We start from the raw sequence: 57,671 nt of genomic DNA, 5'->3' as shown, positions 1-57,671 counted from the left end.
GCTTGAGACGTTAGCCCAAATCGCCGGACTGACGCCGACCTCGTATTCGAGAAGCTTCAGGCGTTCGAAAGGGGCAACTCCGGTCGAATACTTGAATCAATTGCGGATTGACCGTTCCAAGCAATTGCTTGCGCAAGCTGATGTGACAGTCAAAGGAGCATGCGAGGCGGTTGGCTTCGGCAACGAATTTTATTTCAGCCGTCTATTCAAACGAACGGTTGGTATATCCCCGGCACTGTATATCAAGCGGCGTGAACTTAAAGTTGCGGTCGCTTCGTGTTATCACTTCCAAGAAAACCTCCGCTCATTGGGCGTCTCATGCGTCTATGCGATGAACGGCACCAAATACGAGGAGCATACGGAAGCGTTCAATAGGCAGCTTGTCCAAACGCAGTTGAAGGAATTGCTTGAAGCGAAGCCGGATCTGATCATCGCCGATCATAGGCACCGGTTCTTGGGGGAGCTGTTGAAACAAATTGCTCCGACTGTTTACTTGGATTTTTCATACGATTGGCGTATTAATCATTTGCGTATTGCCGAGCTGGTCGACCGGGAGGCGGAAGCGCGGGATAACTTCGAGAGGCTTGAGTACAAAGCCGTATTTGCCCGCGAGTTATTATTCCAGTCGATCGGCAATGAAACCGTATCGCTATTAAGGCTCTATAATTGGAAAATTCGCGTACAGGGCAGAATCAATCATCCGCTTAATCAACTGCTTTACTCAGAGCTTGGATTGAAGCCAGGAAGTTTCGTTCCGCTGTACGAAAGAAATAACGAATATGAGTTGAACAGCTTGCCGATTCTCGATTCCGATCATTTGTTCATCCATAAGCATAAAACGTTACCGGAGGAAGAAGAGAAGTTCGGCCGATTGCAGAGAACGAGTGTCTGGAATGCTATTCAAGCGGTACAAAAGAAACAAGCGAGGCTCGTCCCGAATTGGATCGGAATGAGCTGGTCGCCTGTCGGCAGAGAGAAGATTATAGACGAAATGTTAAACTTCAACTATCATTCAATATAAGCTGCCGTCTCGCCGGCTAGCGGACGCGTTTTTTATTATATTCGTTTATTACCAGCTCATTGATTCATTATTCTTTATACTAAAGTTTGAATCCAATGAAGCGAGGCGTGTTTATGAACCAATTCCTAATTCGAAGCTTAAAGGACAATGACCCTTTAATGATATCCGACGCTTTTGCTAGTCAGGGCTGGCATAAGCCCGTGGAACTGTATGAAAAATATGCGAATGAGCAGGCTGATGGACTTCGCGAGACGCTGGTGGCGGAAGCAGACGGTCAGTTTGCCGGTTATGTGAATATCGTATGGATGTCGGATTATGAACATTTTAAGGAGCGCTCCATCCCCGAAATTCAAGATTTCAACGTATTGATCAAGTATCGCAGACTTGGTTGCGGAACGCTGCTGCTGGACAGAGCGGAGGATATCATCGCTCATCGTTCAGAGCTTGCCGGCATTGGGGTAGGGTTGTTCAGCGACTACGGTGCGGCCCAATCGATGTATGTAAAGCGCGGATATGTTCCGGATGGCCAAGGAATCTATCGGAACGGCGAGTACTTGCATTATGGACAGCAGACAGTAGTAGACGATGACCTAAATCTTTATTTTGTAAAAAAGCTATAAGTTCGTTCCCCATATAGGTCGTTATTGAACTTTCAAGTTCTATAACGACCTTCTAAAGTTGGTTATAAGCTCCACGCGTTTATTACTTCTTCTCAAAATACCGTATCATTGCCCTGATCATATACTCCCTTCCGATCGGTCCCCAAGGATCCCACTCTCTCGAATCGGGATAATAAATCCGATTATGCTTTACTGCCTGAAGATCTTGCCAGCGAGGCTTAGCCGAGAAAGCGTCCCATTCCTGCTCCTCGCTCCATATGACGAGAATATTATCGGGATCAAGCTCGATTAACGTATCGAACGCATCGTCCATATAAATACCGTGCGATACCCGTTCATCCGGCCGAAACTGAAGTCGGTTATATAAAAGCTCCGTTAACGTATGCTCTCTGACCCCGTAAAGGCGGCATTTGCCCTCAAGCAGCCGAATAACGACCCATTTACCCCGATTCGTGACACTCTCAAGCTTTCTCCTCGCTTCCTGCTCGACCGCCGTTAACTGGCGGATGATACGCTCGGCTTCCGCTTCCCTTCGTACGCGCAAAGCTATGGCGCGCAAATATTGCTCCCAAGTGGTGGAATGATTGATCACGATTGTGTGTGGGGCAGTTTCGCTCCAATGACCGCTTTGATCGATGGCCGAGCGACTGCCGAACTCCGTTCTAATAATCATATCGGGAGAAAGTCTAATGACGTCGCTGGATGAAATGCTTTTCTCGGCGTTAAGCGGAACGACGCCTGACAGACGGTCCTGTAGATAGGAAGGGAATCCCGTTGCCGTTTTGTAATAATTCGGATAGCTCGGGGCCGCTACAGGCAGTATGCCAAGAGCAAGCAGATGATCTTGCAGCAGGAACGTGCTCACCACAGTGATTTTCTTGTCTCTGCGCTTTAAGAAAACAGATGGGGAAATGCCTTCTGTTTTCTTGAACACGCGGCTGAAGTACAGTTCATCCTGATAGCCGACGCTTACTGCTATGTCTCGAAGGGGAGTATGGCTGCCGGTCATCATCTCTTTCGCTTTCAATATTCGCAATCGGGTCAAATAATGGCCCGGAGTCATGCCGGTGAGTTTCTTGAATGCGCGGCAATAGGAGCTATTCGTCATGCCTGCAAGCTGGGGCATATCGCTGATAGCCAACTGCTTCGCATAATGCTGCTCCATATAAACAATCGTTCTCTGAATAGATTCATCTACGCTTTGTTCGCTTCTCTCCAGCCTATCATGCAGATGCAAGAGAAGTTCGTAGAACAAGCTTTGCGTTCGCATTGATCCGAGCTCGCTGCAATCCGTTATCGTTCGCTGTAATTGTCCTAGCAGCGTGTCGGTGATAGCCGGGGAAGTATTCGAGACGTATGATAACGTCTCGAATAGCCCGTTCTCCGAAATCGGGGAGGGGTCATCAGTGTTACGCCTCACGCGCAGTCCCTGATACTGAAGCAGCGATAGTTGCATGGCATTATCCGAACTGGATTCGCTTAGGATAATGATCCGCATCGCGGGCTGCAGGAAGAAGAATGAGCCTGTTTGTATGGCGTGAGACTTGCCGTTAATGAACAGTTTGCCTCGGCCTGCGTGAACGAAGCCGATGGAATGCCGCTTAAGTCGGATCGGTTTCGTTCTATAGCCTGGTGAATACCGATGCTGTTTCAGGGTTAGAGGTATATACGAGTGAGAAGGGATTTGAATATTCGCTGTCAGAGTCATCTATTCCTTTGCGGAGGATTGGCATGAACCTATGAATCTAGCTAGTGAGAATTATTATCATAGTAATAGTTTACCAATGGAAATGAGGTTAAGCAATTTGAATTTTTTGTCCATATGAATCGGGCAATATCGTGTATACCAAACGAACTAGACGGTCTGTAAAATAGTTATGAAAATGATTATCATTCACACTGGAATGAATGGAGGCTGTGGCATCATCGAATCATTGCGGATCATTAGCAAAACAGGTTGCGGGAAAAAGAGGCTATCGCTCGTTCTGCTTGCTGCGTGCCTCCTGCTTTTGTTAGCGGGCTGCGGCGCTGCTTCTGCCAACGAAGTTAGTAGAACAGAGACTGAACAGAATGATCCTTTTGCGAATATTGTCCCTGCTGAGATTGCGGACACGCGGTCAGGCGTTTCGGATATGTCGGCTCTCGTTAAGGACTACAAGCAAGCGGTTGAATCGGATCAGGCGGATGTTGCGAAGTCGCTAGCCGATCAGATCGCAGGGTTATGGAAGGCTATCCAAGCGGAGGCGCAGAAAGTCGATCCGGAGCTCTATGCTTTGATTCAGAACGATATGGGGCAGTTGCTGGCGGAAACAAAAGTCGATGATTGGAACAAGGATTTGCTTATTGATCTCGACTACAAGCTATACCAAAGCATTCGTGATTTGAAGCAGAAGCTGCAAGATTAATTCAAATAAGGGATAGGTGAATAAGTAATGAGCATCATTAAAAAACGTATGTTAAGCGTCTTGTTAAGTCTGGCTCTCATCCTTGCAATTATACCGGCAACAGCGGCAACGGCAGCTGCCAAAACGATTACGGTAACCGTGGACGGCAAGAAGCTTAGCTTCGACGTGAATCCGCAAACCGTTGGCGGCCGCACGTTGGTTCCATACCGGACGATCGCAACGGCGCTGGGCGGCACGGTTAAATATGATGAGAAAGCGAAAAAAGCGACCATAGTGAAAGGCAAACAAACGGTTGAGCTAACGCTCGGCAGCAGAACGGCTAAGATCAACGGCGTATCCGCATCGCTGGACGCCGCCCCGCTTAATGTTAAGGGCAGCCTGCTTGTACCTCTTCGCTTCGTCGGCGAATCGCTTGGCGTTTGGGTGAACTGGAATGGAAGTACTTCAACGGCTGCGCTTGAGACGAAGAGATCGATTAAGCACAGTCTCGGAACGACTACGCTGACTAGCGTGCCGAAACGCGTCGTTATCCTGTTCAATGGTGCGGTAGACATCTCTGTATTGCTTGGCGTGAAGCCGGTCGGCGCCGTGGAGTCCTACGTGCAGCAGCCGTTCTATGAATATATCCGTCCGAGCCTTATCGGCACGAAGACGCTTGGCGACGAGACGCAGTCTAATGTAGAGGCGATCGTCGGCCTGAAGCCGGATATTATTATCGCAACGAAAGTTCGCCATGAGAAAATATACGATCAATTGAAAGCGATCGCCCCAACGATCGTGACGGAAGATTTGTCCGATTGGCAGGATAACTTGCAAATTCAAGCTAAAATATTCAACAAAGAAGACATTGCAACGAAGTTCGTTGCCGATTGGAAGGCGAAGGTAGCGGACTTTAAGAAGAAGCTCGCTCCGAAAGACAAGGGCGCGGAGATCTCGATTATTCGCATTAATCCGGACGGAAGCGCACGTGCATACAATGCGGGATTCGCTTATAAGATTTTCCAAGAGCTAGGCTTCAAGACGCCTAAGGCACAGCTGGCAACGGGCAAGGAATTCATTACCGTCAGCTCGCTTGAGCAGGTTAGCCTGCTCGATGGAGATTATATCTTCGACTTCACGACGGACTGGGACGGCGACGGCGCGGTGCTCCAGCATCAGAAGAAATGGACATCGAGCGAGCTTTGGAAAGGTCTTAACGCAGTCAAAAACAAAAACTACTATAAAGTAAACTCCGTAACCTGGAATCTATCGGGCGGCGCGATGGCGGCGAAGCTGCTTCTGGACGATCTGTATTTCTACTTCGATCTGGAGTAGGAAACGGGAGTAAGTAAGATTCAATTCAGTAGAGATAGAAAAATAATGGGAATAGCATTGCACAAGAATGGGCCGCCGCGCTGATTCTTTTTGTGCGATTAGAAGTCTGACAATGGGAGAGTATCTGAAATGGTCACGCAACCAGGAAGTGCGGTACGGAGAGCTGCCGGTCTCGCAATAGGCATCATTGTATTGTTAGGGTGTTTCATTTCGAGCATTCGTTACGGATTCGTAACGGTAAGCTGGAGCGATACGTGGGGCGCGCTTAGCGGCAGCAATCCGGAATCGATGGAACAGCTTGTCGTGAAGACGACCAGGCTGCCCCGAGCGCTTATCGCAGCGGCCATAGGTGCAAGCTTGGCGATGGCCGGAGCCATTATGCAGGCGGTGAGCCGCAATCCGCTTGCATCGCCAAGCGTGATGGGCATTAATGCAGGCGCATCGCTGAGCGTCGTTACCGCGATTACCGTGTTGTCTCTTACAAATATGAGCGTTTTGACGTGGTTCTCGTTCGGCGGTGCGGCAATCGCTGCCGCTGCCGTATATGTGCTTGGCTCGATGGGGAGAGAAGGTCTGACGCCGCTCAAAATTATTTTGGCGGGCACGGCGATGAGCGCGTTGTTCGCTTCCTTTACGCAAGGGCTGCTCGTGCGCAACGAGAACGGCCTGCAGGATGTTATGTTCTGGTTGGCTGGATCGATTGCCGGGAGGGAACAATCGATGCTCCTCGCCGTTCTTCCGTACATGGGGACGGGATGGATTGCGGCAATGCTGCTGTCGCGCCAATTGAATATTCTCGTAATGGGGGACGAGGCAGCCAAAGGGTTGGGCCAGCGCACGGCGCTCGTCAAGCTGGCATCGGGTCTCATTATCGTTGCATTGGCCGGGGGAGCGGTGGCGGTAGCCGGTCCGATCGGCTTTATCGGCATCGTCATCCCGCATATTGCCAGATCAATGATTGGCCTGGATTACCGATGGCTGCTGCCTTATAGCGCAGTGCTAGGCGCGATATTGCTGCTAGGCGCTGATTTGGCTGCGCGATTCGTTATTATGCCGGAAGAAGTGCCCGTAGGCATTATGACGGCGATTATCGGAGCGCCATTCTTTATCTATATCGCTCGGAAGGAGCTGACAAGCAAATGAAATCAGCCAGCTTCACGATGATTCAGGCGGGTCCAATCAGGCTTCGCTTTCACCGCAGGACGTTGCGGGCGGCGACCTTCTTTGTGCTTGCGTCCGCCATAATCGCAGCAGCCAACCTCATGTTTGGGGAGCAGTTCATTCATCCTTCCCGTGTCTGGCAGGCGCTGATAGGCAAGGGCTTGACGGAGGATGTGCTCATCGTGCAGACGTTAAGGGCACCCCGCCTTATCGTAGCTTTTCTCGTTGGCGCTTCGCTTGCCGTATCCGGCGCCATTCTTCAAGGCGTAATCCGCAATCCGCTTGCGGCACCTGACGTAATCGGCATTACTGGCGGTGCTTCGGTAGGTGCGGTGGCATTCATTACATATGCGCCTGCCGCGGCCTCAATCGCATTGCTTCCGTTATCGGCCGTTATTGGCGCATTCGGCGCAGCGCTGCTCGTTTACCTGCTCGCTTGGAAGAAAGGCGTCAATCCAGTACGGCTTGTGCTTGTAGGCATCGGAATCGCCTCGCTGCTATCGGCGATTACGACGTTCATGCTCGTATTCAGTCCCGCTTATTCGGCAAGCTCGTCGTACATTTGGCTTACGGGTACCGTATACGGATCTTCTTGGAAGCATGTGTGGAACCTTTTGCCATGGACCGTCGTCTTAATGGTAATCGTGAGCGGGTATTTGCGTCAGATCAACCTGCAAGTTCTTGGCGACGACATCGCGGCCGGACTTGGCAGCCGAGTACAGCTTAATCGCCTCATCTTGATCTTGCTAAGCGTTGCGCTTGCAGGTTCTGCTGTATCGATGGGCGGCGTGATCGGATTCGTCGGATTGATCGCGCCGCATGCGGCGCGCAGGCTCGTTGGACCCGTCACGGGCAGACTGATTCCGGTAGCCGCCTTATTCGGCGGTTGCGTCGTCGCCTTGGCAGATTTGATCGCCAGAACCGCCTTTATGCCGCTTGATATTCCGGTAGGCGTGTTCACGTCTGGAATCGGAGCGCCTTTTTTCATCTATTTGCTCTACCGGACAAGGAATTCACGATAGGGGTTAAATGGAAAGCGGGGAATTCGAATGAGAAAAGGGTGGATCTGGGGGCTTGTCGTTCTAATTGCGTTAGCAGCAATCGGTATGTATGTGTTCCGGATTACGGAAGATGAAGTTGTCGCTAGCCGAATGCTTGATTTTGAACAGGTGGAGCCGGATACAGAGATGATATGGAATTCCAAGGATGATATCCGCGTGTTCGAATATGCTGTCCGTTTCGCGAAGAAAAATCGAGGTGTCGTCGACATCAGCGCGCCGCCTTACTCGTTTAAGCTGCATGGAGAAACCTATCTGCTGTATGCATTGCCGAAATATGACGTGGTACAGTTTATAAACGCTAAAGCGTCCGGCACCTTGTATACGGTAGGAAAGTCTTCGGCGAAGAAGCTGAAGGCGTTGTTAACGGAGGCTGACAAGATTGGATTCGGTGTACCGACTCCCGGCTCGAAGGCCTACATTGGTTATGAGTAACATCATGCAAAAAGCCGAACCTGAGTCATCAAGTGATGACCGGGTTCGGCTTCTGTGTTTGATTAGGCAGGCACGAATTCAACGTCGATCTGAAGCACTTCGGAGCGGCTGCCGATACGAACCGGCGGGCCCCAGAAGCCGAAGCCGGAGGAGACGATAGCGTGCAGGCTGCCTTTCTTCAAGTACCCCCAGTCAAGCTCGAATAGTCGCTTCGTTACGAGGTGGTTCGGCGCCATTTGGCCGCGATGCGTATGGCCCGAAAGCGATAAATCGATGCCATTCATAGCGGCGTTCGATAGATCCGACGGCTGATGATCCAGCATAATTAGGGGCAGCGAGTTATCCAAAGGCGAGACGAGCTCGCTGATTGGAAGCCGCCCAGCGTTGCCGGCTCTGAATCCGGCAGAAGCTTTGTCTTTGCGGCCAATAATATAGAAGCTGTCGGCGATAAGCGCTGTCTCGTCCATCAATACTCGAATACCGATCGCATCCATCGCTGCTACAAATTCGGGAACCTTGCCTCCGATATATTCGTGATTGCCGGTTACGGCGAATACGCCTAACGGTGCATCAAGTTTCCCTAGTGTATCTGCCATCTTATGGCGAATGAAAGGCTCGATATCGTCGTCGAGTATGTCGCCTGGCAATAATATAATGTCCGGGTTAATCTGCTTGACCTTGTGGATCAGGCGATGGAGATGGCCGTTGCCGATTGTTGTGCCTAGATGGATATCGGATGCCATCGCGATGCGAAGCTTTTGCCGTCCGCCAGCTTGTTTCGGAATTTGTACCTTGTAGTGGCGAATGACAGGTGACCAGGCATTGCGCGTACCAACGATCAATAGAATCAGCAGCACGAACAATGCGATACTGCCGGTACCTAAGACATAAGCGTCGCGCTCTGCTCCGCCTAGCTTGAGCAAGAGGGCAACGATATCGGCAACAGGGAATAATAGTACGCCGTACTCTAGAATCGCGAACCAATAAGAGCCAACGAGCTTAAGCGGTCCGGCGATCGGCTTCAGCAATGTGGACTGTCCTACTCTTCCAATAATAAAAGCGAGAGCAAGCAGAGCGACGATTACGCTGTATATGCCCGCATGATTCCAATCGTATAGGGCAGACAGATAGACCCAGCCGTTCCATCCAAGATATAAGGACAAGCCGCCATAGAATAACAATATTCCGATTAAAGAAACGATAAAACGACGATTCATTTTTGCAACGCTCCCTGCGAGCCCGTAGGCGATTGATAATAGTAGGAATGAAACTGAAACTACTATATCATATTGGCTATACCACCTCCAAATAGGATAGAGCAGCAGTTGGCATTGCTTATATGCGAACGATTGGATACGATATTCTATAGCAGAACAGATATAGCGTCCGGCAATTGCCGAGAGATTCATTACGACGAATAAAGGAGAGATCGGTATGACTTTATCGACAATGGCTGAGGAGCAATGGAGGGCAGCGGTTCACTTCATGAATGAAGGGGCTCGTCCGCTGGAGAAAGCATTGTATGCGTATGAATTCGAAGACGGACCAAAGAGCGCGGTAACGGAGCAATTGGCCAAGTTTCAAAATAAAGACGGAGGGTTCGGCCATGGTCTTGAACCGGATTCGCGTTGCGCGGTTTCATCTGCCTTGGCGACTACGGTTGCGCTGCAGCATTTGGTATATATTAAGGCGGATTACAAGGAGCCGCTCGTACGGGAAGCCATTCGTTTCCTGATCGAAACGTATAATACGGCACAGCAGGGCGGATGGGACATTGTGCCTCGCGAGGTTGAATCCGCGCCCCGCGCGCCATGGTGGAATTATAACGAGCAGCATGACGGATGGGGCAATCCGGCAATCGAGATCGTTGGTTACTTCCATCGATTCTCCGAATTAGTGCCTGCCGCGCTTCTCGACGAGCTGACGCAGCGTGCCGTTACGTATATAAACGAGAAGTCCACGAGAAAAGATTTTCACGAGCTATTGTGCTGCCTGCGATTCGCTGAGTTGGTGCCGCCATCGGTGTTGAATGAGGTCAAGCCGGTATTGGACGAGATGGTCGGAAGCTGCGTTTCCGTTAATCCGGAGCAGTGGGAAAGCTATTGCCTTACGCCTGTTCAGGTGGCAAGTTCACCGTCGAGCCTTTATTATGGGCAGTTGAAGGAAAGCGTGGAGCTGTACTTGCCTTTCCTGTTGTCGAAGCAGCAAGACGACGGTGCATGGTGGCCAACTTGGTCATGGGGACAATATGAAGACACATGGCCCGAGGCGAAGCAGGATTGGAAAGGCTTTATCACGTTCGATGCGTTGCGCATGTTGAAGGCGTATGGTATCGTGACGAGATAATTGCATCATAATCGTTATTAATAGATGTCAGGAATGGAGCGTTAGACAGCATGAAATCGTTAGTATTGGCAGAGAAACCAAGCGTTGCGAAAGAAATTGCGCGCGTGCTTGGCTGTGGACAGAAGCATAAGAGCTATATGGAAGGTCCTAAATACGTCGTAACTTGGGCGCTTGGTCATCTTGTTACACTCGCCGAGCCGGAGGATTACGATCCGAAGTACCGCAATTGGAATCTCGAGGACCTCCCATTGCTGCCTCCAAAGATGAATTTGAAAGTGATGAAGGAAACGTCACATCAATATAAGGCTGTTGCCCAGCTATGCAAGCGGCAAGATATTAACGAGCTTATCATCGCCACCGACGCGGGTCGCGAGGGAGAACTTGTCGCGCGCTGGATTATGGAGCTTGTCCACTGGCGCAAGCCTTTCAAGAGGCTATGGATTTCTTCCCAGACCGACAAAGCGATCAAAGACGGCTTTGGCAGCCTGAAGCCAGGCAAGGACTATGACGCTCTGTATGCATCGGCTGTATGCCGGGCCGAGGCTGACTGGCTGATCGGGCTCAACGTGACGCGGGCGCTGACGACCAAATACAACGCACAGCTGTCCGCAGGGCGGGTTCAGACGCCTACTTTGTCCATTATGATGGATCGCGAGCGCGATATTCAGCAGTTCCAGTCGCAGCCTTATTGGACCGTGGGTGCAGATCTTGATGGCTTCTCGGCTATGTGGCGCGAGCAGGATGGACATGATGGACGGCTGTGGAGCAAGGAAGCTGCCGATGCAGTAGTAGCAGCCATCGGAAAGTCGGGCAGCGGCAAGGTGGAGAAGCTGCGCACGGTGGAGAAGTCAGAGCTGCATCCGCAAGCGTATGATCTGACAGAGCTGCAGCGTGACGCGAACAAGCGGCTGGGCTTCTCGGCGAAGCAGACGTCCAATGTACTTCAGAAGCTGTATGAGCAACATAAGCTCGTCACGTATCCGCGAACAGATTCGAAATATTTGTCCAGCGATATGGTACCTACGTTCAAAGGGCGATTGGAGAGTATTGCGGTAGGTCCTTATATGTCGCTAGCCCGCAGGCTGCTTAGAGGTCAACTGCAAGTAACGAAGCGGATTGTCGACGATAGCAAAGTAACGGATCACCATGCGATTATTCCGACGGAGCAATTCGTACAGTTATCCGAGTTGAGCAATGATGAACGTCGTCTTTATGACTTGATCGTAAGAAGATTCATTTCTTTATTTTACGGCCCTTACAAGTACGATGAGACGAGCGTTACGCTGACTGTCGGCCAGCATCGCTTATATGCCAAAGGCAAGACGCTGAAGGATGCGGGCTGGAAGGAAGTGTACGGCACTGCTGCTGATGCGAATAGCGAAGATGATGACGAAGACGACTCCGATGGGTCATTCAGTGCTAAAGCCGATAAGCAGCAATCGCAATTGCTTCCGGCGTTAACGGCCGGGCAATCGGTAGCTGTCAAGCATGGCAAAATCAAGGAGCTGCGGACGTTGCCTCCTGCGAGATATACAGAGGCGACGCTGCTGACGCAGATGGAGAAATACGGACTCGGCACGCCTGCTACGCGCGCGGACATTATTGAGAAACTGCTGTCGAGCGATACCATTGATCGTTCGCAGAATCGCCTCGTACCGACAGGCAAGGGCAAGCAGCTTATTGAGCTGGTTGTTGGCGCCCTTCGCAGTCCGGAGATGACGGCGAAGTGGGAGCAGGAGCTGGAGCGGATTGCCCAAGGCAAAGGCAATGCGGCTGCCTTCATGAAGACGATCCGCGAGCAAGCATCGAAATGGGTATCCGAGGTCATAGCTGAGACGAAGGAGTACAAGCCTCATAACGTGACGCATTCGAAGTGCCCGGATTGCGGCAAGCCATTGCTTGAGATTAAAGGCAAGCGTGGCCGTTCGCTCGTATGCTCGGACCGGGAATGCAGCTATCGCCGCTCAGCCGATCCCGTTCTGTTGAATAAGCGTTGTCCGCAATGCCATAAAAAGATGGAGATGCATACGGGCAAGGCAGGCAAATATGCGCAGTGCAGACCTTGCAACGTGATCGAGATGCTAGAGGATAAGGATGGCGGCGGCCGCATGAACAAGAGGGAGCAGCAGAAGCTCGTCGAGCAATTTAGCGACAAAGCGCCGCTTACGAATAGCTTGGCTGACAAGCTGCGAGCCGCGATGGAGCAGAAGGGCGAGTAGCCCAGCCCTTCCGCCTTGAAGAAGTACAACGATAGCAAGCTGAGAAAATCCCTGTTATCCCGTCACGGTGGGATAACAGGTTTTTTTATTGATCAATTTTACGGTCAATAGAAAGGTGCAAGAAAGGCTTCTAACCTGTTGCAATCATCCAAGAGACAATTGTATCGGCGGCATATGCTATAGATGATAAGGTAGGAAAGGAGAATGATAGAGTTGGGCGTTCGCACAGGCAGGCATGTTACGGACAAATGGGCCAAAACGATCGCGTTGCTATCGCACCCGAAAGTGGGTTCGCATATTCCGCTTACGAAGCCGTTCGGAGCTGATCAATTAAGATCAATGCTGGATACGTACTGGATGGTTATCATCAAGCCGGTTAATGGTTCGGGCGGAGTAGGCGTAATGAAGATAAGCAGAACGCCGACTGGTTATGCTTTCTCTTACTTAACAGGGACGAGATATTACACGGACTTTGGAAGCTTGCTGGCGGCAATTAACAAACAGCGCAAGGGTAAGCCGTATCTGGTGCAACGAGGCATCTTTCTGGCTGAAGTAAGGGGCAAGCCGGTAGATTATCGGGTCAAATATGTGAAGACAGGCAGCAAGTGGAGAATCAAAGCGTTTGTTGGCAAAATAGCAAGACCGGGACTGTTCGTGACGAATATTCGCCAAGGCGGTACTCTAATAACGGCTGCCAAAGGAATTGCAGCTTCTTTCTCTGACAATCTCGTAGAAGTGAAGAAAAGCAAGATGCGCGAGCTTACGATACTCTCAACCGAAATAATAGAGAATCGTTTTCCAGGTGTTAGCAGGCTAGGTTACGACTATGGTATCGATAAACAAGGAAAGATTTGGATTTTCGAAGTGAATACGAGACCGCAATAGTCATAGTCATTTGGATATAGCTGTGCATATGAGGAAGGACGGGCGTAGGTAGCTCGGAATTCCTTATTTGTGTTGTTGGGACGACTAGGAGAAAAGTCCGAATACATCTATTAACTAATGACGTTAATATATTCCATTAATAGAGTTATAGATTTCTATTAAAGTTTTTTATTAAGAAGAAGGGTGAAAGTGCCTGTGGATAACTCTATCCACAATATCCACGCCGTAATTCCTCATATTTCGACTCGTATACACACGCTATACACACAGTATCCACAAGCTTATGTGAATAAATGGGACTGTTGTCCTTTCAAATAGTGCCATGCTACTATATAGAAGAAATAACGAAGATATAACCCCTTATAAATTCTTTTATTTGAAGAAAGGGTGTGCAGGTATGGAGTTGCTTTCCGACGAAATGCTCGTTGACACTTATTTTGCAGCAATCCAGTACAATCTGGATCAAGAATTTATCCGTATGCTTGCAATGGAATTGAAGCGCCGTCAGGTTAATCCCGATTCCAGTAAAATTACGGCATAATTTCAGTCTTGCAATTGGCGCTAATAGATGCAGCTTAAATCCACTCGTTAACCAATACCTCGCTTGTCAGTTGGCAGGCTGGGCAATATATAATATGGTTGCAATGGGCGTGGGGAGCATCCTGCTGTTGATAGGAATCATTCGTGTATGGTTCCTGAATGGGCTCGTACGGGGCATAAGGTCCGATCCAATCGGTGACTCGGCCTCCGTCGATTAACTGTCCCTTACAGGAAGAGCAGCTTTCTTGAATGGACGCAAGCCCGTTGCACACCGGACATAACATAAGGGTATCCTCCTTGGCTCGCCGCGCATGCTGATGCGTAAGCGAATGATTGACTTAGCCAAGGTTAGGATACCCTTTTGTACAATTTATAATAAAGGTTTAGAGCTTCATATTGCTGCTATGGCCCGGGGAGAGCTTGGCGCTAGGGTCCACGTACACTTTGGCATTGTTGATCGCAGTAGGCGCTTCGCCGAAACCGACGGCAATCAGCTTCAGCTTACCGGGATAGGTGGTAATATCTCCAGCCGCGAAGATGCCCGGAATGTTCGTCTCCATGCGGGTATCGACGGGAATTGATCCGCCCTGAATATGAATTCCCCAATCAGCGATAGGTCCAAGTGAAGATACGAAGCCGAAGTTGACAATGACGGCATCGACATCAAGCTCAGTAGTCTCTTGTGTCTTCACATTCGTAAGCGTGACTTTATCAATGCGGCTCTCGCCGTGAAGTTTCGTAATTTCAGTAGGGGTAACGATCTTAACCGTTGAATTCATTAAGTTCTCGACGCTATGCTCGTGCGCGCGGAACTTATCTCTGCGGTGTATGAGCGTTACGCTCTCCGCTATCGGTTCAAGCATAAGCGACCAATCCACAGCCGAATCGCCGCCGCCGCTTATAAGCACCCGTTGACCTTTGAACCTTTGGAGATCGCCAACAAAATAATGCAGGTTCGTTTTCTCATACTGGGCTGCTTCCGGCAACTCAAGACGGCGAGGCTCGAAGGCGCCTACGCCAGCCGTTATTATGACTGCTTTCGCAAAATGAGTGCCTTTGTCCGTCACGATCTCGAAGAGGCGCTCATCATGCTTGATTACGTTTTGCACCTTTTCCTCCAAGCAAATTTCCGGGTTGAAAAGCTGCAGCTGTTCCTTTAGACGATCAACCAGCTCCTGAGCTGTAACTTTAGGAAATCCGGCAACGTCATATATATACTTCTCCGGGTAAAGTGCAGCAAGCTGGCCGCCAAGCTGCGGCATGCTTTCGATAAGTTTAACGGATGCTTGGCGCATCCCTCCGTAGAAAGCTGCGAATAGTCCAGCGGGACCTCCGCCGATGATGACGATATCGATGGGATTAACAGATGATTGAGAAATAGACAATTTGAGCACCTCCATTTTGCTGACTGTTCTTAATCCGTACGATTTTCATTATAAACTTTCAAGGGGAAAGAAGGAAATATTTAATTTGTATAGAACTCTAAACAATTTCGTATATTTTGCCCTTGAACTTTTCATGAAAACTATGTAATATTTCTGATGTATGTTAAGTACGGAGTGTTGTGTAGAGACAGAATAGAGAAGCAGAACAGCGGCGTTTTTTAACTATTGCATAAGCTATTTGGTCAATCGTTCAGGCATTGCCGTAAGCCATTGGAATGTTGATAAATGTTCGTCATTAAGCGCAAACTGTTAGTATCATTTTAAATATTCGGATGGGTTTGTGTAATTTTTCACAGAGAAAAAAGACTAGGATTGGATGGGATCATACGATGAGCAACATACCTAAAATCGTCATACTGGGAGCGGGCTACGGTGGCGTCTTGACTGCACTTCGTTTGCAGAAAGAGCTGAACTACAACGAAGCGGATGTTACCTTGGTTAACAAACATGACTATCACTACATTACTACGCATCTCCATATGCCTGCCGCAGGTACGGACAATCCGGAAAATGCGCGCGTCAGCATCTCGAAGCTGATCGACGAATTCAAGATCGACTTTGTCAAATCGACGGTTGTACAGATCCGTCCTCAAGACAAGAAAGTCATCCTTGAAGACGGAACTTTGTCTTACGATTACTTGGTCATCGGTCTCGGCGGAGAGCCGGAAACATTCGGTATCCCCGGTCTTGGCGAGCACGCGATGAACATTCGCAGCATTAACTCGGTTCGTCTGATCCGTGAACATATTGAATATCAATTTGCGCGTTACAAGCGCGAGCCTCACCGCACCGATTATTTGACGTTCGTTGTCGGAGGAGCAGGCTTCACAGGCATCGAATTCGTTGGCGAACTGTCCGACCGTATTCCTGAGCTGTGCAAGCAATTCGACGTTGATCCGTCGTTAGTTAAGGTTTATAACATTGAAGCTGCGCCAACTGCGCTTCCAGGCTTCGACCCTGAGCTGGTGGAATACGGCATGGACGTTCTAACGAAGAAAGGCGTTACGTTCCGTATCGGCACGGCTATCAAGGAATGTTCCCCAGAAGGCGTTATTGTTGGCGAAGGCGAAGAGATCAAGTCGGCAACCGTCATCTGGACCGGCGGTATTCGCGGCAATCGGCTTATTGAGGAAGCTGGCTTCGAAACAATGCGCGGCCGCGTGAAGGTGGATGAATTCCTTCGTTCGCCGGGCAATGAGAACATCTATATCGTCGGCGACAACTCGCTGATGTTCAATGAAGAGGGCCGTCCATACCCGCCGACTGCACAGATCGCCATGCAGCAAGGTGTCGTATGCGCGCATAACCTTGTTGCTTCGATTCGCAACCAGCCGCTTAAGACGTTCACGTTCAGCAACAAAGGAACAGTAGCGTCGCTCGGCAAAGGCGAAGCAATCGGCATTGCTTTCGGGAAGAAATACAAAGGCCGCATGGCTGCGTGGCTGAAGAAGATGATCGACCTGCGCTACTTGTTCATTATCGGCGGTATTCCGCTCGTTCTTCGTAAAGGGAAGTTCCTATAATGCGCCACTGCAGCGTACAAGTACGCGGTTTGTTAACGAGAGACGAGCTCGATCGTTACAACGCGCTGATGGAGGTCGGCTCATTTCTAGAATCACAAACGCGTTACGACCTCGCTTATACGGTGCAGAAGGAAGTTGACCTTCTTATTCAACCGGCTATCGAGCGTCTGAAGGACAAAGGCCGCGAACGGGACAGAGCAACCCAAGAGTACTTGGAAGCAAAGCGTCTCGGTCTTGAAGCGGACGAAGAGGATAACGAGGAAGACGAGGACTAATAAGATAAAGGCTTCCGCACTAGTGCGGAAGCCTTTTTAATGTTATAAAATCTAACGCATTTAAATAATCTGATAAGGCACTTCTCTAGGAGGAGCGCCTTTTTTGTTATGTCTACATCCGCTCTAATTCTCAGGCACTGTTCCTGAGATCCAGTATTGGCTGCAATTAGGCGAATTATCGAACAAACCTTCCGCGAATACCCATTCCCATTCACCGTTTTGTTACAAATGTTAAATAACCTCACATAAACGTATTGTTATATTCGTCAAAATGAGTTAGTTTATTATTATAATCTTTTAAGTTAGGAAATATAACGTATGGAGGAAGTTATTGATTCATCTTATGTGAAACATTAGAAGAGAGAAGGACTAGGGCTATGAATCAATCGAAAGCGCTCGTATTATCCACCTTGGCTATGACAGTATCCTTTATGATTTGGTCTGTTATTTCGCCGATTGCCGGACAGCTACAACAGCTTTTCAACCTAACTACGCTAGAGAAAAGCATATTGATCTCGACGCCGGTACTGCTCGGGTCAATCATGCGTATACCAATGGGCATCGTTACCGACCGATATGGCGGAAGGAAAGTGTTTACGCTCACGATGCTGTTTTTAATTGTGCCGGTCGTTGCGGCCGGTCTTGCGGATTCTTACGAATGGATGCTCATTTGCGCTTTGTTTATCGGTATGGCGGGCTCTACATTTGCTATTTCGTTAACTTTTGTGTCCAAATGGTATCCCCCGCACAAGCAAGGCTTTATATTAGGTATTGCCGGTCTCGGCAATCTAGGAAGCGCGGCGGCGAACTTTTTAGTTCCGGCTATAGCATCGAATTATGGCATTCGCTCGGTTTTTTTCTGCCTGGCGGTCGCTATCGCCATTATGGCGCTTGTGTTTTATAGGTTTACAAAGGATTCTCCAAACAGGACGGAGCCGAAGACGCTGCGGCAATCGTTGTCCGTAATGAAAGAAAAATCGACTTGGCATTTATCGATATTTTACTTTTTGACATTCGGCGGATTTGTCGCCTTCAGCGTCTATTTGCCAACATTGTTGATCGACTTGTTCCAGCTAAGCGCCATTGAAGCAGGGGTGAGAACGGCGGGCTTTGTACTTGCGGCGACGTTGATCCGGCCGGCCGGCGGCTACTTGGCGGACCGGTTCGGCAGCAAGAAAGTATTGACGATTGTATTTATCGGAGTTATAGCCGGTGCGATTATACTGTCTATTGCGCTTGGGCAGTTCGTCATCTTCAGCGCGATTTGTCTGATGTTATCGTTGCTGCTTGGATTGGGGAATGGAGCTGTGTTTAAGATGGTGCCGGAAGTGTCTTCCGGCAACACGGGCGCGGTTACGGGATTTGTCGGAGCGGCGGGAGGCATCGGCGGATTTTTTCCGCCGATCGTGCTCGGTATGGTCAAGGATACGACGGGCGAGTATAATATCGGCTTTATAATGATGGCTATATTTGCCCTAGCCTGTTTAATTATTCAATATTCAGTTGCAAGGCCTAAGCGGCTGGAGGTAAAGAATAGAATAGAGGAATACACGGCATAGACTATACTCATCAGATCTATGCCCTCACAGCCCGCCGATGTTCATCGGTTGCAGCAAAAATTACTAAAAAACCGTCTCACAGGACGTGAAGCCTGGAGACGGTTTTTTTATGGTTTGATAGGAACCCGGATCTAGATGCTGAGCAATGTTGCGAACTTGCTGCTGTCCAGCAGGTTGCCGACGTAAAAGTCGCCGAAGTCGCCAAAGCGTGCGCTAACTTCATCGAAGCGCATCTCGTAGACGAGCTTCTTGAATTGCAGCGCGTCGTCTGCAAACAGCGTTACGCCCCATTCCCAGTCGTCGAAGCCGACTGAGCCTGTTATGATTTGCTTCACTTTGCCCGCATATTGGCGGCCGATCATGCCGTGGCTGCGCATCATCGTACGGCGCTCGTCCATGCTGAGCATGTACCAGTTGTCGTTGCCTTCGCGACGTTTGTTCATCGGGTAGAAGCAGATATGGTTCGCTTTCGGAAGCGTCGGCTTCAGTCTGGCGATAATGTCCGGATTTTGCATCGGGTCGCTGCCAGGCTGCGCCATGTAATTGCTCAGCTCAACGATGCTGACATAGGAGTGAGCCGGTCTGGTGAAGCTGGCGAATGATGTTTTGTTGAACGCCGTTTCAATCGCATTCAGCTCCTCAAGCGTTTCGCGCAGGTGCATCAGAACGAAGTCTGCTTTTTGGCCTACGATGCTGTATACGGCCGTGCTGCCTTGCTTGCTGTCTTCTATTGCAGTCCATTCGCTTAAGAAAGACTGAAGCTCATCGAGCGCCTTCGCTCTCGCTGCCTCTCCCGCGAGCCTCCAAGCGGTCCAATCGATCGAACGGAAATCATGCAGGGCATACCAACCCTCTAGTGTTTGTGCGGCTTCACTCATTATAGATAAAAGCTCCTCTCCATGTAGGCTTGACTTCTAACATTGTATCGTAATCACTCTAAGCAGAGCAAATGGCGGTCTTGTGACATTTGTCCATCGCTAATTGACTTCCCTGTTGCCATTATTTAAACTAGGAAACGAGAGTATGAAAGGGGAAGTCTGAGATGCTTCAACTAGTTATTGCGACCGTGCTTTTTATGGTCATGTTGTTCGGAATCGGCTTTATATTGAACATGCTGCTTAAGACAACGTGGTTTCCATTATACTTGTTCATAATCGGAATTATTCCGTTAGGCATATGGGCTCCATGGGACGCTTCGGCTAAGACGACGATTCAAAATTTTGCGGATTACACCGTGTTCGATTATATTCCCGTTATCGGTGCGCTCGTAGGCGCGTACATAAGCGGCTGGGCCATACGCGCTTTGCGCAGAGGCGGCTACAAAATGTTCTAGTAACTATATTCACAGAAATCCCTCGTTCGGGGGATTTTTCTATTTTTCGACTCGTCCTTCTGAGCGGGATTTGTGCTAAAATGATAGAAAGTAAGTTTGGGATGGAGTCGGTGCAATGCGCATCAATAATATATTGCATTATACGGAACACCACCGTTATTACATATTTCGTGATTTTTCGCTAAGCAGTTTGGATTACAAAATGCTATCGCTGATCTATCAGCCGATGATCGGCGCTTTTGCCGTGGCATTGTACCAGCAGCTTTATCACGGAATTGCGGATGGACTATCTGGTTTCTCGGCGCTTGAGCCCCAGCGCAAGCTGTTTCTTGGATTAGGGCTTGAGATGAATGAACGAAGCAGGAAACACCTGATCGAGCAGGCTTCGAAGCTGGAGGCTGTCGGCTTGCTTCAGACCTCGCGGTTAGGAATGCCTGATAATGCCGATGTTATTTATGAATACGAGCTGTCCGAGCCGTTGTCGCCTGCGGAATTTTTCCGAAACATGCATCTGACGATGCTGCTGCGCGACAAGATCGGCAAATATGCGGTTATTTCGTTGCGAGAGTCGTTCGGAGCTAACGAACCGGATGAGCTTGCGAGTGCGCAAATGACCAAAGAGAACATTTCCGTTCCGTTCTATGAGCTGTTCAAGCTTAATATGCAATCGGTGGATGATGAGCTGGAGCAGGCTTTAACTGAGGTTGCGCCAGCAAGGCAAGCAGCGCCGAGACCGCAGTTGGAGACGGCGGGTATCGCGTATGGGGAGATTATATTGCGTTTCCCTCGCAACTCCGCTAATCGCCGTTTCGTTGAGCGTCTGCGAAGCGATAACGAGCAGCTTGCGCAGGTGAATTACGTCGCTTACAAGTACAGCTTAAGCGTCGTTGATATATGCCGTTTGCTTGACGAGGACGGCATATTCGATTCGAATGGTGAGCTTCAGATTGACGAGCTTCAACTCCGGGCTAACTCGCTTTACCGGCAAGATAAAAAGCGGGAAGGCGATCGTCAGCGCGTTATCGCGCGTTCTCAATCGGCGGCAAGGTCGGATGAGGAGACTGAAGAGCCGGACGAGGAAATCGCGGTTAATGAGGAATTTTATTTGCAGGTGCCGAGCCAGTTGCTCGGACGCTGTGATATTCATCAATATAATATGCTTATGCGCAACGAACCTCATACGCGGTTCTTACAGCGATTTTTCCCGGGAGCAGTTCCGGAATGGATCGATCGCGTGTTCGAGCGTATCGATCTTAACTACCGGCTAGCAGCACCTGTTATTAATGTCCTCATTCATTATGTTATTGGCGCGAATGATGCGCAGCGGGTGACAAAGGCGTTTCTCGATGCAGTTGCATCCAATATGCTGATGCAGCAGATCGACAGCTTCGAGAAGGCAGTACAATACGTTCGTGAGCAAGCGCAGGTTGAACAGGATAAGGAACGCCGTAAGGAAGCGGCGAACAGCTACAGCGGCGCAGCGAGGAGCGGCCGCGGAGGAAGCAGGAGCGGGGGCGGTACTTCCCGCAAGCCGTCGATTCCGATCGTTCAAGATGGACAGCCGGGAGCTAAAGTGTCCGCTGATGAACTGGAGGAGCTGCGCAAGCTAGCCCGTAAGATCGACGGCAAATCATAGAAACGAGGCGAGGTGACGGAGGATGGAATCGCTAGGCGATTTGTTGAAAGCTTGGCCGACAGGCAGATCGATAACGGAACAGGCGAAAGAGAAGATGGACGAGCTAATGGCTGATCCGCTCGTAGAGAAGCTTCTAGTAAGATACCCGGAGCTGGACGAGAGGGCGATCCGTCTGAACCTGAACCGCGTATACCAATATGTAACGGAATATCGCAACTGCACCAATTGTCCAGGGCTGGATCGCTGTCCGAATGACTTCGAAGGCCATTATACGTTGCTTAGCTCGGAGACGGTGAACGATAGCGTACAGTTATATGACCGCAAGGTCGCCTGCAAGAAGTTTGTTGCCCGCGAGAGCGAGCAGAAGATTCGCAGCCGCATACGCAGCTTCTATGTGGACGATGCGGCGCTTCGCCGCGGCTACTCGTCCGACGAGATACTGACGAACGACCTGGAGCGTGCGAAGGCAGTCGGGCAACTGCTGCGATACATTGATCGTACTAAGGAGCATGGCCTGCAACAGGAGGGGCTGTTCCTCTCGGGCCGATTCGGAACGGGTAAAACATTCCTGATGTGTTATATGCTGCAGGAGCTGGCGAAGCAAGGACATTCAGGCGTTATCGTCTATATGCCCGACTTCGTCGAGGATTTGAAGTCGCTTATGCATGAGCCCGGCAAGCTGAAGGAGACCGTTGAGATGATGAAGGAGACTGATCTTCTGATCTTCGACGATATCGGTGCGGAGAACTTGAATCCATGGGTGCGGGATCATGTGCTTGGAGCCATTCTCAACTACCGGATGGAGCGCAAGCCGACTTTCTACACGTCCAACTACGAGATCGACGCGCTCGAGAAGCATTTCAGCTTTACCAGCAAGGACGGCGAGGAGCTCCATAAAGGGCAGCGGATCATGGACCGGATTAAGCCTTACGTCGAAGTAGTCATGGTTACTGGCGAGAATAAGCGCGGTCGCAAATAGAACAGGTAAAGCCTTGGTTGGCGGATATGACTATCTGCTGACCAGGCTTTTTTTATTTTGCTCTATTCCACATCATCTGAGCACAAAAGTGGCTGCTCCGACCACCGGCAGCGAGAATAGAGAAAGTTTGTTTCGCTATTTCACTCACACACAACATATTCGGATGACGTAAAATTGTTTGTGTACCAAGTTTTGGTGTCTTCACAGACAACAAAAAAGTAGGGTATCCTCGGGATTGCTGAGATCACCGAAAAGGAGCCCTACTCAATGACTACTATACCCGAAAACAAGTTTAATGATCTACTTGAAAATGCTGTAACTAAGCTGGTGCAAGAAAAGTTGGAGTTGCTCTTAAATGAAGAAATCAAAAACTTCATGTCAGTTGAGCAACCCGAAAGACGTAACAATCGCAACGGTCATTACACGAGAACTTATCAAACACGGTACGGATCGATCTCTGATCTACGCGTACCTCGTGACCGTAAAGGTCTCTTCCAGACTCGCCTGTTTCAACCATATCGTCGTCGAGAAGATTGGCTGGAAGAAACTATTATACAAATGTATAAAGGCGGTATGAGCACACGTGATGTCGCTCGATTCATTGAAAGCATGTTTGGCAGCCACTATTCTCCTACCACCGTTAGTAACATCACTCAGACGGTTATGGAGGACATCGAACAGTGGCAAAACCGTCCGTTAGAGAAACGGTATTCCGTTATCTACCTCGATGGACTCTGCATCAAACTCAAGCGAAATACCGTCCATAACGAATCTGTGTATCTAGTGATGGGGATTGACGAGAAAGGCATTCGTCAAATACTTGGCTTCTACGTAGGCGGCAACGAGAGCTCCAACGGCTGGCGAGAAGTACTCAAGGATCTCCAAAAGCGTGGTGCTACAGACGTGTTATTAGGCGTATTTGACGGCCTGCCAGGACTCGAAGAAGCATTCAATGAGATCTATCCTAAAGCCGATGTACAGCATTGTGTGATTCACAAAGTGCGTGCCACATTTCCAAAAATCCGTGTTGCCGACAAGACTGATTTTTTGGACGATCTGAAGCAAGTATACACAGCGATTGATGGCGATGTTGCCAGAGCCTTGTTTGACGAATTCAAAGATAAATGGAGAAAGCAGTATCCAAAAGAAGTGAAGTCCTGGGAGGACCAGCTTCATACGCTTCTGACCTTCTTTAAGTACCCAGCATTGACTCGACCGGCCATTTATACCACCAACCCTATCGAGAGAACCAACAAGGAACTTCGCAAGCGTTTGAAGCCTATGAACAGTCTGACCAATATTGAGGCAGCGGAAAAGATTATATATCTGCAAGCAATTGATTACAACGAGAAATGGTACGGCAGGGCTATTCGTGGCTTTGTGGATCCCGACACGAAAGCGGCTTTCGAGGATCTGTACAACAAGCGCTATGTTAAGACTGCGGATAGCAATCTTTAAACTCAAGCAATGTTTGGCTAGGGCTACGCCCTAGCCAAACAACAACTAAACACTTATCCTTCTTCCCGATGGATAATCCTACTACACAAACATCTTGACGCTACCCATATTCGATCAAATAGCGCAATTATTTTGCTCTATTCCCCATCATCTGAGCACAAAAGTGGCTGCCTCAGCCACCAGCAGCGAGAATAGAGAAAGTTTGTTTCGCTATTTCACTCACACACACCATATTCGATCAAATAGCGCAATCATCATTTTGCTCTATTCCACATCATCTGAGCACAAAAGTGGCTGCCCAGCCACCGTTAGAGAGAATACCGAAAGTTGTTAACGTAATAGCACAACTATTTTGTGCTATCCCCTCAATGGAGACGTTGTACCGTGGCGTCCAACTATGGATGCCCTGCCTACATGCCAACCGACCGCAAGTAACCCTTACTGCTACTCCTTCTTATAAGCCGATCTTATGTACCGCATTATTTTTTTTGAAATAACCTATTGACAGTATTAGGGTTACGCTGGTAGAATTCTCCCATAACCAACTAAACAGGTAGGAATTAATTGTTTTTCGACCGGACCACCGGAGTTGACACCTAATCGCTCATGACGCGTTGTCATGGCCTGTGAAGAACAATAAAAAAAGGGGTGCAATCATTTATGAAAAAGATTACTCATGTACGTTCGGTCCTTATTATTCTCGCATTATCGTTGGTACTCGCGGCTTGCGGCCAATCGGGCGGCAACAACAACACGAATACAACTTCAAATAAACCAGCAAATGCAGCAACGGACACACCGGCAGCAACGAATGCCGCTACTGAAGAACCGAAGGCTGAGCCTAAGCCGCCGGTTGAACTGCTTAACGTATCGTATGACCCAACTCGCGAGCTTTATGTAGAATACAACGAAGCTTTCGCGAAACATTGGAAAGAAGAGACAGGCCAAGAAGTAACAATCAAGCAATCGCATGGCGGTTCCGGCAAACAAGGCCGCGCCGTTATCGACGGTCTTGAAGCAGACGTAGTAACACTTGCGCTTGGTTACGATATCGACGCAATTGTTGAACCAGGACTGATCAATAAAGATTGGCAGACGAAGTTCGAGCACAACAGCGCGCCTTACACGTCGACGATCGTATTCCTCGTTCGCAAAGGCAACCCGAAAGGAATCAAGGATTGGAACGACCTTATTAAAGACAAAGTGGAAGTTATTACGCCTAACCCGAAAACATCCGGCGGCGCACGTTGGAACTACCTTGCAGCATGGGGCTACGCGCTGAAACAAAACGGCGGCGACGAAGCGAAAGCGCAAGAGTTCGTAGCTGAATTGTTCAAGCACGTACCGGTTCTGGATTCCGGCGCACGCGGTTCAACAACAACTTTCGTAGAACGCGGAATTGGCGACGTATTGCTAGCTTGGGAGAACGAAGCGTTCCTGTCGATCAACGAGCTTGGCCCGGACAAATTCGAAATCGTATATCCGTCCCTCAGCATCTTGGCTGAACCTCCGGTAGCAGTAGTAGACAAAGTTGTAGACAAACGCGATACACGCGAAGTGTCCGAAGCTTACTTGAAATACCTCTATTCCGATGAAGGCCAAGAAATCGCAGCGAAAAACTACTACCGTCCAATAAACCAAGAGATTCTTGCTAAATACAAAGATACGTTCAAAGACCTTGAACTGCTTACGATCGATAAAGACTTCGGCGGCTGGAAAGTGGCGCAAGAGAGACATTTCGCTGACGACGGCGTGTTCGACAAAATCTACACACCGGGTTCTTAATGCTTGATCCCTATACGACTGGAGCTGACTTCACATGAAAGGTTCCAAGCCCCGTAATGTCTTGCCGGGTTTTGGCTTATCGATGGGCTTTACCATCTTCTATCTAAGCGTTATCGTTCTGATCCCGCTTAGCGCCGTATTGTTCAAGACGTTCGAGCTGAGCTTGCCCGAGTTCTGGAAGACGGTAACGAGCGCGAGGGTTCTCGCCTCTTACCGGGTAAGCTTCCTGACCGCTTTCTTCGCCGGACTTGTCAATCTGGTGTTCGGCTTGCTTATTGCATGGGTGCTGGTACGGTATCGTTTTCCCGGCAAAAAGCTCATCGACAGCTTAGTCGACTTGCCGTTCGCGCTGCCGACCGCGGTAGCGGGGATCGCCTTAACCGCGATCTATGCTCCTAATGGCTGGATCGGCTCCTACTTGGCGCCGCTCGGTATCAAGGTCGCGTACTCGCCAATCGGCATTACGATCGCGTTAATCTTCATCGGTCTCCCGTTCGTCGTACGGACGGTGCAGCCGGTGCTGCAAGATCTAGAGAAAGAAACGGAAGAAGCCGCAGTTATGTTAGGCGCTTACCGACTCCGCACGTTTTGGAAAGTCATCTTGCCCGAGCTTATGCCAGCGTTGTTAACAGGGTTCGCGATGGCATTCGCCAGGGGGATAGGCGAATATGGTTCAGTCGTATTCATCTCCGGCAATATGCCGCTCAAGACGGAGATTACGCCGCTACTCATTATGACGAAGCTCGAACAATACGATTACGCAGGCGCGACAGCGATTGCGCTGGTGATGCTGATCGTTTCGTTCCTTATGCTTCTCGTCATCAACTTGCTGCAATGGCGAATGAATCGGCGGACTGTTGCGAGATAAGCGAGTGATCGTTTCCTCAGCAATAGACGACTAACCACCAAAACGGATTAGGAGGAGTCAAGCATGGCTGGAGCCATTACCGTTCATTTAGACAAAGAAGCGTCCAAACGCCCGAAGCATGTTACGGAATCCGGGCCGGTTCGCTGGATATTGATTACGATCGCGCTGCTGTTTTTGGGTCTTATCGTTGTACTGCCGCTCGTGTCCATATTCGTAGAAGCACTCAAGAAAGGCTTTAGCGTATATATCGATTCCATTACAGACCCGGACGCGATGTCGGCGCTTAAGCTGACGTTAACAACGGCACTGATCGCCGTACCGATTAATACCGTATTCGGTATTGCGGCGGCCTGGGCTATTACGAAGTTTCGTTTCCGCGGCAAAAATATACTTATTACACTGATCGATCTGCCGTTTGCCGTATCGCCTGTCATATCTGGTTTGGTCTACGTGCTCTTGTTCGGAGCACAGGGCTTCCTTGGTCCTTGGCTGGGCGAGCACGACATTAAGATCATTTTCGCGCTGCCGGGCATCGTGCTCGCAACGGTCTTTGTAACGGTACCATTCGTAGCGCGGGAGCTTATTCCCCATATGCAAGCTCAAGGCGTGCAAGAGGAGGAAGCGGCATCGAGTCTAGGCGCGAAAGGCTGGCAAATCTTCTGGCGAGTAACCCTGCCGAACATCAAGTGGGGCTTGCTCTACGGCATCATTCTTTGTAACGCTCGTGCGATGGGCGAGTTCGGTGCCGTATCCGTCGTATCCGGCCACATTCGCGGAGAGACGAACACGCTCCCGCTGCATATCGAAATTTTGTATAACGAATACCAGTTTTCGGCGTCATTCGCCGTAGCTTCCCTGCTCGTCATGCTCGCGGTCATCACGTTGATCGTGAAGAGCATCGTAGAGTGGAAGTCGTCTTCATCTCATTAATCAACAAGACGTCAGCACATTATTTATAATTTCATTGGAGGGATTCATTATGGCGAAACCGTTGGAAGTAGATCAACAGTGGCTGGAGCGAATTGCGGAGCAGGTCGGCGGATTGCACTACGGGCATGTTACGATTACGGTTCATGACGGCCGAATCGTACAGATTGATCGATTGGAACGCACACGATACGATCAGCCCTCTTCGAAGCAAAATCAATCCGAGCAGCAGTCGACCAAAGGCCGCGATAACAACGCAGCAGCTAGTGACGGCTTGCGAATTGTTCAATAGACCAATTCAAGAAGAAGAGCTTCGATTCCGAAGGCTAGCTTAGCCTTGGTATCGAAGCTCTTTGTTTGTATGTTGGCAGATACATATTAAAGGAGGATAAGCCAGGCGGCCTATCCTCCTTTAAATGTTTTACGAGATGATGAACTTAACGATTACAGCTACAGCGAATACTACGGTCATGAAACCGAGCATGCCGCCAAAGCCGAATACGACGTCCATCAAGTCGTGGCGTGGCTCTTCATTGAAGTGCTCGCGCGGATCTCTTACGTTTTCCATCGTAGACGTCCTCCTTGAAAGACCGGATGCTGCAGCGACAGCCGCAAGCGGTCGTCTCCTACAGTATCGGCTATTTCAACTTATATTAGTATACCGAAACAGTCGAACAATTGTAAAGCAACCAGTCGTGACAAATATGAGACAAAATTACGCCCTTTTATGCTAAAATGTGAACAGGATTGTATGGCAATCGGAGGTGCAAGCATGGATCAGCAGTTAATAGCAGCAAAAGAACTTATACGAAACAAGCTAGCCTTGCTTCCCGACGGTCCGGGCTGTTACCTGATGAAGAACGGCGACGACGTCATTATATATGTAGGCAAAGCGAAAGTATTGAAGAATCGCGTGCGCTCCTATTTCAACGGCAGCCATAACGGGAAGACGCAGCGTCTCGTCTCGGAAATACGCGATTTCGAATTTATCGTGACCGGCAGCAATATGGAAGCGCTCATTCTGGAGTGCAATCTCATCAAGCAATATCATCCCCGTTATAACGTGTTGCTAAAGGATGACAAGACGTTTCCTTATATTAAAATAACGAGCGAGAAGCATCCGCGCCTAGAGGTGACGCGGCGTGTTGTGAAAGATAAAGCGAAGTACTTCGGCCCTTATCCGAACGCCTATGCGGCCCAGCAGACGCTTAAGCTGCTGGAGAGGATCTATCCGCTGCGGAAGTGCAAGACGCTGCCGGACAAAGTATGTCTATACTATCATCTAGGTCAATGTCTTGCTCCTTGCGAGTACGAGGTCGAACAGCAGTCCTACGACACGATGGTACAGGAAATTACCCGTTTCCTCGGCGGCGGCCAGGATGTCGTGAAGGCGGAGCTGCAGCGGAAGATGGAAGCGGCAGCCGAGGAGCTCGAATTCGAGCGGGCAAAGGAATTCCGCGATCAGATCGTGGCGATCGAGGCTGTGATGGAGAAGCAGAAAATTACGCTCTCCGATGCGCTTGACCGCGACGTATTCGGTTATGCGGTGGAGAAGGGCTGGATGTGCGTTCAAATTCTGTATATGCGCCATGGCAAAATGATTGAGCGTCATGCGTCGACCTTCCCTTACTACGGCGAAGAGTATGATGACTTCATGACATACGTCACGCAATATTATAGCGACAATCCGGCGCTGCCCAAGCAAATTTTCTTGCCGCTGCCTCCTGAACTGGAGCAAGCTGAGGAGCAAGCGACTGCGGCTATGTTGAACGGTGACGCCGAATCCGAATCCGAAGAAGCGGCTGCAGGCTCGCGTGCGGATGATGTGATGGCTTCGCTGCACAGCTGGCTTAAGGTGAAGGTGCTCATGCCGCAGCGCGGACGCAAGAGCGAAGTCGTCTCTATGGCGATGGAGAATGCGAAGGTAATGCTTGAGGATAAGTTCAGACTGATCGCCCGTGATGAGGAACGCAGCGTGAAGGCGTCCGAGTCGCTTGCGGATTGGTTAGGATTAGCCGAAGTACATCGCATTGAGGCGTTCGATAACTCGAACATTCAAGGGACGAACCCTGTATCGGCGATGGTCGTCTTCACGGACGGCAAGCCGGACAAGAAAGAGTACCGCAAATATAAGGTGAAGACCGTAACGGGACCCGACGATTACGAAACGATGCGCGAAGTCATTCGCAGACGCTATGAGCGCGTCCTTAAGGAGCAGCTGACGCCGCCTGATCTAATCGTCGTCGACGGCGGCAGAGGGCAAATATCGGCCGCTCTGGACGTGCTGGAGAATGAGCTGGGCTTATCCATTCCGGTTTGCGGCCTCGTGAAGGATGCGAAGCATAAGACGGCGCAGCTCATGACGGGTGATCCGCCTGAGGTTGTGCCCCTGCCGCGCGACAGTCAGGAGTTCTATCTGCTTCAGCGCATACAGGACGAGGTGCATCGTTACGCGATCTCGTTCCACCGCGAGCAGCGCGCCAAGTCGATGGTCGAATCGAAGCTCGATTCGATTCCCGGCATTGGCGAGAAGCGGCGCAAGCTGCTGCTCAAGCACTTTGGCTCGATCCGCAAAATAAAAGAGGCCTCCGTCGAAGACTTCAGGCCTCTATCTATCGGGGAAAAGCTGGCTGGACAAATTATTGCTGCTCTAAATGAGGAGGAATCGTCGTAATCGGCGGTTTCTTCTCTTTTTTGTCATCCAAATACTTAATCACATATGCGATGAAGATCGGCAGAACAACGAAGAAGATGCCGGATGCGATATCGAACGCCGAGCCGACGGTAACGATAGTAAGCGCTACGCCGACGCTGTTGAATATCGCATGCGTGAACATCGCCGTGATCAAGCCGTATCTAACGAAGATGAAGCTGAAGATCAGCCCGATAATCATTAGCTCGATGAGCCTTGTCGACGACGGGTATAGCGGGTACATGACGTGGCCGAGCGCCCATGATGCGGTTGGAATAATGGCTGCTACGAACGTATTTTTGAACCATTTGCGGAACAGGCCGATGCCGAAGAACCGAAACACGGCTTCTTCGGATATAGCTGCCGCCCAAGCAAGCACGGGCATGAGCCATAGATAACTCATGTTGTATGGCGATTGCGTAACGTCGCTGGTCGACCAGGTGCCGATCGTGAATTTCAAGCCGATAAAGATGGCCGCCTGCAGCGCGAACAGAATAGCGGCGAAGCAGTAGCCAAGCCCCATGCTGCGCCACACGTACGTTCCGTACCCCGGCTGGCCGAAGCGCGGCCATAAGGCGCGTCCCTGCGATTTCCACAAGCCGTCGCCCGCCACAAGCGAGATATAGATCGAGCCGGCCATCGGAATAGACAATAGGACGGTGAATATGGCGGTAATCAGAATCGTCTGACCGCCGAGCTCATTTTCGCCAAGCGATGCTCTAACTCCGTCGAGTACGTTCATATTGATGATGACGTACGTAACGAAGTAAATGATAGTGAGTACGATTCCTCGCTTGAATGACGTATGTCCCCGGTAAAGGACGGCGTAGATGACTGCAAGTACGAACAGGATGAAGCTCATGAGGAAGTAGCCGAAGCCGGTCATGAATTGCGCCCACTTGTCTTGGCCTTTCACATAGTCCCTATACTCTGCCGGCGCAATGAAGGCTGGCTTGTATTTCGTCATGACGGGCTCGCCTTCGATCAAGCTTACGGCAATCGTCACTTGCAGCTTCGATTGACCGATCGAATGGTCGCTTGGGCTAACTCCCCACTCGCCGTTCGGATAGGCCGCTCCGCTTGCAAGCTCCTCTGCACGGAACCCTTGCTCCTCTAGCAACGCGATGCTCAGCTTGTCGATTTCCGGATTGTCGTCGAGAACGTGCTCGCCGCCATGCAGATTCCAGGCAACGATACGTTCACTCTGCATATGTACATAGACGAATCCTTTGCCGCCTGCTCCTTCGAAGTCGACCTCGACTTGATACGTATCGGTTGGGAATTGCTTATCGTATAGATCGGCATACGCCTCTGTCAGCTCATCGCGCGTAAGGTAGCCGTTCATAAGCTTGTCGGATTGATGGACGGCTTTGGCGGAGTCCACCTCGTGTCCTATGAGCTTCTCGGCGAATGACGAGGCTGCCTGCTCCGCTTGTGCTTTGCTTATGGCTCTGCCGCCTAGCTCATCTGAAGAGCTCGCCTTTATTAACGGGACGATATCGACGAACATGTAAATTAAAAGACAAATAACGGCTGCCCATATGTAACGCTTCCATTCCTTGTGCTTAATTGAATCGATCATCAGTTCACCTCATGCGTATAGGAGTAGGATGAAGCATACTATACTACCATATCACAACGTTCCCTGAATTATCCATTGAAACTAGGTCTTTATTTTCATAATCCCGCGAAATAACGATGTTCATGAAGTGTAGGGCAAGGTGAAGCGCATAACTGCGTCTTTTTGGTCGAATATAGCCTCTAATGTGAGAAAAGGGAGCTTTATGCAGACACGTATTTGGGCTTATAATCGTTATCGTCATACCAAATGAATAGCACAGCCGAATTTCCTTAGGAAAACGGGGGAACCAAATTGTTGCCGGGCATTCGGCGGCATGGGGTGAATTTCTACATTGCCGGAGCGCAGCTTCAGGCGATTGAATAGGGCTGCCTGTCCAGGCCCGAATCCGTCAGCTAACCTCGTAGGCGTATTGGAACAGGACTCATCTTCATGAGCACTTGAGCTTCCAGTGCTTTTTTTTGTGCGCTTATAACGATAACGCAGTAGATTTTCGAAGATTGAGGTGCACAATATAAGATGAAATTTGCATGGATTTGGGACGTGAAGAACTGGTCTCCGCCAAGGATACTCGTTAGCGGCTTCGCGCTCATTATATTCATTGGGGCATTTCTGCTCTCTTTGCCCTTCGCTTCGGCGACAGGGGAACGGCTGAACTTTATAGACGCTTTGTTCACGGCCACTTCGGCGACTTGCGTTACCGGACTCGTCGTCGTTGATACCGGCACTTATTTCTCGACAGCCGGCCAAATCGTTCTAATGGTGCTGTTCCAGCTTGGCGGCCTCGGCTTCATGACGATGGCAACGCTAATCGCTCTTGTTTTACGGCGAAAAATATCGCTGCGCGAGAGGCTGATTCTTCAAGAGGCGATGAATCAGACAAGCATGGAGGGCATTATTAGGCTAATCCGCCGTGTCATCTATTACTCGCTGTCTATTGAACTTGTCGGGATGCTGCTGTTCACGTTCCGATTCTCGTTCGATATGCCGCTTGGCAAGGCAGCATTTTTCGGTGCATTCCACGCCGTGTCGCTATTCAACAACGCCGGATTTGATATTTTCGGAGATTACCGCAGCTTAACGCTGTATGTGTCCGATCCAATCGTTAATATTGCCGCGATGATGCTAATCGTATTCGGAGGACTCGGCTTCGTTGTTATGTCCGATCTAATGGAATATCGGAAGAAGCGCAAGCTATCGCTGCATAGTAAAATCGTCCTCGCCATGACGGGAACGCTGATCGCGTTAGGAACGATTGTGTTGTTTGTTTTCGAATTCACGAACCCTCTCACGCTCGGCTCGCTCGATTGGGGAGGCAAGATATGGGCATCATTATTTCAATCCATTACGCCGCGCACGGCTGGCGCCAATACGCTCGATTATACAGCTCTAAGGCAGGCTACCGTCTTCTTTACAATCATCCTTATGTTCATCGGCGCTTCGCCGGGCTCGACAGGGGGCGGCATTAAAACGACGACGTTCACGGTGCTTGTCGGCGCCGTAATCTCGATGATTCGCGGACGCGAGGATATCGTCTTCTTCCGCTATCGGCTTGCTAAGGACCGCATATTCAAGGCGCTGACGATTACGATTTTGTCGTTAACGCTCGTTGTGGTCGTGACGATGATCCTTGCAACGATCGAAAATCAGCCGTTCATGAAAATATTGTTCGAAGCAACATCTGCGTTCGGCACCGTAGGACTATCCATTGGATTGACCCCGGAGCTTAGCGATATTAGCAAAATGATTATTGCATTCACGATGTTTGCCGGTCGGCTAGGTCCATTAACGCTCGCTTATGCGCTAGGGCCTGGAACAGATAAAGAATTGTACCGGTATCCGGAAGGTAAAATAACAATTGGATAGGGGATTTACAGGTGGCTATCAAACGCAGTCAGTTTGTCATTGTCGGCTTGGGGCGGTTCGGCTCAAGCCTTGGAAGGGAACTCATCGAGCTCGGTCATGAAGTGCTCGGCATCGATAAGGATGAGGAAACGGTGCAGGATATGAGCAGCGTGCTAACTTACGCCGTATCGGCGGATTGCACGGATGAGGAGACGCTTCGCTCGCTCGGCGTTCGCAACTTCGACTGCGGCGTCGTTGCGATTGGCGATGACATTCAGGCGAGTATTCTAACTGCTATTTTATTGAAGGATCTTGGCGTGAAGAAAGTTGTCGCGAAGGCGATGTCCGAGCTGCACGGCCGTGTGCTTGAGAAGATCGGCGTTGATCGGGTCGTCTATCCGGAGAGGGATATGGGCATTCGGGTTGCGCATCAACTCGTATCGCCTAACCTGCTTGATTATATCGAGCTATCCAAGGATTATACGATCGCAGAGCTTGCCGTTCCGAAATGCTTGAACGGAAAGTCGCTGAGCGACCTTAATCCCCGGGCAAGATTCGGCTGCAGCATCGTTGCGATAAACAAGCCTAACGGTATAATTATTGCTCCTTCGGCAACAGATGTTCTTACGGAACGAGACATTATGGTTATTATAGGGACGAACGATCAAATCGAGGAGTTCGAGGCGACGGTTATCCGTTAAATAGAGCACCGATCTTATGGATTCGAAAGCGATATATTGGAAATGATGAAAACAGCGGCTAAAGCTTATCGCCGCTGTTTTTTGTCAATTATGTCAGGCTTGCTTGCTCGGGAAGCGGGCTGCAATTTCATTAATCCACAGTCGAACCGAAGGACTCAGCCCCGCGGGATCGGCATGAATAAGCGATGTCGTGCGTTTCGTATCCTCTAGTTCGCGAATCGGTACGACAACAAGCTCATTGTCGTCGATCAATTGTTGGCGCATATACGATTGCGGAAGCAATGTAGCTGCGCGGCATGTATGCAGCAGGCGAAGGATAGCTTCGAAGGAATCGATCTCCATTCGAACGTCAGGCTGCAATTGATACTTATCGAACAGCTCGTCGGTCAATACGCGGTACCATGTTCCGCGTGAGAATAAAATCATCGGCATGCCGTCCAGATCCATAATGCCAAGCGTACCTTTGTCGGTTACGACCTGATTGCGCGGCAGAATGAGCAGCAGATGATCATCGAAGAGAGGCAGACAGCGCAGCGTCGAATCCTCAATACTGGAGGCGACGATGCCGATATCAGCCTTATGCTCGCGGACAAGCGAGACGATTTCATGCGTTTTGCCGGTTACGGCTTTAATATCGACCTCAGGGTGTGCGCTCGTCAACATTTGAATCAGATCCGGCAATGTCGTCTGCAGCGTCGTCAGGCTTGCGCCGATCGTTAGCGAAGAACGGCCGGTCGCGGTGAATTCGGACACCGTTTGCAAATAGTTTCGATGAAGCTGTCTAAGCTCAATCGCATACTCGTACGTAAGCTGGCCTATTCTTGTTAGTTCGAGTCGTTTGCCAATCCGCCGGAACAGAGGCGATCCGATGTCTTGCTCCAGCTTGGCGATCTTGCGGGATAGGGCAGGCTGCGACAGATTGAGCAGGGCAGATGCTTTGTTCATACTCGACTGCTCGACGATTACAGAGAATACATGGAGCTCATCATACACGACAAAATCCCCTTATGTCATTTTGTTATAAGAAATTATAAAAAATAAGCAATTCCATTATAAGCTGAAAAGGAGTAGGATGGAAAGTGTGGCTAGATTGTGTCGAGTTTTGTTGACGGAGGTACATGCTGGGGTTACAATGGTGAATGGTTTGTATGAGCGGAAACGGCTTTAATCGTCTACAAGCGGTATAAGTACGTTTTGCACTAAATTCTAAGTACATATAAGTGCTGTAACTTAGAGGCTTAGAATTTACAGATGGAAAAGTATGCAACTACAGTCTTGAAAGGAGAAGGAAGAACATGAAAGGAAACTCGTATTTCTCGCGCAAGCTTCATTCGCTTCTAGGCATCATTCCGCTAGGCGGCTTTATCGTCGTCCACGGTTTGGCGAACTATCAAGCGTTCGAGCGCGGGCCAGAGGGCTTCGGCAAGGCCGTGCACTTTATCAATAGCATGCCTGTGGTAACGCTGCTTGAGATTTTCGGTATTTACCTCCCGCTATTGTTCCACGGTATCTACGGCCTATATGTGGCTTACCAATCGAATTCGAATACGGGGCGCTTCCAATACGGAAGGAACTGGGCGTTCACAGCGCAGCGCGTAACGGGGGTAATTACATTTGTCTTCGTCTTCTGGCATGTGTACCAGACGCGAATTCAAGTGTACCTCGGCAACATTACGCATGAAGAGCTCGGCTCGACCATGAACCTGATTGCGAACAATCCTGCTTACTTCGTCTTCTACGTGATCGGCGTACTGGCAGCGGTATTCCACTTCAGCAACGGCCTGTGGGCGTTTCTGATTAGCTGGGGCATTACGATCGGCCCGAAAGCGCAACGCATCTCGTCCTACATTTGTATGGGTGTTTTCGTAATTGTCGCTGCTCTGTTCATTCTTTCGCTTGTTGCGTTCAGAGGCGATGAATTCCAAGAAGCTGCAAGTGCCGCATTGGCGCTTACAAATATCGGTTAGTCTGATTAATAGGTAAGTCTTAAGGACAAGGAGTGAAACGTTGTGGCAAAAAATAAAATAATCATCGTCGGCGGCGGTCTTGCTGGCTTGATGGCAACCATCAAAGCAGCAGAAGCAGGCGTACACGTTGATCTGTTCTCTCTTGTACCGGTCAAACGTTCCCATTCCGTATGTGCGCAAGGCGGCATTAACGGAGCGGTGAATACGAAAGGGGAAGGCGATTCCCCGTGGGAGCACTTTGACGATACGGTATACGGCGGCGACTTTCTAGCGAATCAACCGCCAGTTAAAGCGATGTGCGACGCAGCGCCTGGAATCATCCACTTGATGGACCGGATGGGCGTTATGTTCAGCCGTACTTCCGAGGGCTTGCTCGACTTCCGTCGTTTCGGCGGTACGAAGCATTCCCGTACAGCATTCGCAGGCGCAACGACTGGCCAACAATTGCTGTATGCGCTTGATGAGCAAGTTCGCCGCTGGGAAGCAGCCGGCCTCGTTACAAAATACGAGCACTATGAATTCCTTGGCGCTGTTATTGACGACGACGGCGTATGCCGCGGTGTGTCTGCTCAAGACCTTCGCTCCATGGAAATTCGCTCGGTGCGTGCGGATGCGGTTATTCTGGCATCTGGCGGTCCTGGCATTATTTTCGGCAAAACGACGAACTCGGTTATTAATACAGGTACGGCAGCAAGCGCGGTGTATCAACAAGGCGTTAACTACGCGAACGGCGAGTTCATCCAGATCCACCCAACGGCAATTCCGGGCGACGACAAGCTTCGCTTGATGTCGGAATCGGCGCGCGGCGAGGGCGGACGCATCTGGACTTACAAAGACGGCAAGCCTTGGTACTTCCTTGAGGAGAAATACCCGGCATACGGAAACCTCGTTCCCCGCGATATCGCGACACGCGAGATTTTCAGCGTCTGCGTAGACCAAAAGCTTGGCATCAACCAAGAAAACATGGTTTACCTTGACTTGTCCCACAAAGATCCGAAAGAGCTTGACGTTAAGCTCGGCGGGATCATCGAGATCTACGAGAAGTTCATGGGTGACGATCCTCGGAAAATCCCAATGAAGATCTTCCCTGCGGTTCACTACTCGATGGGCGGCATGTGGGTAGACTACAACCAAATGACGAACATTCCTGGTCTGTTCGCCGCTGGCGAATGCGAATATCAATACCACGGTGCGAACCGTCTCGGCGCCAATTCCTTGCTCTCCGCTATTTATGGCGGTATGCTGGCTGGTCCGAAAGCAGTCGAGTATATCAAAGGCCTTAAAAAATCGGCTGAAGATATCTCGTCGTCCGTATTCGATCGCGAGGCGAAACGCCAAACCGATAAGTACGACAGCATTCAAAAAATGAACGGCAACGAAAATGCGTACGTTATTCACAAAGAACTTGGCGAGTGGATGACGAACAACATGACGGTCGTTCGCTTTAACGATAAGCTGGAAGCTACGATCGGTAAGATCAAAGAGCTTAAGCAACGTTATAGCAACATCAACATTAACGATACGGCAGCTTGGAACAACTCGGGCGTCGCTTTCACTCGCCAATTGTGGAACATGCTTGAGCTGTCCGAAGCGATGACGCTTGGCGCATTAATGCGCAACGAAAGCCGAGGCGCTCACTATAAGCCTGATTTCCCTGAACGCGATGACGATACGTACATGAAGTCGACGATTGCGAAGTGGACGAAGGAAGGCCCGCAAATCTCTTATGAGGATATTGACGTAAGCCTGATCAAACCACGTAAACGCGACTACTCCAGCGACAAGAAGAAAGGAGAATAACTAACGATGGCTGAAACAACTGTTGCAACAAAAACGGTTAAGTTTATCATCACTAGGCAGGATACTCCCGATTCGACGCCTTACACGGAAGAGTTCGAAATTCCATACCGCGCTAATATGAACGTTATTAGCGGTCTGATGGAAATTCAACGTAATCCGACCAAAGCGGACGGCGGCAAAACAGCACCTGTATGCTGGGACTCCAACTGTCTCGAAGAAGTTTGCGGCGCATGTTCGATGGTAATCAACGGCAAGCCGCGTCAAGCATGCAGTGCTTTGATCGACAAGCTCGAGCAGCCGGTTCGCCTGCAACCAATGAGCACGTTCCCAGTCGTTCGCGACCTAGTCATTAACCGCGAGCGTATGTTTGGTGCGCTGAAGCGCGTGAAAGCTTGGATTCCGATCGACGGTACTTACGATCTTGGACCTGGACCGCGTATGGCTGAGACGAAGCGTCAATGGGCGTACGAGCTGTCCAAATGTATGACTTGCGGCGTCTGCCTCGAGTCTTGCCCGAACGTTAACGATCGCAACAGCTTCATCGGTCCTGCCGCAATCTCGCAGGTTCGCTTGTTCAACGCTCACCCGACAGGGGAGATGAACAAGGAAGAGCGACTCGACGCGCTTATGACAGACGGCGGTATCGAAGGGTGCGGCAACTCGCAGAACTGCGTACGCTCGTGTCCGAAGGGCATTCCGCTCACGACGTCGATCGCTGCGATCAACAAGGATACAACGAAGCACCTGTTCAAAAAATGGCTGGGTATGTAATCACCCAGTTTGCCATTATCTTTATTCACAAGCCCTCGGCGACGCCGGGGGTTTGTTTACTACATCAGAATGTTTAAGTACTTAACAGCGATAAAGCGTAAAGGAGATCATTCAGATTGGCGATAAAAACTTCCTTGCTTCCGAAGCTAGTTTGCTGTGCAAACTTGTAGGTCGCTCATCATTGAAGTACTCCGATAGGAGTTTTTCTCATTTGCAGTGCTCTCGCAAGCTGTTGCTTCGCTTGCAGACATTTGATATTGATAATTATTATCAATGATAAAGGATAAAGACCCGTTTTGTCAATTGCCTCCTAGCAACGGAGGTAAGCAGGCTAACCTCCTAAATCTATAAGACTCAAACACGCACCACATCTGAACTAAAAACTAACTTAACTGTACTCCGCCCACACACCGGCTCATCCCGCACCCTGCACACCGCACACAAACTACTTACAAGCCCCGTCGTTGAAGTTTCAGTACTGCTCGCGGTTAATAGCTCCGTTTACTCCCGTTATTTCAGCTCATATTAGCTTTTTATCGCGATTAACGGGAATTTCTCCTGTTAATAGTAGTCTTTTGAGATGGTTTGTCAGTTCATGACCAAATTAACAGGAGAAACTCCAGTTATTTGTTTCGGGCCACTCGAAAGTTAATTAAATATCCGGAGAAACTCCAGTTAAATTATAGTAAGTCGCTAACGGCGTCTTTCGTCAGAGAGTAACGAACGATTCTTTGTTGCTTGGCACCATAGGTAGGTTGCATCCAACCTTTTTCAGTTAATCTTTGTAACATTAAAATAGCGGTTTTATGATCAATCTCGAAATGTTTTTCAACGTCTTTGGGTCTGATAGAGCGTGCGTTCTGTAAGGTGAGAAGTACGATCTCTTTTTCCGTAAGCATGACTCGGTTTGCGGCACTGCTTCGCGTTTGGAACCTGCTCAAGCACATCCTAAGCATGGATATACATAGATCAGGCCGCTGCTCAACGTCGTCATAGGCGAAGGATAGCACATGATAGCCCATAGCAAACAGGAACATCTCACGATTGAGCTCGCTGCAGTATTTGTGCCTGTCCATGTCTCTCACATGTGTCGCATACCCCTTGATTTCGAATAGAAGCTTTACGTGACCGGGAAGCCAGGCAAAGTCCGCAAAGTAAGAACGGCCGCGCCAATCCGGCACTTCAAATTCGGGATGCAGATGGTCGAAGCTGCCTTGGAGCGGCCACCAGACGTTGCGAAGGAACATCATTTCGGCATGTTGATGCCCTCGCTCGAGCCGGCCTTTCCGTTCGCCTTTCCTCTTATCGAGATGTTGTTGAATATAATTACTGTGCGTTGCTTCATAATTAATACTCATTGGCTATCATCCTTTCCATAAAAAAACGCCCCGCATCAGCCGCACTTCGGCTCATCACGGGACGTTCTTCGTCTCATGTCTCAGATTATAGATGATAATCATATGGAAGGCTAGTACTTACTTGGGTCATACATAAGCATCAGTAAAACATCAATATGCGGGTCGAGCGAGAGGAATTAGATAGAAGCATAACTGAGCACAAACAAAAAACCGCTTTCGCGGTTTTTTTGTTACATCCATTCTTCTCCCCATTTTTGAATCGATTCAATAACAGGTTGAAGTTCACGACCTTTATCCGTTAAATCATACTCGATACGAACCGGCATCTCCGGATACACGTTCCGGTTAATGATGTTCTGTGTCTCGAGTTCCTTCATTCGGTCCGTTAGCATCTTGTCGCTCATCTCGGGAATCTGCTCTTTTATTTCTTTGAACCGTTTAGGCCCGCCAAGCAAAACCCGAATAATTCTGCCAGTCCATTTTTTACCTAATATGTCGGCCGCGGCTTCATACTTTGGGCACATTGTCGAATAATCCAACCGTATCACCCCGCTTTTTGTATTTTCATTGTAGCATATGTACGAACAAAAAGTAAGTGCAATTCAAGGCAATAGACAAAAAACTTTACATAGGTTATATGCTTGACAAAAGTAAGTAACGATAATAATATTAGTGTCATAGCATAACACATGCGAAACAAAAAAACAGAATGAAGGGTGAGATTGAAATGTTGGATACGGGGTTATTAATTATTAGGGTTATTATTGGATTGTTGATGGTAGGTCATGGCGCACAGAAACTGTTTGGTATGTTCGGAGGTTATGGAATTAAAGGGACGGCAGGTTGGCTTGAATCGATTGGCATGAAACCAGGCGTGTTGATGGCAGTAGGCGCAGGTGCAGCGGAATTAATTGGCGGGTTGTTGTTTGCAACAGGACTTGTTACGTGGCTGGGAGCGGTGCTCCTTATCGGAACGATGCTGGTTGCTATCATCAAAGTGCATGGAGCTAACGGACTGTGGTCGACCAGCAACGGATACGAGTACAACTTGGTATTGATCGCGGTGCTGCTAGGCGTTGCGCTCACAGGGGCTGGGGATTACTCGATCGACGCTTTGATACAATAAGATAGCTAAGAAGGAAGGGATTGATATGTTTCACATTCATCGTGCGGAAGATAGACATCAGTCGGATCACGGGTGGCTGCGTACCAGCTTTAGCTTCTCATTCGCAGATTATTATGATCCGAACAATATGCAGTTCGGCCCGATGCGTGTTTTAAATGACGACTGGATTGCTCCTTCCAAAGGATTCGGGATGCATCCTCATCAAGAGATGGAGATCGTAACGATTGTGTTGAAAGGACATTTGGAGCATAAAGACAGCATCGGCAACACGGCACAGACGACATGGGGCGGCATACAGCGCATGTCAGCGGGTACAGGCTTGTTTCATTCGGAATATAATCGTTCGGAGGATGAATCGCTTGAATTGTTGCAAATGTGGTTTTTGCCGAAAATATCCGGTCTAAAGCCTTCTTATGAAACAACGTCGTTCGATGCGGAGGAGCTGAAGGAGGGACTGACTTTAGTCGTGAGCGGGGATGAGTCGAAGCAGCAGCTAGGCAGTATTGCCCGGATTCATCAGGACATGTCCATCTACCTCGCTGAGCCGCAGGAAGGCAGCAGTCATACCTATTCGCTTGAGCAAGGGAGAAAAGGATTACTATTCGTATTAGAAGGTTCTATACAACTGAATGGGGATACCGTGCTCGGAAGAAGAGATTCAGCGAGGATCACGGATGAGCAGGAGCTTGTCCTGACTGCATCCGAGAACAGCAGAATCATGTTGATTGATCTGCCTTAACCTTATGTTATAAACGAATAACGATTAAACCGAGCAACGTAAGTACGAAGGCTGTCCATTGCATAATGGATAGCCTTTCTTTGTATACGAGGATAGCTCCGGCTGCTACAACGAGACTGTTGGTGGCAAAGATGGGAGCTGCCAGATTAGCTTGCCCCGTCGATAATGCTACTGCATAAAGCTGAAGGCCGCCATAAGAGAAGAGGCCCGCGATTAAACCGAACCATAAACCCGTGCGAACGGATTCGCGTGAAATGTTCTTGCCAACCGGTCGAATAAACCACAGCATCGACAAGATATAAGCAATGAACAGAATGGGAGCGCTTGGCAATCCGAGCTCCTCGGTCACCTTTAGACCGCCGTTGCGTAAAGCGAACATGACGATCGCGATGCCAACGAGCCAAAACCAACGCTTTTCCGATATCGTTAACGGTTCTTTGCGCTTATGTGCGATGAAGAAGACTGCGAGCAGCAGCAGCGTTATACCGATAGCTTCGGTTGATGACAGAGGTTCGCTGTACCACCAAGTTCCAAGCGCAACGACCAAAATAATGTTCATATTCGTTAATGGCGATGTAAGGCTGGCAGGTCCGAACTCGAGCGCCTTCATAAATAGAGAGTTGCCAAGTGCTGATCCGATGCCGATTACGATTCCAGCGATCCATACTTTAGGGTTGCCAAGCATCGATATATTGCCTTCGATCGCTGAATGGATGCCGAAGCCGAGGGAGCCTGCTGCATACAAGCCGAGCAAGAGCATAGCAGTTGAACCGCCGCACATTTGGGATACCTTCATCCACCAGCCGGCTAGTCCAAACAATATGGCGCTGCTGATGGCCGTGATGAGCCACATGATGTTCCAACTCCCCTAAATTTGTTACACAATTGAAATGGTTCTGTTATGAACGTATTACATTAAGGGGCTATTATAATAAACAAGACCCCCTTTTTTAATATATCTCTTGGGACCTGCGACGTGCAGGTCCACTTTTTTTGTCCAGATTGTTTATAGAGGCACGATAACCTGCTCGCGCTTACGATAGAACACCCATTGCTTGAAGCCGATTTCCTTCAACCTGGCACGCACGAGCTCAAGCTCGTCTCCTACCCGGCTAGGGATGTGGGCATCCGATCCGAATGTAACATTAACGCCGAAGTGGAGCGCCCTCTCTAATATCTCATCCGAAGGATACCAGCCGCCAACGTCTTTTGTGCTGCCAGACGTATTGATTTCAATAGATACGCCGCATTCTCCGATCGTACGGAGCGTATCATCGATCGCAGCTGCCGCCGGAATATCTGAGAAGGCCGGGTAATAACCCTTCATCGCATCGATGTGGCCCAATATATCGAACATGCCGCTAAGCGCAGATTGCTTAATAAGATCGTAATAGGCTTCCTTTGACTCCACATGCTGCCGTTCGTCCAGTCCCTTCCACCGATTGCGGTTGAAAATGCTGACACCACCGACCTGATGCACCGACCCGATCAAATAATCGAACGGTATATTAGCGAAAGCTTTCCGATAGACGTCCGCATGCTCGGGATAGAAATCGGATTCTATTCCGAGCAGCACCTCGATCTTACCTTCATATTTGCGCTTCAAGCGAAGCACTTCTTCTATGTAGTTGGCAAAATCACTCCGAGCCATTGCGATTCCCGGCGAAGGCTGATCCTGCTCGTGATAAAAGTAAGGGGAGTGATCGGATATCCCGATGGCCTGAAGCCCGGCTTCCATGCCGGCAATAATATAGTCTTCGATCGTGCCATTCGCATGGCCGCATCTTACATGATGCGTGTGAAGGTCAAATTTCATCTAGTATCGCTCCTAACTGGCGAGATAAATAAGCTTATACATACGAGTGCAATTCGTTCGAATGTTATTCGGAGCTGATGAAATGGTGCTCCGGCATTCCTTTTAAGTCGCTAATGAACTGGCGCATCGCCGTATTCAAGTAACGTCCTGATTTGTAGACGACGCCTACGGGGTGGCTTGTTTCGAGCTCAGTAACCTTTATCATCTTTAGTGTGCCCAGTCGTAGCTCATTGGCGATGGAAAGCTTTGACACGACGGCCGCCCCAAGATTGATCTCGACCATTCTTTTCACTTCCTCGCTGCTCGACACTTCCATGACGATATTCGGCTGAATATTGTATTTGCGGAAAATTTGATCAACGAATCGGCGTCCAAGCGTATCCGGCGCGAGCATAATCATCGGTATGTCCTTTAATGTATCGACAGTTGTATGCGTGAGACTGCTCATGGGATGCGAAGGCGGCACAACAAGCTCGAACGTATCGTAATAAAGAACGGAGGAATGGATGTTCGGATTTTTCTCGAATAAATACGAAATGCCGATATCGACGGAACCGTTCTCGACACTGGCCATGACTTGCGATGAGGACATCGTATGAATTGTCGTCTTAATTAATGGAAACTGGTTTTGAAAATAAGATAATACCCGCGGCAATATTTGAATCGCGATAGATGATGTTGTTCCCAGTACGATATGACCTTGCGGGGTTGTATGCAGATCGGAAAGCTTCTGCTTCAATTCCTCTACAATCGACAATATTTGCTCGGCATGCTCCAAAAAAACTTGACCGTGGTCAGTCAAGGTAACGGGCTGGTTACGATCGATTAAAACGGTTTTGAATTCATCCTCAAGGGTCTTGATCTGTGCGGATACGGCAGGCTGCGTGAGGTTGAGTAGCTCGCCCGCTTTGCGGAAGCTCATCGTCTTGGAGATGGTGAGGAGCGTTTCAAGCTGGCTAATGTTCACGGTAATCCTCCTTAGTCGTTACAGGCTGTTCAATAACGACCTTTCTATTATAAATGAAATATCCTTCAACGGCAAAAAAAGACCGCGTCTTCCGCAGGCTGGGGAGCCTGCAGAAGACGCGGTCTGAGCAGTAAGCCGCAAGGCCTTAGTTCAGAGCCATTCTTTTTTACGGAAAATGTAGAACATGCAAATGCCGAGCAAAAGCATGACACCTAGCAGCACATAGGAACCGAAGCGCAAATGAAGACCAGGAATAAAGTCGAAGTTCATTCCGTAAATGCCGGTGATGAAGGTCAATGGCATGAATATAGTTGTAATCGCCGTGAACACGCGCATAATTTCATTGGCCCGGTTAGCTACGCTGGACTGGTAAGCTTCTCGTAAGTTGCCCATCAGATCGCGGTAAGTGTCGAAAGACTCCGCGATCTTCAGCGCATTCTCATAAATATCGCTAAAGTACTTTTGGAGCTGGTCGTCGATCAGCTTCAGGTCTTTCTTGTTAAGCGTCGCAATGACATCGCGTTGAGGACCGAGTACTTTGCGCAGCCAGAGAATCTCGCCGCGCAGACCGATAATTTCATTCAAATGCGATTTCTTCGTATGCATCAGAATGTTCTCTTCAAGCAACTCGATCCGATCGTCGATCCGATCGCCGACGAGGAAATAGTTGTCGACGACAATATCGACAAGATGATATAGGAAATAGTCCGGGCTGCTGACTTCCTGCTCCCATAGGACAGGCTTCAGTGAACGCAGTTCGTTAATTTTTTGCTTCGTAACGGTAATAATAAAGTGGCGGCCGAGAAAAATGTTCAGCGCGCGCAGAAAAATTTCTTCATCGTCGAAACGGATACTGTTAATAACAATAAAATAATGGCTTTCATAAATTTCGATCTTCGGGCGCTGCTCTTCTTCACTGAGGCAATCCTCTACAGCCAGATCATGCATGTTGAATAAAGGCTGCAAGACAGCCAGATCCTCAACATCGGCGTCAATCCAATAAAAACCCTCTTTGGGCGGTAAAAGTGTTTGATTAATGTCTTCAATAGGTGCAAATACACCATTGTTCACGAGACGTATTTTCACATGCAGTCACTCCTTCAATAAAGGTAGAGGAACTGCCGGCTCAATAAGCGGATGCGCAGGGTTACACCCGATGTCCGCGAGCCGTGCGATGATTAGACATCACCGCGAATGAGCAAGCGTCATCGCTATCAACTGGCCTGCGGGTCGCAGAGAACCGGCAGCAACCGTATTCGGTCGATTTCGGGCTTCGGGTCGCCGTCCATGTTCGTATTCACTCCTTCTTTTAGTGGAATTACAGGACATAATTCTTGTCTAGTATACTCCTGCTTTCGCTTTACATACAAGCATAATTACAACGTTCTGTGCCTATAATGTGTTTATACGAGAACGTAAATCTTGACGCCGTCCGCGTAATGCATTAAAGTGAAAATAATTAGTAAATCGCGACAATCGAATAGACAACTTTCTTATCAAGAGCAGGCGGAGGGACTAGCCCGATGAAGCCCGGCAACCGGCGTAAGCACGGTGCTAATTCTTGCGGAAACAGTAATGTTTCTGAGAGATGAGAGAGGCGGACGGCTTCTTTACCGAGCCATAAGGCCTTTTCTCACAGCAGAAAGGGTCTTTTTGCATTTCCGGTTGAAGAAACGAACCTACAGAGGAGTTGAGCGAAATGCCAATCAAAGTTCCAGATCATTTGCCGGCAAAAGAAGTACTAAGCAACGAGAATATTTTCGTGATGGACGAGAGCATCGCTTATCATCAAGACATCCGTCCGCTTCGCATTGCCATATTGAACCTCATGCCTACGAAGGAAACGACGGAGACGCAATTGCTTCGCCTCATCGGCAACACGCCGCTTCAGGTGGAAGTAGTGCTGCTGCATCCGAAGACACATACGTCTAAGAATACTTCCTCCGAGCATCTGGAATCGTTCTATAAGACGTTCCACGAAATCGCGCATGAATATTACGATGGACTTATCATAACGGGAGCACCGGTTGAGCATATGCCGTTCGAGGACGTCAATTATTGGGAAGAGCTTAAGGAAATTATGGACTGGAGCACGAAGCGCGTCACTTCGACCTTCCATATTTGTTGGGCTGCTCAAGCAGGACTCTACCATCATTACGACGTACCGAAATACAATCTCGATAATAAAATGTTCGGGGTCTTCCCGCATTCGATTGAGACCGATAAGCGCAACGTTAATCTGCTCCGCGGCTTCGACGAGCTGTTCTACGTACCGCAATCGCGCCATACGGAAGTTCGCCGCGAAGACATAGAAGCGATCGAGCGGCTTGATATTTTATCGGAATCGGCTGATTCCGGTGTCTATATCGTCGCCTCCCGCGACGGTAAACAGATTTTCGTAACAGGTCATTCGGAATACGATCCGGCTTCACTCAAGTACGAGTACGACAGAGATAAGTCCAGAGGACTAGAAATTGATGTTCCGGTCAATTATTTCCCGGGAGATAATCCTAGCAATGTACCTTTGTCGACATGGAGAGCACATGCGAACCTGCTATTCTCCAATTGGCTCAATTATTACGTTTATCAACAAACACCGTACGATTTAGGTGCCGGTATTTAATAATAATAGGGGAGTGCGTATCAATCATGAAAATCGAAAGTCATTTGGCACAAATCGGCTCAATTAAGGAGCCTGTAACAGGAGCAGTAAGCTTCCCTGTCTATCAATCAACAGCGTTCCGCCATCCGAAGCTCGGACAAAGCACGGGATTTGACTATACCCGTACGAAGAACCCGACAAGAGCGGTATTGGAAGAAGCAGCAGCGCAGCTCGAATCCGGAGATGCTGGATTTGCCTGTAGCTCCGGCATGGCTGCTCTGCAGACGATATTCGCTTTGTTCAGCCAAGGCGATCACCTAATCGTCTCCCTAGATCTATATGGCGGTACATACCGGCTGCTTGAACGGATAATGAGCCGGTTCGGCGTTACTGCTTCTTACGTCGACACAAATGATATCGACGGCATGTCGGCGTTGTGGCAGACGAATACGAAGGCGGTTATTATCGAGACGCCGACGAATCCGCTAATGATGATTACGGATCTTGAACGCGTATGCGCATGGGCGAAGTCCAAAGGCTTGATTACGATTGTCGACAATACGTTATTAACACCGTACTTCCAGCGTCCGATTGAGCTAGGCGCAGATATCGTCATTCATAGCGCGACCAAATATTTGGGCGGTCACAATGACGTGCTTGCCGGTCTGATCGTGACGAAAGGCAAGGAGCTTTCCGAACAAATCGCGTTCCTGCACAATTCGATCGGCGCGGTTCTTGGGCCGCAGGATTCATGGCTGCTTATGCGCGGTATGAAGACGCTAGCGCTTCGTATGGATCGCCATCAGCATAACGCAACTGTAATAGCGAACTACCTGTTGGAGCATGAAGCGGTATCTGATGTGTACTATCCGGCGCTTAAGCATCATCCCGGCCACGATGTTCAAAGCCGCCAATCGTCTGGCAACACGGGTATCTTCTCCTTCCGCGTGAAGGATGCACGTTATATTGAGCCGATTCTGCGTCATATTAAGCTGATTGCATTCGCTGAGAGCCTCGGCGGTGTCGAATCGCTAATGACATACCCGGCTGTTCAGACGCATGCCGATATTCCGCTTGAGATTCGCCAAGCGATTGGCGTTGACGATCGCCTCCTTCGTTTCTCGGTAGGCATTGAGCATTCGGACGACTTAATTGCTGATCTTGAGCAAGCCTTTGCTGCAGCAAAAATTGAGATCGAGGAGGGGCAGTAACAGTATGAGCGAACAGAATAACAAGAATCGCAAGTTTGCGACGAAGCTGCTTCACTTCGGCGCTGAGATCGACGAACAGACGGGCGCGTCGAGCGTTCCGATCTTCCAAGCATCAACTTTCCATCATCATGATATATTCAATCCGCCGCAATATGATTACAGCAGATCAGGTAATCCGACCCGTCAAGCGCTTGAGGATTATATAGCATTGCTTGAGGGCGGCACCCATGGTTTCGCATTCGCATCGGGCATGGCGGCGATCTCGACGACATTTCTACTATTGTCGGCAGGTGAACATGTCATCGTAACCGAGGATGTATACGGGGGCACTTACCGACTGTTGACGACAATACTGAGCCGTCTTGGAATCGAGTCGACCTTCGTCGACATGACGGACTTCGAAGCGGTGAAGTCGGCATTGAAGCCGAATACGAAAGCGGTATTCATGGAGACGCCGTCCAATCCAACTCTAAAGATTACGAACATCGCCGAGACGACGGCTTGGGCGAAGGAGCATGGCTTGCTGACGATGCTCGACAATACGTTCATGACGCCGTATCACCAGCGTCCAATCGAACATGGCGTCGACATCGTGCTGCATAGCGCGACGAAGTTCTTGAGCGGACATAGCGACGTGTTGGCTGGCCTTGCGGTTACAGCCGACGAAGGCCTCGGCCGCCGCTTGAAGACGTTGCAGAACGGTATGGGAACCGTACTTAGCGCGCAGGAGTCTTGGCTGCTTATGCGCGGTATGAAGACGCTGCAAGCACGTATGGAACATAGCGAACGCAGCACACGTAAGCTGGCTGAATGGCTTTCGAATCATCCGCTTGTTGAAGCCGTGTATTATCCAGGCTTAGCTGACCATCCGGGTCGTGAAATTCACGAAAGCCAATCGCTTGGCTACGGAGCGGTCGTGTCATTCGACGTAGGCAGCGGCGACAAAGCGAAGAAAGTGCTTAACGCCGTGCAGATTCCGCTCGTTGCGGTAAGTCTCGGCGCCGTGGAAAGCATTCTCTCTTATCCGGCGATGATGTCCCATGCGGCGATGCCTCGTGAAGTGCGGCTTGAGCGCGGCATCACGGACGGTCTCGTACGCTATTCCGTAGGCCTCGAAGATATCGATGATCTGATAGCAGACCTCGACGAGGCACTTCGCGCTTAATTGTGCTTTGATATCCTACAATGGACACGGAAGTTCCTTCTGATGAGAAGGGTCTTCCGTGTTTTATTGCTTTATAATGTATCGTGTGATGGATTGAGGACTGTATAGACCTTAAACGAACGAAGTAATGTCCGTAACGAACCGAGATCGAACAGTTTGATAGACTGAACAGGTGCTTGTAAACGAAATGGGATGCTTGTGCGGAAGCATACTTCTCAATATTGACAATTTGATGCGTTCGTGATGGGTTACTTTAGCGGCGCGTTTATGATAGGATTATTCATTGAAAGACTAATTAGATCGGAATGAAGGAGGTCTACGGAATGAGTACGTTGGACCGTATATTGGATAAATCGCTTCGCGGCGAACGAATTACGCTGGAAGAGGGAATGGAGCTGCTTGCATCGGATCAGATCGAGAAGATGGGGCATGTAGCCAATCAAATTATGTTGAGGAAGCATCCTGAGCCGATAACGACATTCGTCGTAGGCCGCAACGTCAATTACACGAATGTGTGCGACGTATATTGCCGCTTCTGCGCGTTCTATCGCGCACCGGGTTCTAAGGAAGGTTATGTGCTGGACGATGAGCTGATTTTGAGCAAAATTCAAGAAACAGTCGACGTTGGCGGCACTGAAATATTGATGCAGGGCGGAACTAACCCGAACTTGCCGTTCACTTACTATACGGACCTGTTGCGCAAGATTAAGCAGCACTTCCCGAACATAACGATGCATTCGTTCTCGCCGGCGGAGATTCAGAAGATGAAGGTTGTATCGGACGGCTTGACGCTAGATGAAGTTATTAAGCAGATCCATGAAGCGGGATTGGATTCGCTGCCGGGCGGCGGTGCGGAAATTCTCGATGATAGAACACGCCGCAAGATCAGCCGTCTGAAAGGGTCATGGACGGATTGGATGGACGTTATGAAGTCTGCTCACCGTCATGGCATGAACACAACGGCTACTATGGTATACGGATTGGGCGAGACCGTTGAGGAGCGCGCTCTTCACATGCTTCGCATTCGCGACGCGCAGGATGAATGCATCGCGAACAAATACGATTCGAAGGGCTTCCTGGCGTTCATCTCTTGGCCGTTCCAGCCGGACAATACGAATCTGAAGCTGGAGAAAGCGAAGCCGGAGGAGTATCTCCGTATCGTGGCGGCTAGCCGGATTATGCTAGACAATATCGACAACTTCCAATCGTCGTGGGTTACGATGGGGCCGGAGATGGGCAAGCTTTCGTTGTCTTACGGCTGCAATGACTTCGGCAGCACGATGATTGAGGAGAACGTTGTATCGGCCGCAGGCACGACGCACAAGGTCAATATTGAACTTATTCTTAAGCTGATCCGCGAAGCCGGCAAGATCCCTGCTCAACGGGATACGAAATACAATATTATTAAGATGTATGAGGAATCCGAGCATGCCGCAACGGACTTTGTCATGCAGAACTAGCACGCGATAAAAGAGTAATAACGATAGCGCTTGTCTGATTTTTCCTATTCATAGGATTAATTCAGACAGGCGCTTTATGTTTGTTGTCTTGATACCATGAATGCCCAAGCTTATTCCAATCTCTTCATCGTATATCCCCCACGGGGAGACCATATACTGATAAGGAACGAAAGGGGTGAGCTCATGGAGCTGTTTACTGTATCGTTGTCTGCAAGCGCACCGCCTAGGGCGGGCGAATTAGCCAAATCAATGACAGAACAAGCGGTCGTTGCTTTACATATCGACTCAAACGCACAAACAGCCGCAGCAGTTGAGTTTCTGATGACTAGCGGGCATGATATTCGTTGCGATGCCGTGCTGCCGGCTTTTCAATTGCAGTCGCATGGGCCGGGCGTTTATAGGGCGACCTCCAGCGTTTTGGCCGAATATGTGGTGAATGAGCTGGAGTCTGGCATACTAGCCTCCATCATTCGCAAGAAATATCGGAACAATCCGAATGCCGAACCAGCGGTTATTGAGAAATATTGCCATGAAATGCTGCACGGCAAAGAGTGGGATGGCCTAGGGACGAAGTTTCTGGATGCGGATCGGCAACGGCGCAAAAACAAAGTAGCCGAAGAAATTGAATCGTATTTGCAGACACATACGCATCTTAATTTGGCTGGCTTTGCAACGTTTCGCTTAGAGCTGTATCGCAAGGAGCTTGCCGAGGTGGTCGAGTATGCTCTCGACGAATACGTGCTTGATAAGCAGTACCAGGAGTTCATTTCGCTGCTCAAATATTTCGTGTTTCTCCAAGAAACGAAAGTACCGCATGTGCATCTGCTCCACAAAGGCGGACATGAGTTCTCGATTTACAATGAGTTTTTTCAACCGCTTGAACCGAAGCCGCCATCCGATCGAATCGTAGCTGAGATGCTGGAGACGGAGATGAATATTGAAGACATGGTAATAAGCTCGCTAATCTCTGTATCGCCGAAACATATTACGATCCATACGAGACAGCCGGATATGCAGGTAATACGCACGATTGAGACGATCTTCGACTCGAGAGTAACGGTATGTGTGAAATGCGCTTCCTGCAGCAGCAGCTTCGATGAGCTTGTTCAGCCTTAATTTTCTTGAAATATAGGAAAGAATAAGTTTCACTTATATCCTACGCCTATATTTCATCGCGAAACGATAGCTTATGCCGCCAAGAAGGGCGAAAGCCGTTTACGCTTGACCGATAGCGCTAACAACGCTATAATGGTTCACATATACGATGTGAACAGCAACGACAAAGACATGTATTGGCTAACGGTGCTCGGCTCAGAGAGAGGAAACGACGGCTGCAATTTCCTTCCGAACATAAGACAATATACCCCTTTGAAGCTGTACAGTTGAACCTGAAGCGTTATCGGAATTGTCCGAATAGCACTAAGCAGTAAGCTGTACCGGTTATCCCCGTTATCGGATATTTACAAGGACTGCGGAGAAGCAATAGCAAGCAGTCGAAGTAGGGTGGAACCACGGGTATGCAAGCACTCGTCCCTTCGCGGGATGCGTGCTTTTTTTGCGTTCAAATAACGCTATGAATGACGCTCTCGCTGCAGCAATAATCGATGAACACACAGGAGGAAGAAGGACAATGGCAATTCAAGTGACTTTCCCGGATGGCGCGGTACGTGAGTACGAAGCCGGAACTACAGTTGAAGAAGTAGCGGGCTCGATCAGCTCGGGACTTAAGAAAAATGCGATTGCAGGTAAAATTAACGGCAAGGTAGTAGACGTCTACACTCCGATCGAATCGGACAGCGCGATTGAGATCGTAACCGTAGAATCGGCTGACGGCCTTGAAGTATATCGCCACAGTACGGCGCATCTAATGGCGCAGGCGATCAAGCGAATCTATGGCGACACAGCCGTAAAGCTTGGTATCGGTCCCGTCATCGAAGACGGCTTCTATTATGACATTGACATGGAGCAGTCGCTTACACCCGAAGATCTTGTAAAGATCGAGAAGGAAATGGAGAAGATCGTCCAGCAAAATCTCGATATTCGCCGCCGCATTGTAAGCAGAGCGGAAGCGCTGGATATCTTCACGAAGCTTGGCGACAACCTGAAGCTCGAGCTCATTCGCGATCTGCCAGAAGAGTCGGTCATAACCATGTACGATCAAGGCGAGTTCTTCGACTTGTGCCGCGGACCTCATCTGCCGTCTACTGGCCGTATCAAAGCGTTCAAGCTGCTTAGCGTCGCAGGAGCCTACTGGCGCGGGGATTCGAAGAATAAGATGCTGCAGCGTATTTACGGAACAGCATTCCCTAAGAAAGCGCAGCTTGACGAGCACCTCCACTTCCTAGAGGAAGCGAAGAAGCGTGACCACCGCAAGCTCGGCCGCGAGCTGAAAATGTTCACATTCTCCCGTGAAGTCGGTCAAGGTTTGCCGCTATGGCTGCCGAACGGCTCCAAGGTTCGCAGAACGATGGAGCGTTATATCGTTGACCTGGAAGAGCGTCTAGGGTATGAGCATGTGTACACGCCAGTACTGGCTAACGTGGAACTGTACAAAACGTCCGGCCACTGGGAGCACTACAGTGAGGATATGTTCCCTACAATGGTTATGGACAATGAGGAGCTTGTTCTTCGTCCGATGAACTGCCCGCATCATATGATGGTATTCAAAAGCGATATGCGCAGCTACCGTGATCTGCCTGTCCGTATTGCGGAGCTCGGCACGATGCACCGTTACGAAATGTCCGGTGCGCTTACAGGCCTTCACCGTGTTCGCGCGATGACGCTGAATGACGCACACATTTTCTGTCGTCCGGATCAAATCAAGGAAGAATTCGCTCGTGTCGTTAACTTAATTCGCAAAGTGTATGAGGATTTCGGTATTAAGGAATACCGCTTCCGCTTGTCGTACCGCGATCCGCAGGATACGGAGAAGTATTTCCAGAACGACGAGATGTGGGAAATGTCGCAACGGATGCTTCGCGAGGTTGTTGAGGAACTTGATCTTCCGTTCTTCGAGGCGGAAGGCGAGGCTGCGTTCTACGGACCTAAGCTCGACGTACAGATTAAGACGGCGCTTGGCAAGGAAGAGACGCTCTCGACCGCACAGCTCGATTTCCTGCTGCCAGAGCGCTTCGAGCTTGAATATGTCGGAGACGACGGCAAGAAACACCGCCCGGTCGTTATTCACCGCGGCATTATCAGTACGATGGAGCGTATGACAGCGTTCTTGCTTGAGAACTTCGCTGGCGCATTGCCGCTGTGGCTATCGCCGGTGCAAGCGAAGGTCATTCCTGTATCGACAGCGTATGAGGAATATGCGCGCAGTGTTGCAGAACAATTGCAAGCAAGCGGCATTCGCGTGGAGAGCGATCTCCGCAACGAGAAGCTTGGTTACAAGATCCGCGAAGCGCAGCTTGAGAAAGCGCCGTACATGCTCGTTGTCGGCGAGAACGAGATGCAAGCGGGCGCGGTTTCGGTCCGCAAGCGCGGCGAAGGCGACATCGGCGCTATGCCGGTAGCTGAACTGATTAGTCTGCTTCAAAAGCAGATCGCCGAGAAGCAGCAATAAGCCAAATCAATAGCGATAACGCATAAAGCTTGTGCCGTCTGGGCATTATTCTCTGTGAGGAGGAAGTAGCCCAGATGGTAACAAGCTTTTTTTATTGGATCAAAGCAATCCCGTTACTGCTTTACATGGCGATCATTGCTGTAGCTATGAACATGACTGCTGCAGCCAGCGTCTCAGCGGAAGGGGATGCCGCATCGCGGCATATGAGCGCAGAACAAATGGCGAGAGTCCAAGCATATACGAAGCAGAAAGAGCAGCCGGATACGGTCAAGGTCGTAGCGACAGGTTACACGGCCGGCGTAGAATCCACAGGCAAGCGTCCAGGTCACCCGCAATACGGTATTACGTATTCCGGCGTCAAGGTTAGGCGAGATCAAGTGTCTACGATTGCGGCAGATCCGAAGTTTCTCCCGATTGGCACGCTTCTTTATATTCCGGGGTACGGCTATGGTGTTGTAGCTGATACGGGCAAGGCAATCAAGGGCAACAAGATCGATCTATATTTCGAGACGATAAAGGAAGTATACGAGCAATGGGGCAAGCGAACAGTCGACGTTCAGGTGCTTAGGCGGGGAACGGGAAAGCTGTCTCAATCTTGGTTAAACCAAATCAATCAAGCGGTTGAAGCCGGCAAGCCGATCCCTCAGACATACCTCGAATCGTGAAAAAATGGTCGAATAATAAGGTGCAAACTTGCCATACTATTGATGGACGGGGAGGTGAATACAATGGCAAAGAACAAAAACAACAAAGCGCAGAACAACCAATACAATGCCGAATTCGCTGAAGAGTTCAATCAGAACAATTCGAATACGGCTGGCAAACAATCGAACGCTGTGCAGCAAAAAGCGCAGAAGTAACATTAGCGACATAAGCGCGTAGCTGAAACAACCAATACAAAAGCGATAATGCCGCCATAGGCTCTCCTATGGCGGCTTCTTCGTATGGAGGGCGATGTGGAAGCGCTTTACACTTGTCGAATGCTGATATATAATGTAGGAAATTTTTGTATTATGATGCTGAGAGGGCGGAAATTTGTCATGAGCGCTGTCACACGTTGGTTTTCACGTAATAACTCGTCTGCAGAAGGAGCTTCTGCCGGGGAACAGCATGAACAGATGACGAAGCTGTTGAACGAATCGGTCGTCATTTCCGACCAATTGAATGCAGCGGTAGACGAGGTAGATCAAACGATCGGCCATCTCACTGATATTGCGGATCAGTCCGCTGTGCAAGAGCAGTCGCTTCGCGCCAAGAGTTCTCTCGCAATGAGCAGAATCGAGGAGACTTTCGCCGCTTTGCAAGAGGTATCGTCTGCGGCAGAGGAAATCAATGAAGCGTCAGAACATCTGAACAAGAAGAGTAAAGAAACGAAGGAAGTCGTCATCGAAGTATGCCGATCCCTCACAAGCACCGATCAGGTTATGAGCGATCTGTACACACATAATCAGAATATGGAGCAGCACATCCGTCAGTTGATCGACCAGACCTCATACATAAATGAAATTAACCAATTTATTCAAGAAATAGTGTCCCAGACATCGCTCCTGGCGCTGAACGCTTCGATTGAAGCTGCCCATGCCGGCGAATACGGACGCGGGTTCGCCGTTGTGGCTCAGCAGATCAAGAAGCTTGCTGAGCAAAGCGGCGAAGCTGTTAAGCGCTCATCCGAGTTAGTTGATCAGATCGAGAGCGGTGTTAAGAGCGTAGTCGACGCGGTTGAACTAGAGAAGGCGTCCGTTGAACGCGGTGTTGCCGAGATGTCGGTCAACAAGGAACGGATGGACGTTATTTTCTCACGCATCATTGAAGTGGATGAGCTTGTGCAGCAGACGAGTGCGGCCAGCAGTCAGCAGACAGCGCATATGACAGGAACGACATTGATGCTGAAGGATGTCGTAGGTTCTGTTGATGAGACGCTCCAAAGCGTCGACGGCACCCTTCGAATGACGAAAAAGCAGCGTGAGCAGATTGGCAAGCTGAACCGTATCGGCCGCAACCTGCAGCGCTCTTCCGCCGATCTGACGAAAGCGGTCAATCAAGTGGGCATCAAACGAATGGACAAAGCAGTGAAAGTGAACGTACAGTCGCTGCTTGAATGGTTAAGAGTTGTGGCGGCCGATCAAGTGCTTGCATCGCTTGACGAAGCTAAGCACGAGGAGAGGCTGACCGAGCTGCTCCGCTCGAAGCCGGAGATTGAAGCGATATGGTCCAATCGTGATGACGGATCGTTCCTATTCTCCCTTCCGGAGGCAGGCTTGCTGAATGCAAAGGGACGTGATTGGTGGAAGCGGGCGATTACCGGCCAGACGTTTCAATCGGAGATATACGTATCGGCGATTACGAAGCAGCCTTGCTTGACCATATCCGTTCCGATCGTGAAGGATGGAGCTAAGATCATAGGTGTTATAGGAGCCGATATTTCATTATAGGATTAATCAACTTGCACAAAAAAATAGCTGACATGGACAACAATCAGACAAAAAAACAGTTTTCAAACCGCCTTTACTTG

General features: G+C 49.5%; 53 protein-coding genes and 2 riboswitches (1 of these 55 only partly in view). Of the genes, 39 read left to right on the top strand and 14 right to left on the bottom strand.

Annotation, left to right across the window (positions count from 1 at the left end):
- Together V8F51_RS00510 and V8F51_RS00505 are read left to right on the top strand one after the other, a co-directional pair.
- Window positions 1–1,021, top strand: partial view of a helix-turn-helix domain-containing protein gene (locus tag V8F51_RS00510; protein ID WP_337098078.1) — the 3' portion only. The gene continues 560 nt to the left of window position 1, outside the view; only the last 1,021 of its 1,581 coding nucleotides appear in the window; the start codon falls outside the window, past its left edge; the stop codon is at window positions 1,019–1,021.
- 113 nt (window positions 1,022–1,134) lie between these two features.
- A complete protein-coding gene (locus V8F51_RS00505; RefSeq protein ID WP_337098077.1) occupies window positions 1,135–1,641 on the top strand; it encodes a GNAT family N-acetyltransferase in 507 nt (168 codons plus the stop codon).
- An 82-nt stretch (window positions 1,642–1,723) separates the two neighbouring features.
- Here the strand turns inward: V8F51_RS00505 and V8F51_RS00500 are convergent, their stop codons facing one another.
- Window positions 1,724–3,349 (bottom strand): helix-turn-helix domain-containing protein, encoded by a 1,626-nt coding sequence (locus V8F51_RS00500; RefSeq protein WP_337098076.1) that lies wholly within the window; start codon window positions 3,347–3,349, stop codon window positions 1,724–1,726.
- Between the two features lie 175 nt (window positions 3,350–3,524).
- Here V8F51_RS00500 and V8F51_RS00495 point away from each other — a divergent pair, with 175 nt between their 5' ends.
- From V8F51_RS00495 to V8F51_RS00475, 5 genes are all read left to right on the top strand, one after another.
- Window positions 3,525–4,046 (top strand): hypothetical protein, encoded by a 522-nt coding sequence (locus tag V8F51_RS00495; protein WP_337098075.1) that lies wholly within the window; start codon window positions 3,525–3,527, stop codon window positions 4,044–4,046.
- A 27-nt stretch (window positions 4,047–4,073) separates the two neighbouring features.
- On the top strand, window positions 4,074–5,360 hold the full coding sequence (locus V8F51_RS00490) for a stalk domain-containing protein (RefSeq protein WP_337098074.1): 1,287 nt from the start codon (window positions 4,074–4,076) through the stop codon (window positions 5,358–5,360).
- Window positions 5,361–5,489: 129 nt separating this feature from the next.
- Entirely contained in the window at window positions 5,490–6,503 is a 1,014-nt protein-coding gene (locus tag V8F51_RS00485) for a FecCD family ABC transporter permease (protein WP_337098073.1), read from the top strand.
- The gene (locus tag V8F51_RS00480; protein WP_337098072.1) at window positions 6,500–7,543 is read left to right on the top strand and encodes a FecCD family ABC transporter permease; all 1,044 of its coding nucleotides are present in this window, start codon (window positions 6,500–6,502) and stop codon (window positions 7,541–7,543) included. The genes V8F51_RS00485 and V8F51_RS00480 overlap by 4 nt, the downstream gene beginning before the upstream one ends.
- A 27-nt stretch (window positions 7,544–7,570) precedes the next feature.
- Window positions 7,571–8,014: a hypothetical protein gene (locus V8F51_RS00475; protein ID WP_337098071.1), complete on the top strand. Its 444-nt coding sequence runs from the start codon at window positions 7,571–7,573 to the stop codon at window positions 8,012–8,014.
- Window positions 8,015–8,076: 62 nt separating this feature from the next.
- Here V8F51_RS00475 and V8F51_RS00470 read toward each other — a convergent pair whose 3' ends face one another.
- On the bottom strand, window positions 8,077–9,231 hold the full coding sequence (locus tag V8F51_RS00470) for a metallophosphoesterase (protein ID WP_337098070.1): 1,155 nt from the start codon (window positions 9,229–9,231) through the stop codon (window positions 8,077–8,079).
- A 217-nt stretch (window positions 9,232–9,448) separates the two neighbouring features.
- Here V8F51_RS00470 and V8F51_RS00465 point away from each other — a divergent pair, with 217 nt between their 5' ends.
- The 4 genes from V8F51_RS00465 to sda all read left to right on the top strand — a co-directional run bounded on the left by V8F51_RS00465 (window position 9,449) and on the right by sda (window position 14,005).
- Window positions 9,449–10,360, top strand: coding sequence for a hypothetical protein (locus V8F51_RS00465; protein ID WP_337098069.1), 912 nt, complete (start codon window positions 9,449–9,451; stop codon window positions 10,358–10,360).
- A 50-nt stretch (window positions 10,361–10,410) separates the two neighbouring features.
- Entirely contained in the window at window positions 10,411–12,579 is a 2,169-nt protein-coding gene (locus V8F51_RS00460; protein WP_337098068.1) for a DNA topoisomerase III, read from the top strand.
- Window positions 12,580–12,792: 213 nt separating this feature from the next.
- Window positions 12,793–13,464 (top strand): YheC/YheD family protein, encoded by a 672-nt coding sequence (locus tag V8F51_RS00455; RefSeq protein ID WP_442956385.1) that lies wholly within the window; start codon window positions 12,793–12,795, stop codon window positions 13,462–13,464.
- 397 nt (window positions 13,465–13,861) lie between these two features.
- Window positions 13,862–14,005 (top strand): sporulation histidine kinase inhibitor Sda, encoded by a 144-nt coding sequence (sda, locus tag V8F51_RS00450; RefSeq protein ID WP_337098066.1) that lies wholly within the window; start codon window positions 13,862–13,864, stop codon window positions 14,003–14,005.
- Between the two features lie 34 nt (window positions 14,006–14,039).
- On the opposite strand, the gene V8F51_RS00445 is transcribed toward sda, so the two are convergent.
- Together V8F51_RS00445 and V8F51_RS00440 are read right to left on the bottom strand one after the other, a co-directional pair.
- The gene (locus tag V8F51_RS00445; protein WP_337098065.1) at window positions 14,040–14,288 is read right to left on the bottom strand and encodes a hypothetical protein; all 249 of its coding nucleotides are present in this window, start codon (window positions 14,286–14,288) and stop codon (window positions 14,040–14,042) included.
- A gap of 99 nt (window positions 14,289–14,387) precedes the next feature.
- Window positions 14,388–15,389, bottom strand: coding sequence for an NAD(P)/FAD-dependent oxidoreductase (locus V8F51_RS00440; protein ID WP_337098064.1), 1,002 nt, complete (start codon window positions 15,387–15,389; stop codon window positions 14,388–14,390).
- 389 nt (window positions 15,390–15,778) lie between these two features.
- Here V8F51_RS00440 and V8F51_RS00435 point away from each other — a divergent pair, with 389 nt between their 5' ends.
- The 3 genes from V8F51_RS00435 to V8F51_RS00425 all read left to right on the top strand — a co-directional run bounded on the left by V8F51_RS00435 (window position 15,779) and on the right by V8F51_RS00425 (window position 18,806).
- Complete coding sequence (locus V8F51_RS00435) at window positions 15,779–16,972, top strand: NAD(P)/FAD-dependent oxidoreductase (protein ID WP_337098063.1); 1,194 nt, start codon at window positions 15,779–15,781, stop codon at window positions 16,970–16,972.
- Window positions 16,972–17,247, top strand: coding sequence for a hypothetical protein (locus tag V8F51_RS00430; protein WP_337098062.1), 276 nt, complete (start codon window positions 16,972–16,974; stop codon window positions 17,245–17,247). The genes V8F51_RS00435 and V8F51_RS00430 overlap by 1 nt, the downstream gene beginning before the upstream one ends.
- Window positions 17,248–17,624: 377 nt before the next feature.
- Window positions 17,625–18,806, top strand: a complete 1,182-nt coding sequence (locus tag V8F51_RS00425; RefSeq protein WP_337098061.1) for an MFS transporter — start codon at window positions 17,625–17,627, stop codon at window positions 18,804–18,806.
- A 131-nt stretch (window positions 18,807–18,937) separates the two neighbouring features.
- Here the strand turns inward: V8F51_RS00425 and hemQ are convergent, their stop codons facing one another.
- Window positions 18,938–19,684, bottom strand: a complete 747-nt coding sequence (gene hemQ, locus V8F51_RS00420; RefSeq protein WP_337098060.1) for a hydrogen peroxide-dependent heme synthase — start codon at window positions 19,682–19,684, stop codon at window positions 18,938–18,940.
- A 164-nt stretch (window positions 19,685–19,848) separates the two neighbouring features.
- Between hemQ and V8F51_RS00415 the strand changes: the two genes are divergently transcribed.
- From V8F51_RS00415 to V8F51_RS00380, 8 genes are all read left to right on the top strand, one after another.
- Complete coding sequence (locus V8F51_RS00415) at window positions 19,849–20,139, top strand: YuiB family protein (protein WP_337098059.1); 291 nt, start codon at window positions 19,849–19,851, stop codon at window positions 20,137–20,139.
- Between the two features lie 115 nt (window positions 20,140–20,254).
- Complete coding sequence (locus tag V8F51_RS00410; protein WP_337098058.1) at window positions 20,255–21,775, top strand: helicase DnaB; 1,521 nt, start codon at window positions 20,255–20,257, stop codon at window positions 21,773–21,775.
- A 22-nt stretch (window positions 21,776–21,797) separates the two neighbouring features.
- Window positions 21,798–22,754 carry a primosomal protein DnaI gene (dnaI, locus tag V8F51_RS00405; RefSeq protein WP_337098057.1) on the top strand — a complete coding sequence of 319 codons (957 nt, stop codon included), beginning with the start codon at window positions 21,798–21,800 and terminating at the stop codon, window positions 22,752–22,754.
- 267 nt (window positions 22,755–23,021) lie between these two features.
- Complete coding sequence (locus tag V8F51_RS00400) at window positions 23,022–24,212, top strand: IS256 family transposase (RefSeq protein ID WP_337098056.1); 1,191 nt, start codon at window positions 23,022–23,024, stop codon at window positions 24,210–24,212.
- 660 nt (window positions 24,213–24,872) lie between these two features.
- Window positions 24,873–25,997 (top strand): sulfate ABC transporter substrate-binding protein, encoded by a 1,125-nt coding sequence (locus tag V8F51_RS00395; protein WP_337098055.1) that lies wholly within the window; start codon window positions 24,873–24,875, stop codon window positions 25,995–25,997.
- Window positions 25,998–26,031: 34 nt separating this feature from the next.
- Window positions 26,032–26,865 (top strand): sulfate ABC transporter permease subunit CysT, encoded by an 834-nt coding sequence (gene cysT / locus V8F51_RS00390; RefSeq protein ID WP_337098054.1) that lies wholly within the window; start codon window positions 26,032–26,034, stop codon window positions 26,863–26,865.
- Between the two features lie 63 nt (window positions 26,866–26,928).
- Complete coding sequence (gene cysW / locus V8F51_RS00385) at window positions 26,929–27,795, top strand: sulfate ABC transporter permease subunit CysW (protein ID WP_337098053.1); 867 nt, start codon at window positions 26,929–26,931, stop codon at window positions 27,793–27,795.
- Between the two features lie 49 nt (window positions 27,796–27,844).
- Window positions 27,845–28,084 (top strand): YezD family protein, encoded by a 240-nt coding sequence (locus V8F51_RS00380; RefSeq protein WP_337098052.1) that lies wholly within the window; start codon window positions 27,845–27,847, stop codon window positions 28,082–28,084.
- Between the two features lie 129 nt (window positions 28,085–28,213).
- Here V8F51_RS00380 and V8F51_RS00375 read toward each other — a convergent pair whose 3' ends face one another.
- Entirely contained in the window at window positions 28,214–28,360 is a 147-nt protein-coding gene (locus V8F51_RS00375) for a YqzM family protein (protein ID WP_337098051.1), read from the bottom strand.
- Between the two features lie 204 nt (window positions 28,361–28,564).
- On the opposite strand from V8F51_RS00375, the gene uvrC reads away from it, so the two are divergent.
- A complete protein-coding gene (gene uvrC, locus V8F51_RS00370; RefSeq protein ID WP_337098050.1) occupies window positions 28,565–30,466 on the top strand; it encodes an excinuclease ABC subunit UvrC in 1,902 nt (633 codons plus the stop codon).
- Here the strand turns inward: uvrC and V8F51_RS00365 are convergent.
- Entirely contained in the window at window positions 30,432–32,066 is a 1,635-nt protein-coding gene (locus V8F51_RS00365; protein ID WP_337098049.1) for a CPBP family intramembrane glutamic endopeptidase, read from the bottom strand. The genes uvrC and V8F51_RS00365 overlap by 35 nt on opposite strands.
- A gap of 247 nt (window positions 32,067–32,313) precedes the next feature.
- Window positions 32,314–32,488, top strand: a riboswitch (cyclic di-AMP (ydaO/yuaA leader).
- A gap of 94 nt (window positions 32,489–32,582) precedes the next feature.
- Here V8F51_RS00365 and V8F51_RS00360 point away from each other — a divergent pair.
- Window positions 32,583–33,929 carry a TrkH family potassium uptake protein gene (locus V8F51_RS00360; RefSeq protein WP_337098048.1) on the top strand — a complete coding sequence of 449 codons (1,347 nt, stop codon included), beginning with the start codon at window positions 32,583–32,585 and terminating at the stop codon, window positions 33,927–33,929.
- Between the two features lie 17 nt (window positions 33,930–33,946).
- Window positions 33,947–34,609, top strand: a complete 663-nt coding sequence (locus V8F51_RS00355; protein ID WP_337098427.1) for a potassium channel family protein — start codon at window positions 33,947–33,949, stop codon at window positions 34,607–34,609.
- A gap of 93 nt (window positions 34,610–34,702) precedes the next feature.
- On the opposite strand, the gene V8F51_RS00350 is transcribed toward V8F51_RS00355, so the two are convergent.
- Window positions 34,703–35,602, bottom strand: a complete 900-nt coding sequence (locus tag V8F51_RS00350) for a LysR family transcriptional regulator (RefSeq protein ID WP_337098047.1) — start codon at window positions 35,600–35,602, stop codon at window positions 34,703–34,705.
- A 302-nt stretch (window positions 35,603–35,904) separates the two neighbouring features.
- Here V8F51_RS00350 and V8F51_RS00345 point away from each other — a divergent pair, with 302 nt between their 5' ends.
- From V8F51_RS00345 to sdhB, 3 genes are read left to right on the top strand one after another with little or no spacing between them, the layout of a single operon-like run.
- On the top strand, window positions 35,905–36,576 hold the full coding sequence (locus V8F51_RS00345) for a succinate dehydrogenase cytochrome b558 subunit (protein WP_337098046.1): 672 nt from the start codon (window positions 35,905–35,907) through the stop codon (window positions 36,574–36,576).
- A 42-nt stretch (window positions 36,577–36,618) separates the two neighbouring features.
- Complete coding sequence (gene sdhA, locus V8F51_RS00340; RefSeq protein ID WP_337098045.1) at window positions 36,619–38,376, top strand: succinate dehydrogenase flavoprotein subunit; 1,758 nt, start codon at window positions 36,619–36,621, stop codon at window positions 38,374–38,376.
- Between the two features lie 6 nt (window positions 38,377–38,382).
- On the top strand, window positions 38,383–39,147 hold the full coding sequence (sdhB, locus tag V8F51_RS00335; protein WP_337098044.1) for a succinate dehydrogenase iron-sulfur subunit: 765 nt from the start codon (window positions 38,383–38,385) through the stop codon (window positions 39,145–39,147).
- Window positions 39,148–39,827: 680 nt separating this feature from the next.
- Here sdhB and V8F51_RS00330 read toward each other — a convergent pair.
- Window positions 39,828–40,505 carry a hypothetical protein gene (locus tag V8F51_RS00330; protein WP_337098043.1) on the bottom strand — a complete coding sequence of 226 codons (678 nt, stop codon included), beginning with the start codon at window positions 40,503–40,505 and terminating at the stop codon, window positions 39,828–39,830.
- A gap of 230 nt (window positions 40,506–40,735) precedes the next feature.
- The gene (locus V8F51_RS00325; RefSeq protein ID WP_337098042.1) at window positions 40,736–41,029 is read right to left on the bottom strand and encodes a winged helix-turn-helix transcriptional regulator; all 294 of its coding nucleotides are present in this window, start codon (window positions 41,027–41,029) and stop codon (window positions 40,736–40,738) included.
- 203 nt (window positions 41,030–41,232) lie between these two features.
- On the opposite strand from V8F51_RS00325, the gene V8F51_RS00320 reads away from it, so the two are divergent.
- Both V8F51_RS00320 and V8F51_RS00315 read left to right on the top strand, forming a co-directional pair.
- Window positions 41,233–41,631, top strand: a complete 399-nt coding sequence (locus V8F51_RS00320) for a DoxX family protein (RefSeq protein ID WP_337098425.1) — start codon at window positions 41,233–41,235, stop codon at window positions 41,629–41,631.
- Between the two features lie 25 nt (window positions 41,632–41,656).
- Window positions 41,657–42,370: a pirin family protein gene (locus V8F51_RS00315; protein WP_337098041.1), complete on the top strand. Its 714-nt coding sequence runs from the start codon at window positions 41,657–41,659 to the stop codon at window positions 42,368–42,370.
- A gap of 7 nt (window positions 42,371–42,377) precedes the next feature.
- On the opposite strand, the gene V8F51_RS00310 is transcribed toward V8F51_RS00315, so the two are convergent.
- The 4 genes from V8F51_RS00310 to corA form a co-directional block, all read right to left on the bottom strand.
- On the bottom strand, window positions 42,378–43,223 hold the full coding sequence (locus V8F51_RS00310) for a DMT family transporter (RefSeq protein ID WP_337098040.1): 846 nt from the start codon (window positions 43,221–43,223) through the stop codon (window positions 42,378–42,380).
- 153 nt (window positions 43,224–43,376) lie between these two features.
- On the bottom strand, window positions 43,377–44,186 hold the full coding sequence (locus V8F51_RS00305) for a histidinol-phosphatase (RefSeq protein ID WP_337098039.1): 810 nt from the start codon (window positions 44,184–44,186) through the stop codon (window positions 43,377–43,379).
- 64 nt (window positions 44,187–44,250) lie between these two features.
- Window positions 44,251–45,153, bottom strand: a complete 903-nt coding sequence (locus tag V8F51_RS00300) for a LysR family transcriptional regulator (protein WP_337098038.1) — start codon at window positions 45,151–45,153, stop codon at window positions 44,251–44,253.
- Between the two features lie 150 nt (window positions 45,154–45,303).
- A complete protein-coding gene (corA, locus tag V8F51_RS00295; protein ID WP_337098037.1) occupies window positions 45,304–46,239 on the bottom strand; it encodes a magnesium/cobalt transporter CorA in 936 nt (311 codons plus the stop codon).
- A gap of 404 nt (window positions 46,240–46,643) precedes the next feature.
- Window positions 46,644–46,748, top strand: a riboswitch (SAM riboswitch).
- A 104-nt stretch (window positions 46,749–46,852) separates the two neighbouring features.
- Here corA and metA point away from each other — a divergent pair.
- The 9 genes from metA to V8F51_RS00250 all read left to right on the top strand — a co-directional run bounded on the left by metA (window position 46,853) and on the right by V8F51_RS00250 (window position 57,591).
- A complete protein-coding gene (gene metA / locus V8F51_RS00290; protein WP_337098036.1) occupies window positions 46,853–47,776 on the top strand; it encodes a homoserine O-acetyltransferase MetA in 924 nt (307 codons plus the stop codon).
- Between the two features lie 26 nt (window positions 47,777–47,802).
- On the top strand, window positions 47,803–48,966 hold the full coding sequence (locus tag V8F51_RS00285) for an aminotransferase class I/II-fold pyridoxal phosphate-dependent enzyme (protein WP_337098035.1): 1,164 nt from the start codon (window positions 47,803–47,805) through the stop codon (window positions 48,964–48,966).
- Between the two features lie 4 nt (window positions 48,967–48,970).
- Entirely contained in the window at window positions 48,971–50,131 is a 1,161-nt protein-coding gene (locus tag V8F51_RS00280) for an aminotransferase class I/II-fold pyridoxal phosphate-dependent enzyme (protein WP_337098034.1), read from the top strand.
- Between the two features lie 323 nt (window positions 50,132–50,454).
- The gene (gene mqnC, locus V8F51_RS00275; protein WP_337098033.1) at window positions 50,455–51,591 is read left to right on the top strand and encodes a cyclic dehypoxanthinyl futalosine synthase; all 1,137 of its coding nucleotides are present in this window, start codon (window positions 50,455–50,457) and stop codon (window positions 51,589–51,591) included.
- Window positions 51,592–51,774: 183 nt separating this feature from the next.
- Window positions 51,775–52,707, top strand: coding sequence for a putative sporulation protein YtxC (locus V8F51_RS00270; protein WP_337098032.1), 933 nt, complete (start codon window positions 51,775–51,777; stop codon window positions 52,705–52,707).
- A 514-nt stretch (window positions 52,708–53,221) separates the two neighbouring features.
- Complete coding sequence (gene thrS, locus V8F51_RS00265; RefSeq protein WP_337098031.1) at window positions 53,222–55,159, top strand: threonine--tRNA ligase; 1,938 nt, start codon at window positions 53,222–53,224, stop codon at window positions 55,157–55,159.
- Between the two features lie 74 nt (window positions 55,160–55,233).
- Entirely contained in the window at window positions 55,234–55,824 is a 591-nt protein-coding gene (locus tag V8F51_RS00260) for a 3D domain-containing protein (protein WP_337098030.1), read from the top strand.
- 63 nt (window positions 55,825–55,887) lie between these two features.
- Window positions 55,888–56,019 carry a hypothetical protein gene (locus V8F51_RS00255; protein ID WP_337098029.1) on the top strand — a complete coding sequence of 44 codons (132 nt, stop codon included), beginning with the start codon at window positions 55,888–55,890 and terminating at the stop codon, window positions 56,017–56,019.
- A gap of 180 nt (window positions 56,020–56,199) precedes the next feature.
- The gene (locus V8F51_RS00250) at window positions 56,200–57,591 is read left to right on the top strand and encodes a methyl-accepting chemotaxis protein (protein WP_337098028.1); all 1,392 of its coding nucleotides are present in this window, start codon (window positions 56,200–56,202) and stop codon (window positions 57,589–57,591) included.
- Window positions 57,592–57,671: the final 80 nt, after the last annotated feature.

Origin of the sequence: Paenibacillus sp. YIM B09110 (assembly GCF_037167145.1) — a bacterium.
In the GTDB taxonomy this organism is placed as follows: domain Bacteria; phylum Bacillota; class Bacilli; order Paenibacillales; family Paenibacillaceae; genus Pristimantibacillus.
The sequence above is the reverse complement of the archived record's forward strand: the minus strand, read 5'-3'. Positions and strand labels throughout refer to the sequence as shown.

What these genes read in the sequence shown, in the direction of transcription:
- V8F51_RS00480 (WP_337098072.1), top strand. Translation starts at nt 6,500, where the DNA reads ATGAAATCAGCCAGCTTCACGATGATTCAGGCGGGTCCAATCAGGCTT.
- uvrC (WP_337098050.1), top strand. Translation starts at nt 28,565, where the DNA reads ATGGATCAGCAGTTAATAGCAGCAAAAGAACTTATACGAAACAAGCTA.
- V8F51_RS00490 (WP_337098074.1), top strand. Translation starts at nt 4,074, where the DNA reads ATGAGCATCATTAAAAAACGTATGTTAAGCGTCTTGTTAAGTCTGGCT.
- V8F51_RS00460 (WP_337098068.1), top strand. Translation starts at nt 10,411, where the DNA reads ATGAAATCGTTAGTATTGGCAGAGAAACCAAGCGTTGCGAAAGAAATT.
- sda (WP_337098066.1), top strand. Translation starts at nt 13,862, where the DNA reads ATGGAGTTGCTTTCCGACGAAATGCTCGTTGACACTTATTTTGCAGCA.
- V8F51_RS00310 (WP_337098040.1), bottom strand. Translation starts at nt 43,223, where the DNA reads ATGTGGCTCATCACGGCCATCAGCAGCGCCATATTGTTTGGACTAGCC.
- V8F51_RS00330 (WP_337098043.1), bottom strand. Translation starts at nt 40,505, where the DNA reads ATGAGTATTAATTATGAAGCAACGCACAGTAATTATATTCAACAACAT.
- V8F51_RS00375 (WP_337098051.1), bottom strand. Translation starts at nt 28,360, where the DNA reads ATGGAAAACGTAAGAGATCCGCGCGAGCACTTCAATGAAGAGCCACGC.
- hemQ (WP_337098060.1), bottom strand. Translation starts at nt 19,684, where the DNA reads ATGAGTGAAGCCGCACAAACACTAGAGGGTTGGTATGCCCTGCATGAT.
- V8F51_RS00285 (WP_337098035.1), top strand. Translation starts at nt 47,803, where the DNA reads ATGAAAATCGAAAGTCATTTGGCACAAATCGGCTCAATTAAGGAGCCT.
- V8F51_RS00365 (WP_337098049.1), bottom strand. Translation starts at nt 32,066, where the DNA reads ATGATCGATTCAATTAAGCACAAGGAATGGAAGCGTTACATATGGGCA.
- V8F51_RS00345 (WP_337098046.1), top strand. Translation starts at nt 35,905, where the DNA reads ATGAAAGGAAACTCGTATTTCTCGCGCAAGCTTCATTCGCTTCTAGGC.
- V8F51_RS00475 (WP_337098071.1), top strand. Translation starts at nt 7,571, where the DNA reads ATGAGAAAAGGGTGGATCTGGGGGCTTGTCGTTCTAATTGCGTTAGCA.
- V8F51_RS00280 (WP_337098034.1), top strand. Translation starts at nt 48,971, where the DNA reads ATGAGCGAACAGAATAACAAGAATCGCAAGTTTGCGACGAAGCTGCTT.
- V8F51_RS00495 (WP_337098075.1), top strand. Translation starts at nt 3,525, where the DNA reads ATGATTATCATTCACACTGGAATGAATGGAGGCTGTGGCATCATCGAA.
- V8F51_RS00380 (WP_337098052.1), top strand. Translation starts at nt 27,845, where the DNA reads ATGGCGAAACCGTTGGAAGTAGATCAACAGTGGCTGGAGCGAATTGCG.
- V8F51_RS00500 (WP_337098076.1), bottom strand. Translation starts at nt 3,349, where the DNA reads ATGACTCTGACAGCGAATATTCAAATCCCTTCTCACTCGTATATACCT.
- V8F51_RS00255 (WP_337098029.1), top strand. Translation starts at nt 55,888, where the DNA reads ATGGCAAAGAACAAAAACAACAAAGCGCAGAACAACCAATACAATGCC.
- V8F51_RS00425 (WP_337098061.1), top strand. Translation starts at nt 17,625, where the DNA reads ATGAATCAATCGAAAGCGCTCGTATTATCCACCTTGGCTATGACAGTA.
- dnaI (WP_337098057.1), top strand. Translation starts at nt 21,798, where the DNA reads ATGGAATCGCTAGGCGATTTGTTGAAAGCTTGGCCGACAGGCAGATCG.
- V8F51_RS00400 (WP_337098056.1), top strand. Translation starts at nt 23,022, where the DNA reads ATGACTACTATACCCGAAAACAAGTTTAATGATCTACTTGAAAATGCT.
- cysW (WP_337098053.1), top strand. Translation starts at nt 26,929, where the DNA reads ATGGCTGGAGCCATTACCGTTCATTTAGACAAAGAAGCGTCCAAACGC.
- V8F51_RS00435 (WP_337098063.1), top strand. Translation starts at nt 15,779, where the DNA reads ATGAGCAACATACCTAAAATCGTCATACTGGGAGCGGGCTACGGTGGC.
- V8F51_RS00270 (WP_337098032.1), top strand. Translation starts at nt 51,775, where the DNA reads ATGGAGCTGTTTACTGTATCGTTGTCTGCAAGCGCACCGCCTAGGGCG.
- V8F51_RS00250 (WP_337098028.1), top strand. Translation starts at nt 56,200, where the DNA reads ATGAGCGCTGTCACACGTTGGTTTTCACGTAATAACTCGTCTGCAGAA.
- mqnC (WP_337098033.1), top strand. Translation starts at nt 50,455, where the DNA reads ATGAGTACGTTGGACCGTATATTGGATAAATCGCTTCGCGGCGAACGA.
- cysT (WP_337098054.1), top strand. Translation starts at nt 26,032, where the DNA reads ATGAAAGGTTCCAAGCCCCGTAATGTCTTGCCGGGTTTTGGCTTATCG.
- V8F51_RS00410 (WP_337098058.1), top strand. Translation starts at nt 20,255, where the DNA reads ATGCGCATCAATAATATATTGCATTATACGGAACACCACCGTTATTAC.
- V8F51_RS00465 (WP_337098069.1), top strand. Translation starts at nt 9,449, where the DNA reads ATGACTTTATCGACAATGGCTGAGGAGCAATGGAGGGCAGCGGTTCAC.
- V8F51_RS00445 (WP_337098065.1), bottom strand. Translation starts at nt 14,288, where the DNA reads ATGTTATGTCCGGTGTGCAACGGGCTTGCGTCCATTCAAGAAAGCTGC.
- V8F51_RS00505 (WP_337098077.1), top strand. Translation starts at nt 1,135, where the DNA reads ATGAACCAATTCCTAATTCGAAGCTTAAAGGACAATGACCCTTTAATG.
- V8F51_RS00360 (WP_337098048.1), top strand. Translation starts at nt 32,583, where the DNA reads ATGAAATTTGCATGGATTTGGGACGTGAAGAACTGGTCTCCGCCAAGG.
- V8F51_RS00395 (WP_337098055.1), top strand. Translation starts at nt 24,873, where the DNA reads ATGAAAAAGATTACTCATGTACGTTCGGTCCTTATTATTCTCGCATTA.
- V8F51_RS00485 (WP_337098073.1), top strand. Translation starts at nt 5,490, where the DNA reads ATGGTCACGCAACCAGGAAGTGCGGTACGGAGAGCTGCCGGTCTCGCA.
- V8F51_RS00320 (WP_337098425.1), top strand. Translation starts at nt 41,233, where the DNA reads ATGTTGGATACGGGGTTATTAATTATTAGGGTTATTATTGGATTGTTG.
- thrS (WP_337098031.1), top strand. Translation starts at nt 53,222, where the DNA reads ATGGCAATTCAAGTGACTTTCCCGGATGGCGCGGTACGTGAGTACGAA.
- V8F51_RS00325 (WP_337098042.1), bottom strand. Translation starts at nt 41,029, where the DNA reads ATGTGCCCAAAGTATGAAGCCGCGGCCGACATATTAGGTAAAAAATGG.
- V8F51_RS00315 (WP_337098041.1), top strand. Translation starts at nt 41,657, where the DNA reads ATGTTTCACATTCATCGTGCGGAAGATAGACATCAGTCGGATCACGGG.
- V8F51_RS00470 (WP_337098070.1), bottom strand. Translation starts at nt 9,231, where the DNA reads ATGAATCGTCGTTTTATCGTTTCTTTAATCGGAATATTGTTATTCTAT.
- V8F51_RS00305 (WP_337098039.1), bottom strand. Translation starts at nt 44,186, where the DNA reads ATGAAATTTGACCTTCACACGCATCATGTAAGATGCGGCCATGCGAAT.
- V8F51_RS00260 (WP_337098030.1), top strand. Translation starts at nt 55,234, where the DNA reads ATGGTAACAAGCTTTTTTTATTGGATCAAAGCAATCCCGTTACTGCTT.
- sdhB (WP_337098044.1), top strand. Translation starts at nt 38,383, where the DNA reads ATGGCTGAAACAACTGTTGCAACAAAAACGGTTAAGTTTATCATCACT.
- metA (WP_337098036.1), top strand. Translation starts at nt 46,853, where the DNA reads ATGCCAATCAAAGTTCCAGATCATTTGCCGGCAAAAGAAGTACTAAGC.
- V8F51_RS00430 (WP_337098062.1), top strand. Translation starts at nt 16,972, where the DNA reads ATGCGCCACTGCAGCGTACAAGTACGCGGTTTGTTAACGAGAGACGAG.
- V8F51_RS00415 (WP_337098059.1), top strand. Translation starts at nt 19,849, where the DNA reads ATGCTTCAACTAGTTATTGCGACCGTGCTTTTTATGGTCATGTTGTTC.